The sequence below is a fragment of the Amycolatopsis pithecellobii genome (assembly GCF_009707865.1).
In the GTDB taxonomy this organism is placed as follows: domain Bacteria; phylum Actinomycetota; class Actinomycetes; order Mycobacteriales; family Pseudonocardiaceae; genus Amycolatopsis_E; species Amycolatopsis_E pithecellobii.
Window position 1 is genome coordinate 1 of record NZ_WMBA01000019.1, and the last position, 57,671, is coordinate 57,671.

Below are 57,671 nucleotides of genomic sequence, written 5' to 3' on the forward strand. Positions count from 1 at the left end.
GGGTGCTGGTGCTCGGCTCGGGGGAAGCCGGTGGTGCGCCGGCGATCGTCGTCGTGCTGGGCGGGCTGCTGCTCGGCGGCAACGGGGGCGTGGTGCTGGGCCGGTACCCGGTGTCCGTCAACGCCACGTGCAGGTGCTGATCGCCTTGGTCCTGTGTCGCGACGAGAAGCCCGCCCGCGCTGAGTGCGCCACCGATGAGCACGCTGAGTGCGATGAGCGCTGGTCTGAGGCGGGATTTCCTGGTCGGCACGAGCCCGAAATTATCACCGAATGGTAACGGCTCCTGCCCCTCGAATGGCGCAATCTCGCTGCGCCATTCGCGCTAGCTCAGCGCCAGGTGTCCACGCGATGGAAGTTCTGGTATGCCCGGCTCGGCGTGGGGCCGCGCTGCCCCTGGTAGCGGGAGCCGACTTCGGCCGAGCCGTACGGGAACTCGGCGGCGCTGGTGAGCCGGAACAGGCACAGCTGGCCGATCTTCATACCGGGCCACAGCGTGATCGGCAGGTTCGCGACATTGGACAGCTCGAGCGTGATGTGCCCGGAAAACCCGGGGTCGATGAACCCGGCGGTCGAGTGCGTGAGGAGCCCGAGGCGGCCCAGAGACGACTTGCCTTCCAGGCGGCCCGCGAGGTCGTCGGGCAAGCTGACCAGCTCGAACGTGGAGGCGAGCACGAACTCGCCGGGGTGCAGCACGAACGGGTCGTCGCCCTCTTTCTCGACGAGCGAGGTCAGCTCGTCCTGCTGCCGCGACGGGTCGATGTGGGTGTACTGGCTGTTGTTGAAGACCCGGAAGAAGCGGTCGAGGCGCACGTCCACACTGGACGGCTGCACCATGGCGGGGTCGAACGGGTCGATGCCCAGCCGCCCGGCTTCGACTTCTTTGCGGAGGTCACGGTCACTCAACAGCACGGTTGGAGAGTAGCCGCCACGCGAAGCGTGTCCATTGAGGGTGGTGGTCGGGGAGCGGTCGGCGACTACAGCAGGTGTCTGGCGTAGGTCGGGTCGAGCCGCACAATCCGGCCGAGCCGGCTCACGTACTGGCGACGCTCGATGTCGCCGATGAACTCCTGTAGTGCGGTGGCGCCGGGAATGTGCCGGCGGGCTGTCTCGGCGGCGAAGTTGACCGCGGCCGCGGTGAGGACAGCGCCCTGGGTGACGAGGTCGTTGGGCAGCTCGAGGAAGTCGGCGTTGGTCTTGCCGAGCACGAGGCGGCTGATGGCCGAGTGCACGCGGGACAGGATCTTGCCGGCCGGACTGGCCTGATGGCTGTCGCGCAGGGCTTTGGCGAGGCGTTTCGAGTCCTCGTCGGGGATGAACTCGGTGGCGGCGAGCAGCCAGAGCTGGCGCCACGCGTCGTGCTCGCCTGCGGGCAGGAGGGCCTCGTCGACGCCCATGAGCCAGCCGACGTAGCGCCACAGATGCAGGATGTCGGCGCGTTCGCGGTCGGTGTAGCGGATGCCGAGGAGCTGGGTGCCGAGGACGAAGACGAGGGAGAACAGCAAGAGCGTGCCAGTGGTCTGGACCTGGTTGACGGGCTGGTCCCAGGCGGCGTAGTCCCAGTCCCGGCGGCGGTTCATGGCGGCGCGGACGTGGGCGTGCACGAGGCGGACGCGGATGGCCGAGGCGTACCCGATTTTGCCGCGCCGGAGGTTGCCGGGCGTGGTGACGTCGATCCACCAGGCGGCGGTCTCGATGAGCCGGCGGCCGGCGAGGTGCTCGATTTCCCCGGTGGCGACGAGGGATTTGGTGGCGCGGGAGGCGAGGTAACCGCCCATGAGGGACATGTCGCCGAGCGGGAAGAGACCGAGCAACCCGGTGCGGGTGATTGCACGGGCCCCCCGCTCGAGCCGATCGTGGTCAAGCCAGTAGGGCGTGGCCTCGACGGCTTCGAAGAACTCACGCACCTGCCGCGGCGGATGAGGTACGGAGGCGATGCCCTTGGCGAGCGCCGCTTCGAAAGCAGGCTTACTGGCCGGCATACTCGCGACGAGCGCGTCCGCGAGCGGGTCCCCGGCCTGCGCGTACTCGCGGAAGTTCCGCAGCTGCTCCGCGGTCCCGCGAAGATCCTCCCCCGGCCCGAACAACTTCGCGGCGAGTTTGATGCCGCCCTGACGGAAGAGCTGGGGATCCGGGAGCCGCGCATCCATCACAACAAGTGTTGTCAGCCACCGCCACCACGTCAAGAAACCCTCGCGGCGGGGACAGGATGGCACCGTGTATGCTTTGCGATGCTGCGGATGTAGTTCAATGGTAGAACATCAGCTTCCCAAGCTGAATACGCGGGTTCGATTCCCGTCATCCGCTCTTCGCAGGTCAGAAGGGGTGCCACCCGATCTTGGGAGGCACCCCTTCCGCTATCTCCAGCAACATCCCAACAACATCAGTCGGCGGGCTTCTCCCGGTGCTCCTCCACCAACTTCGATAGCCGATCCGCAATGATCCGGTCGGCATCGCTGGTGGCCCGTTGGTAGATCAACGCGGCCCGCATGTCGTCGTGCCCCATCCGCGCCATGAGGTCACGCGTGGACATGCCCGCCTTGGACGCCCAGACGTTGCCCGCGTGCCGGAGGTCGTGGAAGTGCACGCCCTTGAGGCCGAGCTTCTTCACGGTCTCAGTCCACTTCGTGCGTTGCGCGAAGTTCGGCCGCCGCACCGGGTTGCCCGACTCGGCCAGCGTGAACAGCGAGACCCTTCACGGCGTCATCGCCGAACCGCTGGACAAGATCCGCATTGGCCGCCTTCGACCCGAGTCGATCAGCGTCCGCCTTCTCGTGCCGGACCCATCGTTGCCGTGGTCGCTGCCGGTAACGGTCGAAGAGCGCGCTGACAGCCCGATGTTCCGCAAGCGCGCCGAAGAGATCATGCGCCGCCACACCCTGGCCATCGTCGACTCCGTGACCGAGCTGGCCCAGTTGGGACTCGTGAACGAGGCAACGGCACAGATCCGGGTACATCCGGCGCCGCCGATGTTCAAGCTCTACCTGATCAACAACGAAGAAGCCTTCTTCGGCTTCTACCCGGTTCAGGAACACGTCGTCAGCTATGGGGGTGAGACGCAGGCGATGTACGACCTTATGGGCAAGGACGCCATACTGTTCCACCACTCCGCCAACGACGATGACACCTCCACCGGGTCCCAGTACGTCGAGCAGTCGAAAACGTGGTTTGAAAGCGTCTGGACCACCGTGGCCAAGGACTACCAACGGTGAACGCGGCGGAGCTGCTCAGCCAGGCCGAAGCACTGCTCCTGGACTTCGACGGCCCTATTTGCTCGGTCTTCGCAGGAATCCCCGCGGCCACCGTCGCCGACCAGCTCCGCACCGTTCTCGCTGATGGCGGTCACACCAACCTCCCGGAACCTGTCGTTACAAGCCGGGACCCCTTCGACGTCCTCCGCTACGCCGCCACCCTCAGCGACGATGATGCGCGCTACGTCGAAGCCGCCTTCACCGCCCATGAAGTCGAAGCCATACCCACCGCCGCACCGACGCCCGGGGCACACGAACTGATGGCAGCTTGGCACGATTCCGGTCGGCCTTTGGCGATCGTGAGCAACAATAGCGAAGCGGCGATCAATACGTACCTCGACTTCTACGCCCTTCGCCCGCTAGTCGATCTCGTGTCGGCCCGCGAGAGTGCAGGAATTGAGTTTCTGAAGCCGGATCCGTATTTCCTGCACCAAGCGGTCCGTATGCTCGGCATCAGCGCGGAACAGAGTGTTTTCATCGGCGACTCCGCGACCGATGTTGAAGCTGCACGATCTGCTGGTGTACGTTCTATCGGCTACGCTAATAAGCTAGGAAAACGCAAGCGGTTCAGCAGCGCAGGAGCCGACGCGATCACCGATGGTCTGACAACACTGGTGGTAGTTTTGTGAAGGTCCCGGACAGATTTGCCTAGGCTGTCCGTACCCGTTAGGCCCACGTCTCGGAAAGCTGTCCGGCCAATCCGTCCCTAGATTCGACGAGCTGACGCGGCAGCTACGCGGCCAGGCCACAGCGCTCCACCAGTAGCTCGGCATTTCTTCATCCCCGGCTCGGTGTTGATTTACTTCCATAGTAATGAAACACTCGCCTCGTGAGTATTGTTGAGCAATACTGGGCAGGCGTCCTGCAGCGCCTTCAAGCAGAAGTCGATAACTTCAATCGCCTGATTGGTCATCAGGGCGAAAAGGGGCGCGAAAACGAACAGTCGTTGAGTCGTGTGCTTGAACGACTGGTTCCGTCGCGATATGGAGTCGGTTCCGGCTTGCTTATCGATTCTGACGGGCGAGATTCTCGCCAGATGGACATCGTCGTATATGAACAGAATGACGAACCGACAATTCTTGCTCAGACAAATCAGGTTCTCTTCCCAGTAGAGAATGTTCGGGCTTGTATCGAAGTTAAAACAACGGCTGACAAGGAGGAGTTAGTCGATGGTGGTAAAAAGAAGGCGAGTCTAGATGCCCTGAATGCATTTGATAACCATCGACCGGCTATGCTCTTCTTTGCCTATCGATCCAACCGTTCGGCTGCGACCGTCAGCAAGCACATAAATTTGCTTAAAAGTGAGAATAATGACTGTCGGCCTGATCTGTTCTGCATTCTAGAGCTCGGCCTAGTCGGGGGTCGCTCCGACTTGCTTACAGTGAATCGAGTCGATGAGACTGATTACGTATGCGGAATAACGCCACTTCAAGAATTCTCTGGCGGTGTTCGGCAAATTGGACGTTATCGAAATCCGCCGGACGAGCACTGGGACGCTGAAATCAGCATCGACGGAACAATTTATCCAATAGTCGAAGTGTCAGGTGATTACGTCATAGCGGAGCCCAGTCGGGCACTGCTTCTATTCTGCGATGCCTTGCTGATAGCCCTTGCGAAACGCGAAGGAAAGACTCCGGCAATTCATCGCTATATTACCGATATTGCTCGCGATATCTTGCTAGTGGGCGATTAGGTCGCCAAGACCGAGGCCTTTCAAGCAAGCCATTGCGTCCACATATGCCCAATTTTGGTATTCGCAGATCTGTTCCATGGTTGGCGAAAGAGGTCCTTCGCCGAAGTCTTCGGTGGCAAGGATAAAAGGTGTTCCAGTTTTGCTGTAGGATATCGCTAATCGCGCCAGATGGGCGATTGCAGGCTCCTTGCCGTCGAGGCTATCAAAACCTTCCTGGTATCCCATCGTTTCCACTATCTTCATAAGTGGTCGATTAAACTTGATGTCAGCGCTAAACTTCCGCAAGTTGGCTCCAAGGCCGCTCGCCCACGAAGTAACTTGCTCATCACGCGCGAGTACTCCTAATTCAGTGGCAACTTCACGCGGAAACCCAAGCCGGCTGTCCTCAACAGCGTCTGTTAACGAAGACCAAAGGGTTGGGCGTGCTTCGGGCCGTACGCATTGCCCCATCTGGCGAAGCGCAAAACAATCAGCCAGATATACTGGCTCCGTCATGTCTCCGCGCCTGCGAGAGCCAACGCTTTGACGGAAGCTAGTTCGCTCTCGGAGACTTGCAGCAATTGTTGAACTTGCTGCCGTCGGAGTACGCCAGCTTCCTCGGCTCCAAATAATGTGTTTACGAAGGCATGGCCATATTGGTCAATGCGAATCCTGGGCTTAGTTCTCTCGTTACCCGGCGTGTAACGGCCGCCTTTGCCCTTCTTTTCGGTTTCTCGATTAACGGTGTCGAAGAGGCCTACCTCTGCCAAACCGAGATTTTCGGCCCGGATAGCTGCAGCGCGGATACTCACTCGAAAATGGTTCCGGATAGTGACAACCTGGGCGGTGGTGGTAATCGGCGTATTTCCGAATGTGAGACGAACGTAGTCACGAAATTCGCGTGCCGGGAGCAGTAGTGCTGCTGCCACCTTATTGCAGAAAGCCTCGACGCCGCGGTTTCCGTGCGTCCCACAAACCGCGTCTGAGCCCAGAGTTAGATGCACCAACTCGTGAGCATAGGAGAACAATCGTGCTCGATGATGGTCGCGAGTATTTACGGCAATAACCGGTGCAAGCTGATGATGGAGGCTGAAACCCCGAGTGACGCCTTCGTCGAGGGTCAGGTTCATCACTATTATGCCTTTTTCCTGTAGCGCGAATCTCAACGCTCGGGTGGCTCGTGCATCTGTGCTTTCGTCAGAAGTTTGTTCGTCGACCGTCCAGTTAAGCCATTCGCGGAGCCTTTGTCCCGCCTTCTCCGAGTTGTTGTGAATAGAAAGTGGGGGGATGTATATCGATGCCGCATCGGTTCTTGCGCTGACCCATACGGTAGTCCTCTGGACCTTTTGGGCGAGCCGTATACCCTGAATCGTTTCTTGACCAGGCTCGCGGTCAGAGTCCGCGTACGTGCGAAAATCAGCTTTTGCAGGTTTCGTGGTCGGTGGTTGAGACAAGAAGAAGAACGACGGCGGTCGACCCAGTTCTTTCGCCATTGCGCGAAACTGACTCGTCGACGGCTTTGTCTGTTCACGAATCCAGGAGTCGATATCAGTAGCAGCGACCTCAAGCCTGCGGGCCAGCAAGCTGCGCGAGCTGCCAGCATCTTCGATTGCCCAAGCGAGTACCTGGCCTGTGATGGGAACATGTTTGGTAGCCATCAGGACGCCTCTTTGGGGAAGCCGGACATAACGTGTCCGGTCAACCTTATGGAGACTTTGGCCATGCTCCTCGCTCCAGACGCTCGCTTACCTTCGCTGTCCGCAGCCTATACAGTTTGCACGCGAGCCGTAACCGTAGCGTCAAGATCGAAATATTGTTGTTTCCTCGGGTAGTGTTACGCTAGTTTGCTGCTCCTTCTGGGTGAAGATCGTTCAATAAGCAGTGGCTCACTGTTTATTGGATGAGCTGCACGACAGATGAGCTGCACGTTTTGTTGCTGAACTTGGCTCTAATGGATCAAGAGCGGCGCGCAAGCGCGCCGCTGGGCCGCTCGGCCTGCCGCTCCGCTTCGGCCAGCGGCCACAACGAATGGGCTTGCACGGGTCCGAAGGCGGCGAATATCGTCAGGCGGCTCCAGCGTTCAGCATCGGTCGTCTGGACCCATATTGATCCGAAGCCGACTCCGGCCAGTGAGAGAAGCCAGGGCAGAGCGGCTGAACCCAGCGTTACCGGCGCGGTACTGGTGCTCTTCCTCGATTGACCGCAACTTCCCGTACAGGATGCGGCTGAGGGGCGGTAGCTCCGCCCAGCGTCTGACGATCGCGGCATCCGTAAATTCGGGCTGGTTGCCGAGCCAAGTTGAAAGGTCCCCGCTCGGCTCGGGACGACCGTCTAGATTCAGCATTGCCCATAGCCCTCGAACAGCTTCTGAGCAGGCGTCGACGGGCCAGTCATTGAACATGACGCGGTCTTTCAAGTCGTGACAGTCGAGACACGCCGCTACGACATCCCGGCCTCCTGCCACGCGTGGTACCGGGAAGTGGTCATGCTCGTGGCGGTCGCCCAAGGATGCTTCGCAGTAAAAGCAGACGAAGCAGGAACACTTGCGATTCCTGATCGACTGGCGCACCTGCCGCGGGTCCATGTGCGCTTTTGGGGCTGCCGTTTCCCGGTCCATGTGCGGTTGATCGAGGGAGGCTCACGCTGCGTTACGCAGGGTCAATAGTGCCTCCGGCGGCCGGGGCGCTGCCCCGGACCCCGGCACCGCTTCAGAGATCAGGGGAGGGGCACGTCCGGCGACCTCCTCGCGGCGCGCCCAAGGGCAGCCAGACCGGGCGGCACCGGGCAAGGGCGCTTCGCGGCCTCCGGCCGACCCTTGCCCGGCACCACCCGGCCCGGCAGGGGTGAACCCGCGCCGCGAGGAGATCACCTCAGGAGGGGGCGGGTTCGCAGCAACATCCCAACAACATGCCCCGGTCAACCACGGTCAACAGTGGTACCCCGCGCACAACGAATCCCCAGGTCAGCGGCGGTGACCTGGCCTCCGGCCATGATTCCCAAGCTGAATACGCGGGTTCGATTCCCGTCATCCGCTCTTGTGGTGAAGAGCCCAGGTCAGAAGGTGTCTACTTCGGACTTGGGCCTTCGTCGTTTCTGGGATTGGCTGGGCTGGTGGGCCATTAGCGGACCGTGCCGTGCCGTGCCGTGTCAGTCAGGGCAGCAGTTCGAACGAAGCGACGTGTCGTGGCTGTACAACGGAGAAATGCCTGGTGTCCAGCGTTGCCACGCGTGTTACGCCGAGGCGTTCCGCGAGCGCTACAACGCAGGCGTCGGCAGTGCCGAGCGGGAGGTCGCCATACTTGTCGACAAGATCGGCTGCGCGTGCGATGTCTGTCAAGATCATGGACTCCACGACGTAGAGGCCGTCCACGATGTCACGCAGGAAGTCCGCTTCCGCAGCTGCGGGACCCCAGCATGTAGCCGATCTCGACCAGCAGGGGTGCCGGCAGAACCAATGGTTCGAGAGTCGTTGTCAACAACTCGGTGCATCGTTCGTGGTCTTCGTCGCGGCGATTTCCCATAGCAACGACGACGCCGGTGTCGACGAGGATTACGCGGTCTTACTCGATCCGCCGAGTTCGTCACCGGCGATCGTCTTCGAGCGCTTACCCAGGTCGGGTTCGGCGTCGAACACACCGACTGTGCGGAACCGCCGCCGGGGCCGCTCGGCCTCAGGAGCATCGGCGAGCCGGCTCCCCTCGCTGCTCATGACCCCAGCCTAGTGGAACGCGATCCTCGTGGTCGGCCCACCGCACGGGGCGGGCCGCGCCATCAGCGTGCCATTAGGTCCCCGTCACCGCCTGTAGTCCCCTTCCGATGCTTGTCCACGAGCTGGGACAGCCGGTCCGTGATCCGCTCGCCATCGCTTAAGCTGCTCTGCAGCCCTGTCGCTGGAGGACGAGCAAACATGTCGCAGATCCACCGCACCCTTGTCAAGACGTGGCGCCGGATCGCGCTGTTCTACCGGCTGGCCTGCGCCCGGGACGACCTTCGTAGTCGGCAGTTGCGAGTGCCATCCGGTGTCTGGCTCTGCGCACAGTGTGAACGCATGCTGTGGGACTCGGACACCTTTGCCGTACACAGCTGTCAACCGGCCGGCTGAGGCTCTCCAGCACCATCAATCGGTGGGGTTCCTTTGGCGCTGCCGCCCGCGCTTGACTGCGCCTACTACGACCTTGATCACGAGGCCGAAGATGACCAGGTCCGCGAGCATCTGCCCGGTCACCACGAGCCGGGCGGCCTCGGTCTTCGCGGTGATGTCACCGAACCCGACGGTGGAAAACACGGTGACGGTGAAGTACAGCGCGTCGGTGTGCGACAGGCGCCCACCGAAGTTGCCGACCGAGAGTCCGGCTAGGACCACATAGGTGGCGGCGAACAGGAGCAGGAAGAACGGCACGCTGATGGCCAGCCCTTCGATCGCCCGCAGGCCGGGAAACGGGGACCGGACGATGAGCCAGACCTGGACCGCGACAAGGGCGCTGAACACGGCCAGCCCGACGACGAGCATCGTGATGGCGGCCGGGGCGGTGGAGTGGTCCAGCGGCAGCGCGTAGTACAGCGCCACCAGCGCGGCGACCGATCCCGCCGCGCGCAGTCCTGTCCAGGCGATCCTGCCTGCCGCCCTCGGAATCTGTTTCGTCATGCTGCGGGCGCGGCGGGATGTGGCGGCCGTTGGGTGAGCAGGCCTGCGAGGAACATGACGATGACAGCGGCTCCCGCGCCGCACAGCGTCCACAGCACCCGGTAGCCCTCGGCGGAGAAGTTCGATGGTTGCGGGAGGTCGAGCAGGATCAGCACTCCCGCGGCGATGGCCGCACAGTAGAGCGCGTAGTTCCAGAAGCGGATCGCAAATCCGTGCATCAGGACGATGAGCGCGACCACTTCGAGTCCACGGGTGATGGCGACCAAGGTTGCTCCTTGTTCGTTGGCAGGTATGAGCAGTAGCAACACAGCCGCGACGGCGCCGATCAGCGCACCGGCAAGGCGCTGTGCGGCTGTCAGCGCGCTCTGCTGCAGGCTTGGTTTCATCGCGACAATGGCGGCGATCGGTAGCCACGAACCGTGCGACAGGTTCAGTCCGAAGGCGATCGCGACGGTGCCGCCGATGACGACAGCGCGAATCACCGCGAACATGATCAGTGGTCGGGACATGGTGCGCCGCGAGGTGTCGCCGGGCAACTCCGCGGCCAACGGGGGCCGGTCCTGGCGCCTGTGGATCAGCCACCCGATGAACGTCACCGCGATCCAGAGCGCCGCGCCCCCGGCCCAGGCGAGCACCTGAGCCCAGGAGTGGCTGGTGATATGCGGCTGCTGATGGAACGAGTACGCGACCCCGAGGGTGATGATGAACCAGATATTGAGGAGCAAAGCGGCCACGAACCTGTGCGCCCCGAACGCGGCCGTCAGGCTCGCGACCAGGGTGACCGCGAACGCCGCCAGCGCCAGCCAGCCCCAGTTGCTCCCGCCGATACCGAACCCCAGCGCGGTCAACCCCGCGCCGATCAGCGCGAACACGGTGACACGCGACGCGCGGTTTCCGTAGCCGCCGCCCGGGTCGGCCAGGCCCGCGAACAACGTGCCGAACAATGCGCTCAGAAGATATTCCTCGTGCCCGATCGCCCAGAGGATCAGCAGCGGCACCAGCGTGACGTCAAGGAACAGCACCGCTCGCGGCCAGTTGATCCCCGCCGGCTTGAGCGCAAATACCTCCGACAGCCAGGCCGTGATCGTCCCCGTGTGAAGGGGCTTTCCGTCTCCTTCGCGCGTCCTGGCCGTCGTCACCTCGCTCACCCACCTTCACGTCGACGGGGGCCACACCGCCGTCCCAGCGTCCCCCCACACCGGGGCACCCGGGCTAGGGCCGAAATGCCCATCTCCAGCCGATGAGGTGCGCACCTCACTCCACCGTGACGCTTTTCGCCAGGTTCCGGGGTTTGTCGATATCCCGGCCAAGGTGGTGTGCCAGGTGGTAGGCGAATACCTGCAGCGGGATGGTGAACAGCAGCGGGTCCAGTTCCGGCTCACTCTTGGGCACCTTGATCACCGAGTCGGCCAGGGCGTCCGGCAGGTCCGCGTTCGTCACCGCGATCACGGGGCCGCCGCGCGCCTTGATTTGTTCTATCGTGCCGAGATTCTTCGACAGCAGCTCGTCATCGGGGACGACGATCACCGAAGGCATCGACGGGTCGATCAGGGCCAGTGGGCCGTGCTTCAACTCGCCCGCCTGATACGCCTCCGCGTGGACGTACGAAATTTCCTTCAACTTCTGCGCGCCTTCCCGCGCGACGGGCCAGCCTCGGGCGCGGCCGATGAAGAACATCCGTTCCGCACCACTGTGTTCCTTTGCCACCGCGGAAATTTCGTCTTCCGCCGCCAGGACTTCCGCTATCCGGGCGGGCAGGGCGTCCAGGCCGGCGACGATCCGTGCACCGTCCGAAAAGGACAGATCGCGCACCCGTCCCAACGAGAGCGCGAGCATCGCGAAGCACACGCCCATGTTCGTGTAGGCCTTCGTGGAAGCGACCGAAACCTCAGGCCCCGCATGGAGGAACACGCCACTTCCGCACTCGCGGGCGATCGCGCTGCCCACCGTGTTCACCGCGCCGATCACTTGCCCGCCCTTGCGGCGCAACTCCTGCACCGCCGCCAGTGTGTCCGCGGTTTCCCCGGATTGGCTTACCGCAACGTACAAAGTGTCCTCTTCGACGACCGGATTCCGGTACCGCAACTCCGAAGCCGGTTCGGCATCCGCGGGCAGCCGCGCCCACTCCTCGACCAGGTTCGCCCCCAGCTGACCCGCGTAGTACGCCGAACCGCAACCGAGGAACTTCACCCGCCGGATCGACCGCAGCGCCCGCGGATCCAAGTTGATCCCGCCCAGCCGCGCCGTGCCGAAACGCTCGTCGAGCCGTCCCAGCAACGTGCGCCGCACCGATTCCGGTTGCTCCCAGATCTCCTTGTGCATGAAGTTCGCATAGCTGCCAAGGTCGTAGTCCGCGTCCTTCAAGTCCACTGTGGTCGGTGTCTTCGCCGTGCGATGCGCCTGCAGCGTGCTGGTCACGAAATCGGCGGCGGTGATCGTTGCCAGCTCACCGTCGTCCAGATACACCACCCGTTGCGTGTACCGCACCAGCGCGGCCACATCCGAAGCGACGAACATCTCGCCGTCACCGATACCCAGCACGATCGGACTTCCGTTGCGCGCCACCACCAGCTGACCCGGGTTCTGCGCGTCCAGCACCACGATCCCGTACGCGCCATTGACTTCCCGCAACGTGGCCCGCACCGCGTCCTCCAGCGAACCGGCACCGTCCGCCAAGGCCGCGGCGATCAGGTGCGCCAGTGCCTCAGTGTCCGTTTCGGACACCAGCTGCACGCCATTGTCCGTCAGCCGGGCACGAAGCCGGCCCGCGTTCTCGATGATTCCGTTGTGCACCACGGCAATCCGCTTCGCGGCATCGGTATGTGGGTGTGCGTTGGCATCGCTTGGTTCGCCATGTGTTGCCCACCGGGTGTGTGCGATGCCCACAGTGGACGGTTGACCTTCGTCGGTCAGCTCCCGTAACTCATCCACCCGCACCGCGGCCTTCGTGATCTTCAACCGGTTGCGATGGGCGACCGCGAGCCCAGCCGAGTCGTACCCGCGATATTCCAGCCGGTGCAAGCCTTCCAGCAGGATCGGGGTGGCCGGCCTGCCACCGATGTAGCCCACGATTCCGCACATACCCGCCCTCTTTCACCCGTAGACGATGCGCCGCAACTGGCGCTCGGTCAGCTCACCCGCGCCAACCGGCCGCTCGGCCAGCTCAGCGGCCACGACCTGCCAGATCTCCGCGTTCTTGCGCCCACGCGCCTGCAGCTCGCCGTGCCGTCGGCGCACGAACTCCTCCACCGTCTCGCGGTAGTACGCGATGACGTCCGCGATCACGCGCTCGGCGACCGCCGTCGGCAGGCCAGTGGAGCCCGCGATATGGCGCACCAGCTGCTGATCCATTCCTCGACGTTCGCAGCCGGGCCGCATACAGGCAAGGTTCCTGCCCGAAATCGGGCAGGATCAGCCGCCAGAGTGCATGTCCTCGGTCTCGGGGACCAGGTCGTCATCAGGGTCGTCGAGCCAGCCGTGCGGCAGCGTGACCTTGCCCGGCGAACCCTGGCGCCCACGCGGGCCCAGCGCATCCGCGGGGAACGGGGCGTCGTGGTCGAGCCGGGTGATCAGCTCGTTGAGCTCGTCGAGCGAGGACACCAGCGCGAACCGGCGGCGCAACTCGGAGCCGACCGGGAAGCCCATGAAGTACCAGGCCATGTGTTTACGCAGGTCACGCATGGCTTTGCCGGCCCCGTCGTGCTGGATGAGCAGCTCGGCGTGCCGCCGCAGCACACCCGCAACCTCGCCGAGCGACGGCCCGGCGGGCACCTCGCGACCCGCGAACGCCGCCTCCAGCTCGCCGAACAACCAGGGCCGTCCGAGGCAGCCGCGCCCGACGACCACGCCGTCGCAGCCGGTCTCGGCCATCATGCGCAGCGCGTCGTCCGCGGTGAAGATGTCGCCGTTGCCCAGCACGGGAATCGTCCGCACGGTTTCCTTCAAGCGGGCGATCGCGCTCCAGTCCGCCTTGCCCGAGTAGCGCTGCGCCGCGGTGCGTGCGTGCAGCGACACCGCCGCCGCACCCTCGGCCTCCGCGATCCGGCCCGCGTCGAGATACGTGTGGTGCTCGTCATCGATGCCGACGCGGAACTTGACGGTGAAGGGCACCCCGGCCGATTCCGCGGCTTTCACCGACGCCGACACGATGTCCGCGAACAGCCGCCGCTTGAACGGCAGCGCCGCGCCGCCGCCCTTGCGGGTCACCTTCGCGACCGGGCAGCCGAAGTTCGAGTCGATGTGATCCGCGAGCCCTTCGCCGACGATGATCCGCACGGCCTCGGCCATCGTCTTCGGGTCCACCCCGTACAGCTGCATCGACCTCGGCTTCTCGTGCTCGCCGAAGGTCATCATGTGCATCGTGCCGGGGTGCCGCTCGACGACCGCGCGGGCGGTGATCATCTCGCAGACGTAGATACCGGCGCCGTATTCCTGACACAGCTGCCGGAACGCGACGTTCGTGATTCCGGCCATCGGGGCGAGCACGACCGGCGGATCGACCCGGTACGGGCCGATCTCGAGTGCGGGCTTGGTCAGGGTGGCGGTCACGCCGGCCATTGTCGCATCAGGGGCTGAGCAGCTCCTCCACGGTGACGTACTCGCCGGAGCGTTCGTCGGCTCCACCGGTGACGATGCGGCTGAATGCGGTGATCGAGTCCGGCAAGGGGGTGAACTGGCCATTGTCCTGTGCGCGCACCAAGAATCGGAGCACTCGATCCGCGGCCGCATGCCCGACCTCACCGCGGTCGAGATGCCCCCTGGTGAGGCCGATGTCGACGAGACCGGGGTCGAAGGCGACGGTCGTCACGCCCGTGTCCCGCAGCTCCTTACCCAGGTTCGCGGTCAGCGCGATGAGCGCGGCCTTCGACACGGCGTAGGCGCTGACGCCCGGCCAGCTGAGCCGTCCGGAGCGGCTGACGACGTTCACCACCCGGCCGAATCCCCTGGCGACCATCGCCGGCACGACAGTGTGCACGGCCTGCTGGGCGGCGAGGAGGTTGACGTCGAACGTGGCCCGCCACTCGCTCGGTTCGACTTCCCACATTCGCCCATGCGGGCCCGGAACGCCCGCATTGTTGACGAGTACGTCGATCCCGCCGAACGCGTCTTCCGCCGCGCGCACGGCATCGATCAGCGCCGCCGGATCGGTCAGGTCCGCCGGGAAATACTCGAGCCGGCCCGGCAACTCCCGCACCGCCTCGGCGGTCGATGCCAGCGCCGCCTCGTCGCGGCCGACAGCCAGTACGCTGCCGCCTGCCGCGACCACACTCGTCGTGAATTCCCGGCCCAGCCCGCGGCCCCCACCGGTGACGAGCACCCGCAGCGCCGGTGGCCGTGCCGGTTTGCCGGTGACCGAGCGGGGAATCTCCGGCACGCGCTCGATCACCCGGATTCGCTTGTGTGCCGCCACGCGTCCGGCGACGTGGGCCGTGACTTCCGCCAGCGGCACCGGCGGGTCGACGACGACATACGCCTTCGGCAGCTCACCCGCCACCGGGTCGGGCTGGCCGACCACGAGCGCGTCGGCCACCGAGGGATGCGCAACCAGAATCTCTTCCAGTTCGGCGGGCGAAACCTGGTGGCCCTTGTACTTGATCAGCGACTTGAGCCGGCCGACGATCCGGAGGTAGCCGCCTGGGTCGAGCACGGCGAGATCGCCGGTGCGGAACCACCCCTCGGCGTCACGGACCGGCACGAGACCGGCGTTGTCGTCGAGATAACCAGGAGTGATCTGCGGTCCGCGCACCCACAGTTCACCGGGGCGGTCCCCACCGGTGTCGGTTCCCGTTGCCGGATCGACGAACCGCGCATCGGTGCCGGGCAGCACGACACCGACCGTGCCGGTCCGGCCCGCTCCGTCCGGGGTGAATGACACGCACCCGCCCTCGGTCATCCCGAAGCCTTGGACGACCGGGACGTGCAGTGCTTTCTCGCAACCCGCGGCGGCGGTCGCGGGTAGCGGCGCGCCGCCGGACACGACGAGCCGCAGCGCCCGTGGGATCACGGGATCCGGCAGCGCGGCGATCTCGGCGACCACGCTCGGCACGAGGTAGGCGACGGTAACGCCGTCCTCGTCGAGCCACTTCATGAACTCCGCGATGGCGAACCGGGCCGGGCCGATGACGAGGGTGATGCCGGCCCGCAGCGCCGGGTTCATCGCCATCTGCATGCCGTAGATGTGCCGCAACGGGCCGACGCAGGTCACGGTGTCCGTGTCGCCGAGCCGGTGCACCTCATCGATCTGCGCGAGGCCCGCCGCGAGATTGTGGTGGGTCACCACGACTTTTTTCGGCAGACCTTGCGTGCCGCTGGAGGACATGAGCACCGCGGGCCGGTCACCGCCGGCTGCCGCGGGCACCTCGACGCTGTCGTCGTCCGTCGAAACGAGCCGGTCCCAGGGGATCTCGCCATCACCGGCCTCACCGATGCGGATCACGCCGAGGGCAGGTGGCGGCGGGGTGGGCCACAACGCCGCCTCGGCGATGAGCGCTTCGGCTCGGCCGCGCGTGAGTTCCGCCGTCCACTCCTCCTTGGTGCCGCGCGGATCGAGCGGGAGCACGACGCCGCCGGCCGCCAGGATCCCGTGGTAGGCGATGACGAACTCCGCACTGTTCTCGGTCAGCAGCGCGACCACGTCGCCCTCGCGCAGACCCGCGGACCGGAGGCTGCGGGCCAGCGAGCTCACCGCCGAGGTCAGCTGCGCGTAGTTCCAGCGCCGCGCATCCCCGCTCCGCGACCGGTCCACGAGCGCGGTTCGCCCGGCGTTCGCTTGCGCGCGCGAGAACACGAAATGGGCGAGCCCTTCGTCTCCCGGGCGTGCCGGCGGCAGCGTGCTGCTCACGGACGCTGTGGAATGCTGGGGTGGCACGGCGTCACACCTTTCTCGGTGTCCACAGTGGACTGTCAACTCAGGTGGTCACGGCTTCTTGCGGGCGATCGTCAGGCCGTCGGCGATCGGCAGCAGCAGGGACTCCGTGCGGTCGTCGGCGAGCACGTGCGCGTTGAACTCGCGGATCGCCTTGGCGTTCCCTTCCGCGTCCGGTGACGCCGCCTCGCCGGCGTAGAGAACGTTGTCCGCCAACAGAAGTCCGCCTGGTCGCAGCCGCGGCACCAGGAGCTCCCAGTACTCGAGGTAACCGGTCTTGTCCGCGTCGACGAACGCCAGATCGATGAACGGCTCTTCGGGCAGGCGGCCCAGGGTCTCCGCCGCGGGGCCGAGCTCGACCTGGATGCGGTCGGCGACACCGGCCGCTTCCCACGCCTCGGCCGCGATCGCGGTCCACTCGGCGGACCGGTCGCAGGTGATCACCCGGCCGCCGGGGACGAGGCCGGACGCGAACGCGAGCGTCGAGTAGCCGGTGAACGTGCCGACCTCGACCACCGTTTTCGCCTGGACGATCTGGGTGAGCATGGTCAGCAGAGCGCCCTGCACGGGCGGGATCTGCATCTCGCTGATGCCGCCCAGCGCGCGGGTCCGCTCGATGAGCCACCGCTGGGTTGCCGACAGCGGCGGGAGCTGTTCGGTGATGTACCGCGAGATTTCCGGGGTGAGCGCGACGCCTTTCGGCAGGTCGTCTGTGGACGTGGTCACGACAGGTACACCTTCCGTCCGGACACCATGGACGACAGCGTTTCCAGCTGCGCCGGGATGTCGGCCTGCAATCGATTGATGTCCTCATCATCGCCGTAGTCGACGGTGACCGGAACAGTCGCGATGTCGTCCAGTGCGAGCTGGATCCGATCGGTGAGCTGCTGGGTGAATGTGTTGTCGCACACCGGTTCGCGGCTGATCAGGAAGAACTCGTCGAAGCGGTCGCGGTCTTCCTCGGTCGTGGCACGGGGATCACCACCGGTCTCGCGCAGCAGTGACTTGCCGGCCGGCACGAGCCGCCTGCCCACCGCCATGTGCACGTGCCGGTCGAACCGGACCGCGCGTTTGAACGTGGTGGTGGGCCCGGTCAACTGCCGGGAAAGTCCCAGCACATGTTCGTAGTCCCGCGCCCAGGTGCCGCTGAACGCCGGATGCCGCGCCTTCAACCGGGCTCGGATCACGTCGGCGTATACCGCCTGGGTGCAACTGCCGGAGTACAGCAACAGCGCCGAATAGATGTCGTACAGGGCAGCCGCGGCGTACTGGGCCTTGGCCGCGTCCTCGGGATCGATGCGCGGGTCCAGAGCCGTGGTCAGTTGCTCGATCTGCAAGCGCCATACGCCCACCGAGAGGTGGTGGCCGAGTAGCCAGCGGAACCACGCGCGCGATTGCTCGCTGTGCCGCAGCCGGGGAATCGGGACCACGACGTGGTCGGCACCGTCCGTGGCGCAGCCGTCGTGTTGTCCAAAAGGGACGGTCGGCATCGGCAGGCGGAGGAACGGCAGCGGCGTGTCATGCGCGGTGTGCACCGCCTCAGTGCTAGGCGTCGTCATCGGGTCTCCGCTCGAGCTCCGGGAATCGCGCGGTGACGTGGCGATCGAGCACGTCGGCCGCGGCGCGGATGTCGGCGTCCAGCGGCCGGTCCCGTTCGATCGGCGCGACGACCTCGGCGAGGTCGGCGAGCAGCTCCGCGCAGTGCGGGGCCGTCGGGCCGTCCGGTTTCAGGTGCGCGGCCTGGCGCAGAGTTACGCCGAGGCAACCGTGCAACAGCCGCAAGGACCGCGCCTGGTCCAGCGCGGTGAGTGCCGCCTGCGTCCCGAACGGCACCACGTCCTGGTTGTGCAGGTTCGTCGGGAGGCTCTGCATGCTCGCCGGGGTGCAGGCGCGCCGCATGGCGGCGACCAGCGACGTGGCCACCACCTGAAGTCCTTGCACCGCATGCTGTTCCCCCGCGCGGGCGGCGAGCATCGCGGGCAGGCCGGCGTTGCGGTGCGGGTCGACGAGCAGATCGATCTGGCGTTCGGCGAGATTGCCGGTCTGGGTGGCGGCCATGGACAGCACGTCGCCGGCGAAGGCGGCGGGCTGGCCGAAGAAGTTGCCGCCGTGGGCGACGTGGTCTTCGCCGGGGAAGAACAACGGGTTGTCGCTCACCGCGGCGAGATCACGGCGCACGGTCTGGTCGGCCCAGCCGATCGCCGACCGTGCCGCGCCGAGCAGCTGGGGGGCGCACCGCACGCTGTAGGGCTCCTGCAGCGCGCGGGTGCCCGATGGTCTCGTGTCGGTCAGCCAGTACGAAAGCCGTTCGCCGGCCTGCACGGTCTCCGGATGCCCGAACGCACGCAGCAGCGAAGGCGACAGGAACGCGGGCGCCGCACCGAGCAGGTCCGTGAGCAGTGCGCTGAGCGCAAGCGCGATCTCGTTCGACCGGAGCATCGACGCGACTGCCAGTCCGGCCGCCGCGGTCGTCAGCGACGTGCCGTTGACCAGCGACAGCGCGTCGCGACCGCCCACCCGCAGCGGGCTCAGCCCGGCTTTCGCCAGCGCCTCGCGAGCGGGCATTCGCACGCCCTCCCAGTAGGCGAACCCGACTCCGCGCAAGCTCTGCACCACGTGGGCGAGCGGCACGAGGTCACCGCTCGCGCCGACCGAACCCAGGGACGGCACAGCGGGCGTGAACGACGTCGCGAGCATTTCGCGCAGGCCGGCCAAGGCCCCCGGAGACACTCCGGACAGACCGCGGGACAAGGACCAGATACGCACCAGGATGGTCGCGCGCACGACTTCCGGCGGCAGGTCCGGACCCTGGCCCGCGGTGAGGTGCTGCAGCGCGTTGTCGCACTGATCCTCCGGATCGTCGCGTCCGCTGAACACGACGAGCGGCCCGAAACCCGTGGTTGAGCCGTACACCGGCCTCTTGTCGTCGAGGCAGTGGGTGACGAACTCCCATCCCCGTTCCACGGTTTGGGTGGTCGCGTCGGTCGTCGTGATCGTCAGTGGTCCGGCGGCGAGTTCGAGCGTGGCCGGGGTCAGGACATCCGCGGAACTCAGGGAATGGGTGAGCGACGCCAGAGTCATTAGCGTTTCCCTTTTGTGTCGAGGTGACACCGTCCACGAAAAGCGATCGCTCGCGGACAATGCGGGGGCCGGGTCGGAGCAACGCTGCGGTCGGACGCTAACTCGTTTTCCCTGGTGGAGGCCGAATAATGAGTATTTCGGGCAAGGATCCCTATTTACTCTGACACCGACCGTGGCCGCCCGGTCCCGAGGCGTTACGGTGCCTTCCATCGATCCGGCGCTTAGGCTGACTGGCGTGTCGGAGGAGACCGGGGAGCAGCGCCTGGCGCGCAATGTGAGCGAGTTGCTCAGTGAGTTGCGGGTGGCGCAGGCCGGGGTCCAGATCCTGTTCGGCTTCCTGTTGTCGGTGGTGTTCACCGCGCAGTTCCGGTCGGCCAGCGGTTTCGAGAAAGGCATGCACCTGACCGCGGTCGTGCTCGCCGCGGTGGCGACCGCGTTGCTCACCGCGCCCGCGGCGTGGCACCGGATGCTGTTCCGGGAGGGCCGCCGCCACGACATCCTGCGCGTCGGAAACCGGATGGTGCTGGCGGGCCTTGGCTGCCTCGCCACGGCGGTGTCGATCGTCGTGGCGCTGATCGCGAAGGTGGTCTACGGCCCGGTGGCCATGGGTGTGGTCGGCGGGCTGGTGGCCGTCACGTTCGTGGTGCTGTGGTTCGTGGTGCCGAGGTTGCTCACTGCCCGGTGAAACGGCCCAGCTGAGCGGGTGCAACGGATACACTTTGCCTCCCACCCGTCACTCCCCGGAGGTCTCGTTGCCTCGGCTCGCCGCCTTTCTCGCCTGGTCCACCCAGACCGAAAACCCGGACGCGGTGCAGAAAGCGCTTTCGGTCATGAAGAGCAAGCTCGGTGAGCATGGCTTCGACTACTACGACTGGAACGAGAACCAGTCCGTCACCAAGGACATCGGCACGAAGGTCAGTGACGAGCTGCTGAAATCCGACCTCGTCATCCTCGATGGCAGCAAGCAGCGGCCGAATCTCGCCTACGAGGTCGGTTTCGCGCATGCGCTGCACGTGCCGGTGGTGGTGATCAAGCAGGAGGACTCCGAGCGGTTGCCGGAGAATTTCGGCGAACCCGAATACCTGTCGTACCCATCGCAAGTCGAGGACGAGATGGGGTTTGAGACATTCGAAACCCGTTTCTCCGACTGGCTTCGCAAGCTCGCGAGGACGACGCTCTCGCCGGGCCAGCGATCCGCGCGCCAGGGCCGGAACGCGTTGAACGAGCAGATCAACAAGTTCATCGACGGGTATTCCGAGGAGCACGCGAGCCTGCACCTGCTCGGTGGCTGGGCCGGTGCGCTGGCGCGCGAACTCGACTCGGGTGGCGCGTCGCAGCTGGTCGTGGACGCCGACTACTACTTGCCGAGCTTTTCGAGCCTGCGCGAGTGGAACGGCGGCGACATCCGCGCGATCGCGGACCTCACCGACGAGACCGAGCAGTTCTGGACCCCGGACCACCCGGAGGAGATGACCGCGAACGTCAGCGAGCGGGTCTTCCTCATCGACTGGTCGTGGTTCTTCGAGAACGAGGACAGACTCGCCCGCCAGATCGACCTGTGGAAGCGCCATCAGGCCAGGCATCGCGAAGGCCCGTACGAGATTTACATTGCGGCCAAAGAGGAATTGCAGATCGGTGAGGTGCATCCGTTGGGCCCCACCGCGGTCGGGCACCACCTGCTGCTGCTCGACCCGGACCTGATCGGCGGCTACCGGCCCAACCCGGGCCGGGTCGACGGGCGGCAGCTGGTCATCGAGCGCAATTCGCTGCGGTTCGCCAGCGCGGCCCAGTTCTACGACTCGATCAAGGCGCGCGCGGTGCGTTTCGAACCGACGATGAAAGCCGTCGACTTGCGCCGGGCCTGGGTGGCACGCAACGGAATCGGCCACTGGGACGAGGACTGGACGAGCGAGACCGAATTCCGCTCGCCCGACTATTTCGACCAGTACGAGCGGCATATCCGGTGCTGGATCCCGCGGTACGCGCAGCTGATCCGGGACAGCGCGGCGACGGTGTTCCGGGAGATCCTGCGGATCTACGCGGACAAGATGCGTTCGGTGGACGTGCTGGAGATCGGCTACGGCACGGGACGGCTGACGAGTGAGATCGTGCCGTGGATTCGCAACATCAATCGCCCTTTTTACGATTTGGAACACCACGGGCCGGTGCGCCAGTACCGCGGGGTGGACAGGGCCGAGCAGATGACGCAATACGCACGCGATCTGCTGCAGCCGGAATCCCAGACAGGGCTGGACATGCGGCTCGTGCGCGGCACGGCGTGGGAGGATGTGGACGGGCGCTACGACGTCGTGTTCGGCAGCCTGGTCATGCATTTCCTGATTGGTCCAGACCCTACTGATGAAATGCTCGACGAGTTCTTCCTCAACTGCGCGGAACACACCACCGAGGACGGCACGCTCGTGTTCGCGGACGTCTTCGGGGTCAACGGTGATCGCCGCGGCGCCGCGGCGATCGAGAAGTGGCGCGAGTGGATGATCCGGTACGGCCTCGCCGAGGAGGAGGTCGACGGGTACATGCGCGGCAACGCCGACATGACGAGCGCGGCACCGGTCTCGCAACTGCGCAAGGCGGCGGAGGCCCACGGCTTCAAGACGCGGGTGAAGGTCGTCGGCGCCCCGACGTTGCCGTTCCGCATCGTGGTCTTCGAGAAAGAGAGATCGTGATATGGGACGCGGTGGGGTGTGGTGGAGAGCTTCGTAGGGTAGTGTCGCCTGGCAAAACCGAGGTTTCGATCTTCCCCGACCCTCGACCAGGCTAGCGCTGAACTACGGTGCGTGACAGCCGGTCGGCGTTCGTGTCCCCCTGGAGGCTTCTCTTGTCTCGCAGACTTTTCAGGGCATTATGGCGCCTGGTCAGGCGCGTCCGCTGGGAGCCGGCTGGTCCGCTGTGGCGGCCGCTCGACATACGCGGGCGCGCCGAGTCATTCGTCGGTGGCGGGCGGGCGCTGAAAGTGCTCGACAAGCTGCGCGAGCCGTCGCGACGTCTGCGAGTCATCGGCGTGGCGGCCGCGTCCGGGATGGGCGCGTCGCAGTTGATGCACTACTGGGTTTCGTTGCTGGGCAAGGGCGAATTCACGGTCAAGTACATCGACCTCAAACCGGTCTCCAGTGACGATGAAATCGTTGAGCTGCGCACGAATCTCATGCTGGAGCTGGGTGTCGAGGCGGAGGAAATCGCGGGGGCCGGCGAAGCCGAACTCTGGAGTAGGTATTGGGTGGTGACGCGGGAAAAGCGGCTCATCCTGATCCTCGAGAACGCGAAAGACGGCGGACACGTCCGGAAACTGTTGCCCGGCCCCGGCGGCAGCGTGATCGTCACCAGCCGTGAGCTCCTGCCGGGGCTCGACGGCGTGTACACCGACACGATCGCACTCGGCCGAGTCGAACCCGTGCACGGCCGGGAACTGCTCGCCAAGTACGCGGACCGGAAGTGGACCGCGGCGGAGCTCGCCGCCGTGGACGCGGTCGTGGCCGGGTGCGGCGGAAATCCGCTCGTCCTTCGGCTGGCCGGCTGGCTGCTCACGGGCGAGGAAAGACTGACCTTGCGCGGCCTCGCCGCGACCACCCGGCAGCGGCCGGGGGCGGAAACGATTCTCGACCTTTGCTACGCGCGTCTGGGACCTGACGCCGCCAAGATGCTCGGTTTGCTGGGGGCGCACGCCTATCCCCCGGTGTTGCCGGGCGCGGCGGCCGCGCTGGCCGACCTGCCGCCGGAGGCGGCCCGCCCCGGCATCGCGCAGCTGATCGGCTCGCCGTTGGTCAAGATCGACGAGGACGGGCGGATCGACCTGCCGGGCCTCATTCGCCGTTACGCGGCCGCCAAAGCGCCCCCCGACGATGCCGCGCCGAACCGGCTGATCCGCTGGCACATCGCGTCGATCGCCGGGGCCGGCGAAGCGTTTGCCCCTGGCTGGGTCGGCGACCAGCTCCCGGTCGATGCGTCCGATCTGCATCCGCTTCGGTTCCGCCCGGACGAGCCGGGACTCGCGCTGGACTGGATGTGGCGGGAAGTGCCGACCGTGCTCGCGCTGATGCGAGTTCTCGGGGCCGGCCAACGGGAAGCGTGGCAGCTCTTGGTGTTCCTGATGCCGGCGCTGTTCGTCAGCAAGCCGCGCGGCGAATGGCGCGATCTCGCGCGGCTCGCCGAACGCAACGCGCGGGAGGCGAAGGACGACCTCGCTGTCGCACGGTGCCTGCACACCAGGGCTTGGATCGAACACGAGATGGGGCAACACGAGCCGGCGGTGGCGTTGCTGGAGGAGGCGTTGCGCCTCCACGCCGGGTTGAACGACCCCTGGGGCCTGGCCTGGACGCTGCACGCGCTGGGCGCCTGCCACGCGGCGGTCGGCCGCCACGCGCAGGCGCGCGAGTGCCTCACCGCCGCCCTCGACCATTTCCGCTGGAACTGGCGGTTCGGTGCCGCGATCCTGCTGTGGACCAGGGCGACGACGTTCGAGGGTGTCGAGGCGGTCAGGGAACTGCACGAGGCGCTGACCATCGCCCGCCGGGTGCGCAACGGCCTGCTGACCGGGCTCATCCACCACCAGTTGGGGTTGCTGCACCGCGACCGCGGGGACGCGCGCCGCGCGCAGCACCATTTCAAGATGGCACGGGAACTTCGCCGCGAGGCGGGTGACCGGTGGGGCGAAACGGAAAGTCACCGCGTGCTCACGCAGGTGCGCCGCGCGAGTGGCCCAGTGACGCGGGGCTCCGCTTGATCGACAATGGACCTCCCCGCTCCCGTCCACGGAGGCCACCGTTACCGCACTGACCTCGCGTCCCGCTCGGCTCATCCGCGTGCTGTTCGCCGTGCTCGTCGTGGTCGCCCTGGTGCTGGGTTACCTCGGGCTCGCCGAATACCTGGCGGGCAACCCGCAATACGCGCACCGGCCGATCGATCTCGTCTACTACGACCTGCAGCTGTTCGTGATCAACTCCGCGCCGGTCTCCAACGGCGGGCCGTACCCGTGGCCGCTGGAGGTCAGCCGGTTCCTCACGCCGGCGGTCACCGCCTACGCCGTGATCGAAGCGGCCAGGCTCCTTTTCGCAACGGAACTCGCGCGGCTGCGTGCGCGGCGGAGGGCCCGGCACATCATCGTGTGCGGCGACTCCGACGCCGCCAAGACGCTCGCCGGCAACCTGCGGGCACACCACAAGGTCGTGCACATCGACAGCGCGCGCAACCCGCAGGTCCTGGTCGGCGCCGGGCTCGCCCGCGCGGACCGGCTCTACGCGCTCGCCGACGAGACACCCACGAACATCGCCACGGTGCTCGCCGCCAGCCAGGTCGAGCGCCGGGCACACGCCTCGCTCGAAGTGCACGCCCATGTCGCGGACCCGGAGCTGGGTGAGGCGCTGCGCGACCGCGGCTGGCGTGACGAGCTCGAAGTCGATTTCTTTTCCCTGGACGGGGTTGCCGCCAAGCAGGTGCTTGCCGCCTTCCAGCCCGATGGGGAGCGGCTCGTGGTGATCGGGCTCAGCGCGTTCGGCCGCGCGCTGCTGCTCGAACTCGCCCGCCGCGGGCGCCACCCCACGGTCGAGGTGATCGTCGCCGATCCGGACGGCGAGGCCGTGGTCGCCGAACTCAAGGCGCGGCACCCGTTTTTCGAAGCGGCCTGCCGGGTCACCGTGGTGCCTGTCTACATCCCGGAACCGGGCGTCCACCTCGTCTACGTCTGTCACGATGACGAGGAACGGGCATTGCGTGACGGGCTCACCGCGGCGGCGACAGTGGACGCGACGAGGGGTACGGTGATCGTCCGGATGGCACAACTCGCCGGGGTCGGTGAGATGATTGTGGAGCACGGTCACGAGGATCGGTTGCGATTCGTAGGAGTGCTGGACATGGCAAGCGCTTACCTCTCGGAGCGCATCACCGACTCACTGGCGCGAGCCCTGCACCGGCGCTACCTGCGCGATCAGCAGGCACTCGGCGAGGACGTGCACGGCAACCCGTCGCTCGTCGACTGGGACGAGCTGCCGGACACGTTGCGTGACGCCAACCGTGCCTCGGCGGATGACATCGAGCGCAAGCTCGAACTGGTCGGCTGCCGGATGGTGCCGAGCCTGGACGCGGCGCCGTTCGCGTTCGAGCCCGACGAGGTCGAGCGGCTCGCCATCGCCGAGCACGAGCGCTGGATGGCCGAGCGCCGCGCCGACGGCTGGCGGCTCGGGCAGCGGCGGGACAACATGCGCAAACTGCACCCGGACCTACGGCCGTGGGACGAGCTGGGCGAAGCCGAACGGCAGAAGGATCGCAACGTCGTGCTCGCCTTGCCGGACATTCTCGCGGACGCCGGTTTCCGGATCGTGCGGCGGGGCGCGCGGGGTCAGCTCAACCGGTAAAGCCAGGTGCGCCAGAGGATCGCGGTGGGCACCGCGACGGTCAGGACCGCGCCGAACACGATCAGGAACGTATTTCGCGACTGCGCGCCGGCGACCATGATGAACAGGCCGGCCACGATGGAACAAAGGGCACCAACAATCGCGAACACCACTCCGGGAATCCGCATCGGCCGCAGCTCGGACAGTCGCTGGGCCAGGCGCGGATTCTCCTCGGCCAGCTGCCGCTCGATCTCGCTCAGCCGCCGCTGCTCTTCACCGTGAAGTGCCATGCCGCACCGCCTTCGCCTCCCATTATGATCCCGGCTCCCTCGGTTTGTCATCGCAGTGATCTGTGTGAACTTTTTTCGGCAGTCGCAGCGTTGCTCACGGTGAGTAGGTAACATAACCTGCTGTTAACACTCTTGGGGGCTTGAAGTAGGGGGAAGTTACTTCACCTCGGGAGCGAGACCGCGCGTGCGAGCGTGCGGGGAGGGAGTTGTGACCATGAGCGTGCGTCAGAAGGAGCAGGAGTCCACGCCGATCTTCGCCGAGCTGAGCGCGGAGTTCGATCTTGACCAGCTGCTCGGTGAGCTGACCGAACCGGACAATGGGGCTCAGCGGGACGACTGACGCGGGATCCTCGCCGCGCCACCGGTGATCCATGCCAAAGTGGGCCCCATGAGCGATGCGATGCGGGCCGAGACGATCACGATCACCGGTGCCGGCGGCGCCGGGATCGAGGCGTATCTGGCCAGGCCACTGGACGAGCAGCCGCGTGGCGGGGTGGTGGTCATCCACCACCTGCCCGGTTATGACACGGCCACCAAGGAAATCGTGCGGAAGTTCGCGGCCAACGGCTACAACGCACTGTGCCCGAACCTCTACTCACGGGAAGCGCCCGGTGCCGATCCCGATGACGCCGCCGCTGCGGTGCGCGCACAGGGCGGTGTCCCGGATGACCGGCTCGTCGGTGACGTCGACGGCGCCGCGAATCACCTCAGGGGACTGGACAACGCGAACGGGAAGATCGGCGTGATCGGCTACTGCTCCGGTGGCCGCCAGACCTTCCTGAGCGCGTGCAGCCTCCAGCTCGACGCCGCCGTCGACTGCTACGGCGCGTTCGTGGTGAACGACCCGCCGCCCGAGGCGCCGGTGACCATGAAACCCCTCCTCGGCCTCGCGCCCCAGCTTTCCTGTCCACTACTGGGTTTGTTCGGTGCCGACGACCAGTTCCCGGCGCCGGACGAGACCGCGAAACTCGCGGCCGAACTCGACCGGCTCGGCAAGGACTACGAGTTCCACACCTACGACGGCGCCGGTCACGCGTTCTTCGCGGTCGACAGGCCCAGTTACCGCCCCGAAGCAGCCGTGCAGGGCTGGCAGCGGGTGTTCGACTTCTTCGGCAAGAACCTTGCGCGGTAGGGGAAACATGTGCACTTACCAGACTGAGAAGATCGAGATCACCGGCAGCGGCAAGGCCGCGAAGGGCTGGTTCTCGTTGTCCCACGCGACCGTCTACGTCGACCACCCCGTGCACGCGCCCTTCGCGCACACGGTCAACATCGACTTCATCAACCCGGAAGACGGCCCGTCGGCGCGGGTTCCGGTGGAGCTCACGGAAGAGGCGGCACGCGCGCTCGCCGACGCCATCCACCGCGCGCTCGACGCGGCGCCGCCCGGGCTCGCTTCGGTCGACCAGGCCTGATGCCGCTCCCGCTGTGCGTCCACTGTGGACGTACAGCGGTCAGGCAGGCAGCAGCGCCGATTCGGTCGGCGTCGGCGGCGTGAGGTCGGCGCTGGAATCGCGGCCGAGCTGTGTCCACAACACCACTTCGCTGCCCTGCTCGGCGCCGGCCGTGGCGATCGGAGCCTGCGCGACGACCACCCCGGACATCGGCTCGGGTTCGCCTTCGGGACCGGCCGGCACCAGCCCGGCGGCGCGGACGATGTCACACGCGTCCTCGGCGCCCAACCCCACCACATCGGGCACCTCGGTCACGGGATGACGTCCGCGCATGCCCCGATTTTAGATCCAGGTCGGCCGGGGTAGCCGGACAAGGAAAGCCGCCCGAGGGGAATCACCCGCAGATCGGCTGGCAATGAGGGCAGATCTGCGTCGGCGCCGGCTGCGGCCTGCCTAGGCTCTTGCCATTCGCTGGCAAGAGGACCGGGGTAGATGAGCGACGAACAGGTGATCGTGGTCGGTGCGGGGCCGGTCGGGCTGTGGCTTGCCGGTGAGCTCCAGCTGGCCGGGGTTTCGACCCTCGTGCTTGAGCGCGCGCCCGAACGCAGTCCACATGCGAAGGCGCTGGCCCTGCACCCCAGGCTCCTGGAAATCCTGGCGATGCGCGGGATGGAGCAGCCATTTCTCGCCGCGGGCAGGCAGGTCCCGTCGTGGCATTTCGGGATGTTGCCGGATCGGGTGGACTTCCGGTCGCTGGACACCCCGTTCCCGTTCATGCTGGCGCTTCCGCAGACTCGCACCGAGGAGTTCTTCCACGAACGGGCGCTCGAGGTGGGCGCGCGGGTCTTACGTGGACACGAGGTCACCGCGCTCGCGCAGGACGACACTTCGGTGACTCTCGAAATCGCCGGGCCGTCGGGGAATTACACCCGCACCGCGGATTTCGTCGTGGGCTGTGACGGTTCCCGCAGCGTGGTGCGCAGCGCGGCCGGGATCGAATTCCCCGGCACCCGCGCCACCGTGTTCAGCGTCGTCGCCGACGTCACACTGGACGAACCACCGGAGCAACTGGGGAGCGGCTGGTCCAACGAAGGCGGCACGTTGATCGTCGTGCCGATCGGCGGCGGCCGGTTCCGTCTTGCCGGTTACGACGCGGCCCAGCAGGAGCCGGGTACCGAAGTCACGCTGGACATGGTGCGCGACTGGTCGATCCGGACCGCCGGTACCGACTTCGGGCTGCGGGATCCGTTGTGGCTCAACAGGTTCGGCAACGCCACCCGGAACGCCGCCACTTACCGCCGCGGCCGGGTGATGGTCGCGGGGGACGCGGCGCACATCCACTTCCCAGCCGGCGGGGTCGGACTCAACGCCGGGGTGCAGGACGCCATGAACCTCGGCTGGAAACTCGCTGCCGTACTGCAGAACCGCGCCGCGCCGGACCTGCTCGACAGCTATCACGCCGAACGTCACCCGGTGGGCGCCGCGATCGGCGCCAGCACGCTGGCGCAAACCGCGCTGATCACCGCCACCACACCGGAGGGACAGGCGCTGCGCGCGGTCGTCAGCCAGTGGATCGCCACCCAGCCGGAGCTGTCGCTGACGCTCGCACTGGAGATGACCGCACTCGGCCTCGCTTACCCTGCCGCGGACGAGCACCCGCTGACCGGCACCCGGGCGCCCGCCGACGCCGAGCTGTTCGGTCTGCTGCGCCACGGAAAACCCTTGCTGCTGAACGTTTCCGGCGAGCCCCTGCCCACGTCGAGCGAATTCGGCGCGGGGCTCGGCATCGCGACACACACCCACGCCGGCTGGAAAGACGTCACGGCCGCCATCATCCGGCCGGACGGACACGTGTGGTGGGCCACCAGCGACGACGATCCCGACGCCGCCGCCCGGCAGGCGCTGGGCAACCTCGGCGTGCGGTTCTGAGCGTCAGCGCCAGCCGAGTTCGGGGGCGACGTAACGCAGCACGCTTTCGATCAGGTGGGCGTTGTAGTCGACGCCGAGCTGGTTGGGCACGGTGAGCAGCAACGTGTCCGCGGCGGCGATGGCCTCGTCCTCGGCGAGGTCCTTGACCAGCTGGTCCGGCTCCCCCGCGTAGGTCTTGCCGAAGCGCGCGACCACATTGTCGATGTAGCCGACCTGGTCCTGGCTGCGGGCCTCGCGGCCGAAGTAGGCGCGGTCGGTGTCGTCGACGAGCGGGAAGATGCTGCGGCTGACCGACACGCGGGGTTCGCGCTCGTGCCCGGCGGCGGCCCACGCGGTCCGGAACATCTGGATCTGCTCGGCCTGCAACTGGTGGAACGGGACGCCGGTGTCCTCCGTCAGCAGCGTCGAACTCATCAGGTTCATGCCCTGCTCCGCCGTCCATACCGCGGTCTCGCGGCTGCCCGCTCCCCACCAGATGCGTTCACGCAAGCCCGGTGACTGCGGTTCGACGGGCAGCAGCTGTCCCGGTGGATTGGGAAACATCGGGTGCGGGTTGGCTTCGGCCACCCCCTTGCCGGTGATGACGTCGAGGAACAGCCGCGTGTGCTCCCGTGCCATCTCGGCGGGATCCTCGTCGCGCCCGTAGCCGAAGTAGCGGAACCCGTCGAGGACCTGCTCCGGGGAGCCACGGCTGACGCCCAGCTGCAGCCGCCCGCCCGCGATGAGATCCGCCGCGCCGGCGTCTTCGGCCATGTAGAGCGGGTTCTCGTACCGCATGTCGATAACGCCGGTGCCGATTTCGATCCGGCTGGTCCGCGCCCCGATCGCGGCCAGCAGCGGGAACGGCGAGCCGAGCTGCCGGGCGAAGTGGTGGACGCGGAAATACGCCCCGTCCGCCCCGAGTTCCTCCGTCGCCACCGCCAGCTCGATCGACTGCAGCAACGCATCGGACGCCGACCGCGTCATCGAATGCGACGACGGGTTCCAGTGTCCGAACGAGAGGAACCCGATCTTCTTCTTCACTACCCGTCCTCTCTCCTGCGCACCCGGAGGTGGGCGCGCAGCTGATCGACCAGACCGCTCACCTCGCCCGGAACCGTGGCGGCTCCGTAGAGATAGAAGTCGGGCCGGATCACGGCGGCGACGTGCCCGTGTTCGCGTAGATGCGGCAGGTACGCCCCGTCGAGGTCGTTCTCCTCTGTCAACGGTACGACGGTGGCGCCTATTTCGGTGAGGAACGCCAGCCGGCTCTCGTCGAGCAGGTCGTCGGGGGCAAGACCGTCGGTGAGAATCGTGAACCCGAACCCCGTGACGTCGTCGAGCAGACCACTCGTGCCGCCGTAGTGAACGCGGTGTTGCGGGGTGAGGTGACCGGCCGTGGGCAGGCGCACGCCGTCCCCGAGTAGGGGCGGCGGCATCGGCGGCAGCACGCGTGCCGGGTCGGCGCCACCGGCGATCATGCGGCGATCACGTTCGGCTGCTTTGTCCTCGTCGAGCACGCAGATGACCTCGCCCAGGGCGATGGACATGCTGATCGCGTGCCGGACATGCGCTCGCCGTTCGCTGGTGTAGGTGTCGAGCAGCCCGGGTTCGGCGACGCCCCGCAGGACGAGGTCGAGTTTCCAGGCGAGGTTGATCGCGTCCCGCAGTCCCGAGCACATTCCTTGCCCGGCGAACGGCGGCATCTGGTGCGCCGCGTCCCCGGCGAGCAGGAGGCGGCCGGCGCGCCATTCGTCGGCCCAGCGGGCTTGGAAGGTGTAGACGGTGTGCCGTTCGAGTGCGGTGTTGCCGGGGTGGCGGCCCCACGGTTCGAGCAGGCGCCAGGCGGTTTCCGGGGTGTTGAGCTCCTCGATGGTCTCGCCGGGCAGCCGGATGAACTCCCACCGCCGCCTGGCCGGACCTCCGGAGACGATGGTCGTGGGCCGGACAGGATCGCACAGCTGCCAGTTCATCGGTGACCATTCGCGCTCGTCGAGCGGCACGGTGTCGACGATGAGCCAGTCGAAGAAGAACCCGAGATCCGTGCTGGGCACGCCGATGTGCCCGCGCACGAAACTGTTGGCACCGTCCGCGCCGATCACCCAGCGGGCGTGGAACTCCTCGCTACTGGTGACCAGCCGCACGCCGTTCTCGTCCTGCGACAGATCGACGACCTCCTGTCCACGTTGGACGTCCACTGTGGACAGTGTTTCGACCCGTTTGGACAGAACACGCTCCAGATCGGGCTGGGAGAAGAAGTTCGCGGTCGGCCAGCCGCTGGGGCCGGTGCCGCTCCAGTCGATCCGCAGCAGCGGTTCCCCGCCGGCGTTACGCCACTCGTAGTGGTCCGGAACGGGATCGGTGATCGCCATGACGTCGTCGACGACACCCGCGGCCTGGAAGATGCGGCCGATCTCGTCGTCGAAGTGCACCGCGCGTGGTTTGTCGTAGGGCTCTGGCCAGCGTTCCAGCACCAGCACGTCGTGCCCCTGCCGGCCGAGCAGCAACGCGAGCAGCTGCCCGACCGGGCCGAATCCGACAATCGCCACGTCATGGGTTCTGCTGGGCATGGCGCTCACCCGGCCTGGTGTGCGCCGGTCATCAGCGCTGCCAAGTCTTCCGGGTGCAGGAACGACGGTGGTGGCGGCGGGCCCCAGTTGAACAGGCCCTTGGCGCCCTCCAACGTTTCCGGTGTCCACAGCTGATCGTCGACGATGCAGTCCATATCGGAGTAGTACTCGGAGAAGTTGCCCGCCGGATCCTTGAGATACCAGAAGAAGTTGGACCCGGCGTGGTGACGGCCCAGGCCCCACACATGGCGTTCCGGGTTGCCCTCCAGCATCGCCGTCGCGCCGCGGCCGACCTCGTCGATATCGTCGACCTGCCACGAACTGTGGTGCAGGAAGTTGACCGGCGCACGCAGCACGAGCACGTTGTGATGATCGGTCGAGCAGCGCATGAAGGCGCCCTCGCCCTTGATCTCGTCACTGAGCTTGAACCCGAGCCCCTCGATGAAGAACCGGCGGGTCGCTGTGTAATCCGTCGAGCCCATCACGACATGCCCGAGCTTGCGTGGCCGCACGGCGTGCTGTCGCGACACACCCGGCGCCCGGCCGGTGCCCCGCTCGATCCGGCCGGGCCCGTTGTAGGGCGTCGGCGGTTGCTCTGGCTGGACGATCCGGTCGGCCACCCGGACGACCGTGCGGAAACCGGCGATCGGCTCGACGGCCGTGAGCGCACCCGGTTCGCGGCTGACCAGGATGCCCAGCCGGTCCAGCCGGGCCGCGATGGCGTCGATATCGTCCTGATCGTCGACGCCGATCGCGATCTCGACCAGCTGCCGGGTCGGCGCGTTCACCAACCGCAGCTGGCGTCCACCGTCCTGTGTGGACAGCCAGCCGTCCGGCCCAGGGGCGAGCCCGAAATCGGTGTAGTAGCCGCGGGTTTCGGCGAGATTGGGTACGCCCACCGTGATGGAGGACAACCTGTGCAGCGGCATTGCTACCTCCAGGAGATTGTCAGTGGCCGGCGACCATGCGATGACTCATCTCGCCGACGCCACGGACGTAGCTGACGAGTTCGTCGCCGGGGGAAAGGAAACGCTGCGGGGTCCGGCCGAGCCCGACGCCCGCCGGGGTGCCGGTGAAGATCACGTCGCCGGGCAGCAGCGGGGTGACCGCGGAAAGCCGGGCGATCAGCTCGCCCACCCCGAACACCATGTCCCGGGTCCGGCCCTTCTGCACCTGCTCGCCGTTGATCAGGCAGCCCAGTTCGAGATCGTCGCGGTTGTCCAGCTCGTCGGGCGTCACCAGGACCGGGCCGATCGGACCGAAACCGGGATAGGACTTGGCGAGGCTGAACTGCGGGGCCGGCCCGACCCGCTGCAGATCGCGCTCGGAAATGTCCTGGCCGACCGACACGCCGGCGATGTAGTCCCAGCCGTTCTCGGCGGTGACCCGGTGGGCGCGGCGGCCGAGCACGACGACCAGTTCGACCTCCCAGTCCACCGAACCGGGCGGGAGCGTGATGTCGCCGGTCGGGCCGGTCAGCGAGGTCACGTATTTGGTGAACACCGGCGGTTCTTCCGGCACCGAGAACGAGGCTTCCGAGGCGTGATCGGCGTAGTTGAGGCCGATCGCGAAGACCTGCCGGGGCGCGGGCACCGGGTTGCCGAACGCGGACTTGTCCACCGTCTCACCGGTTTCCGGCAGCGCGCGGGCCACGTCGAGCAGTTCATCCCAGCGCTCGTAGGCGGCCTGGATATCCGGACCGAATCGACCGCCGGTGGCCCGTTCGATGTCGACCACCTCGTCACGAGCCGTCAGCAGGCTCAGCCGGCCCGAGACGTTGGCAAAACGCACGATGCACGCTCCTTCATCGGTATGAATCTCTGGCTGCCATCCTGACCGGGGAGCTATCGATCTGTCAATGAACTTTCGAATGTCTGCGAAGGATTCGTACTGTGATACTGTTCGTGGTATGGCCAAAAGTGGCGCATCCACCCGGACCGATGGCATCTACCAGCGGATTCGTGCGGACATTCTCAGCGGCAGGCTGGTGCCCGGTGCGCGGTTGAAGTTCCCGGAGCTGTCGCAGCGGTACGAGACGAGCGTGGGGGCCGCCCGCGAAGTGCTCACCAAACTGGCCGCGGACGGGCTGGTGGTGACCAGGGCGCACCAGGGCTATGTGGTGACTCCGCTTTCGCATCAGGACTTGGCCGAGCTGACCCAGGCCCGCGTCGAACTGGAGTCGCTGGTGCTGCGGTTGGCGGTGCTCGAGGGCGATATCCAGTGGGAGTCGCGGGCGGTGGCCGCCCACCACGTGCTGGAACGCACGACGTTCCGGAACCCGGCTGATCCGGCTCACCCCTCGGACGAATGGTCGGTGGCCCATGCCGAGTTTCACGCCGCACTGCTCAGCGGATGTGGCAACCAGCGGCTGGTGGGCATGGCCCGCGCGCTGCGTCAGGAGGCCGAGCTGTACCTGCAATGGTCGGTGTCGTTCGGTACCGAACCGGACCGAGACCTGCCCGGTGAGCATCGGCGCATCCTCGAAGCGGCCGTCGCCCGTGACGCCGACCGCGCGGCCGAGCTGCTGCGGGACCACATCGCACACACCGCGCAACTGCTGATCAGCTGCGCCCCCGACGAGCCGAACGTCGCGCCGTCGGGGGCCTGAGCTCGCTGTTCGGCGTGGTCCTATTTGGACTCAAGTCGCCCCGGTGGGTTGGCGTCTGCCGCCAGTGCCTTTTGTGCGGCCTCCCAGCTGGCGTCTTCGACACCAAGCGCGTGACGGAGATAAGCCCAGCTGATGTGCTGGATCAGAGCGACTCGGGCGGGATTCTCGTCGGTCGTCTCCTTGACTTCGTACCCGGGAATCCCGCCGAGCGAGTGTTCCCCACCGAAGACGGTGAGCAGGCTTTTGCTGCCTGGGCTGAGAAAATACGGGTCGGTGCACCAATCCGGTCCGCGCACACTCAGCGGCGAGTCGTCCCGATCGCCCGCGACCACCAGCGTGGGCTTCGTCATGTCCGCGAAGCTCGGGTTGATGAACGGGAACTGCACGGCCGCCGCCGGTGTCACATCGCTGCCCTGCCCGGCCGTCGCGAACAGCACGCCCGCCTTCACCCGGGGGTCCGACAGGTCCTCGCCCGTATTCGTCTGCCGATCAAGGGTGCGAAGGCCCAGCAGGGTACCGGCCGTCGACCCGCCGAAGGAGTGGCCTGCCGCGGCGATACGGCCGCGGTCGAGGCGCCCGGAAAGGCCGGGAACGGACGCTTCGAGGAGATCGAGTTCGTCGAGAATGCGCTTGTCGTCCTCGACGCGAATGCGCCAGATCCTTGGTGTGCGGGGATCTTCCGGCGGCAGGCCGACCGTGCGGGAGTCGAGATGGGTCGGCTGGATGACCACGAAACCATGTGCGGCCCAGAAATCGGTCAGTGGGCCGTAGCCGTCGAGAGACGAGCCGAAGCCGTGTGAAAACACGATGATCGGCAGCCGGTCGCCGGTCACCGGGGCGGACACTTTTACTTGCAGCTCGGTTCCGCGGTCAGGGACGGACAGCGCTATCGGCTTCACCGAGACGATCGGTGCCGGCGCGGGAATATCGAATTCGGCCATGGTTGTGCCTTTCCGCTGGGGTGGCTGTGGCATCATGAGAGAAACGGGACGCCGTCCCGTTTGAAGATACGGGACAGTGTCCCGTTTAGCAAAATGGCTGGTGAAGGCATGGGTGCAGACAGGCCCAAGCGGGCGGACGCGCGACGGAACGAGGAGGCCTTGCTCGAAGCGGCGGCGGCGGTATTCGTCGCCTCCGGAGTGGACGCGCCGATCCGGGATATCGCGGCCAAAGCGGGAGTCGGCACGGCGACGATCTACCGACACTTCCCGACCAGGGCGGACCTGATCGTCGCGGTATACCGGCACCAGGTCGATCATCTCGCCGAGACCGGCCCGGCCCTGCTGCGGAGCGCCGATACGCCGTACGCCGCTTTGGCCCGGTGGCTGGAAGAGTTCGTGGATTTCGTGATCACCAAACAGGGTCTCGCCGCCGTACTACAGTCCGCCGATCCCTGTTACGACCCCCTGCACTCGTACTTCCTCGAGCGGCTCGAACCCGTGTGCGTTCAGCTCCTGGAAGCGGCCGCCGACGCCGGCGAGATCCGGCCCGGCCAGGACCCGTATGAACTCATGCGGGGCATCGGCAGCCTGTGCGCCGGCGCGACGTCGAACCCTCGCTACGACACGCGCCGGCTCGTCCGGCTGCTCATCGCCGGACTTCGTCGCTGATCAGCAGCGAGATCAGCGCGTCGGGACGGTCGAGCGGGATGATGTGGCCGCAGTCGTCGATGAGGTGCTCCGTGAGCTCGTCGGTGATCGGGCGAAGCTGGTTGGCGAGCGCGTTGCCGACGGGGTGCGCGCCGATCGCCATGGTGGGCACGGTGAGCCGGGCGCCGGCGACCGCCTTGGCGATCTCTTGTCCGGTGGTGGGCAGGGCGCGGTAATGAGCGAACGCGCCACGCAGGGCGTCGCGGCCGGTGTAGGCGGCGAGGAAGCGGTCCCGGATCTGCGGCGTCAGCCCGCGGCCACGGGTGCCGGCGGTGAGAAACCAATCGATGTATTCGAACTCGTTGCCGGCCAGGACGGTTTCGGCGAAGCCGGGCACCGAATGGAAGCCGAACCACCAGGGCGGCCCGGCGGCGAGGAAGTCCTCGGCACCGGGCAGGGTGCCCAGAAGTCCTTCCATCAGCACGAGCCGCCGGACTCGGGTGGGGTGGCGCAGGGCGAGCAGGAACGCGGCCGGGCTGCCGAGGTCGATGCCGACCACGGTGGCCGTCGGCTCGCCGAGCGCGTCGAGGAGTGCTTCGGCGTCGGTGGCCAGCGTGGCGGCGTCGTAGCCGTCGACGGGGCGGCTGGTGGCGCCGAGGCCACGCAGGTCCGGTGCGATCACGCGGTGGTCCCGCACCAGTGCGGGGATCACCTCGGTCCACAGTTCCCAGGTGTGCGGAAACCCGTGCAGCAACAGGATTGCCGGGCCGGTTCCCCGCACCGCCACGTTGATGTCGATGCCGTTGGCCGTGACCTGACGCAGGGACACGAGGGACCTCCCGTGGTTACCATTGGTGACAGCCGAACGATAAGTAACAACCGGGACGCGGCCAAGACCGCACTTTTCCGTGAGGTGGTGAGCTCGAGGTGACCTCCCGACCGGCCGGGCGCGGTGATCTGTTCGACCCGCGGTGCGCCACCCGCCGGGTACTGGACCGCATCGGGACGAAGTGGACCTCGATGCTGGTCAAGGTGCTGGCCGAGGCCGAGCCCGGCGAGGTGCGGTTCGCGGAGCTGCAACGCCGGATCCCTGGCATCTCCCACAAAATGCTGTCCGTGACGCTGCACAACGTGGTTCGCGACGGCTTGGTCGCCCGCCGGGTGGAACCGACGGTGCCACCGCAAGTCCACTATGGACTGACGGACCTCGGCCGCTCGCTCGAAGTACCCCTCGCGGCCCTGCGCGACTGGGCGGAGACCAACGTGGCGGCCATCGACAAGGCCAACGCCGCCGCCGATTCGTGAACCCATCATCGCTTCGCGCCGGGAGACAGCTCACGCAAAGCGGTGCGGACGAGGTCACGGAGCCAGGCGTGTGCGGGGTCGGTGTCGTAGCGCCGATGCCACGCCAGGATGAGCGGCACCGGCGGCAGTTCCAGGGGTACCGGCCGGATCTCCAGACCGGTTTCGGTGAGCAGCGCGCGGCTCGTGTTTTCCGGCACCGTCACGAGAATGTCGTTCTGCTGCACGAAATGCAGCGCTGCGGTAAGGGTGGGGACCGCAGCGACGACCCGCCGTGCGGTGCCATGCTCGTGGAGGACATCGTCGATCGGATCACGCAGCCTGCCGCGGCGGGACACCGTGAGGTGGTCGGCCCCGGCATAGCGTGCCAAGGTCAGTTTTCTTTTGGCCAGCGGATGTTCCGGCCGGATGGCGACGACGAGCCGGTCATCCGCGGCCGTTTCCGCGTGCACGTCCGGGATCAGCGGATCGTCCGCGCCGAGTTCGAGATCGACCTGCCCATGGCGCAGGTCGTTGGTGTCGGCGTCGGCTTCGGCCAGTAACCGCAACCGCACCCCGGGCGCCTGCTCTTGCACGGTGGCGAGCACGGTCGGACCCACGGCGGTCGTGACGGCGTCGTGCCATCTCAGCGTGAAGGTCCGGTCCAACGTGGCCAGGTCGAGCTCTCGGTCCGGGGTCAGCACGGCGTGCGCCTGCTGCACCAGCGCGTGCACCTTTCCGCGGATCGCCAGCGCGTGCGGGGTCGGGGTCATCGTCCGGCCCGTGCGGACCAGGATCTGGTCACCCGTGGCCCGCCGGATCCGGCCCAGCGCACGGCTCATCGCCGGAGCCGTGAGGTGTAGCCGATCGGCAGCGCCGGCGACGCTGCCCTCCTCCAGCAACGCGTCCAACGCGGTGAGCAGGTTCAAATCCAGTTGCATGGCAGTCATCTTATCCGTTACCAACATGCATTTGACGTTATGTCTGGCTGTTCCTAGCGTGGAAGGCACCGCAACGGAAATTGCGGGACACCCACTCGACACGAACAGGAGCCCCACCATGCCCACCTCGCCGAGCCCCGCCTTCACCGGTGAAAACGCCTCCGTGGCCGAGGACAAAGCCTTGCTACCCGCGGTCGTCGCCGCGGTCGAGACCGCCGGTGCGCACCTGCGCGAGCGGTTCAGCCCCGACGCGCGGGTGGACAACCTCGATGAGACCCTCGCCGCGATCGACGCGAACGACGCGGCGTCCCTGGGATTTCTCCGTGAGCCCTTGGAAAACGCCAGGCCTGGCGCCCGCTGGGCCGACGACGAGCAGGCAGGCGGAACGCTGCCGGCTGGGGAATGGTGGATCACCGACCCGGTCGAGGGGAACATCAACCACATCCACGGGATGACCGACTGGTCGGTGACGGCGGCCCTGGTGCGCGACAACCAGCCGGTGCTGACCGCGGTACACCTTCCGCTGACCGGCGACACCTACACCGCGGTCCGGGGTGATGGTGCCTACCTCAACGGCGTCCCGTTGCGGGTGTCGGTGAAGCCGAGTCTCGACGCCGCGCTGGTTGCGACCGGACAGTCGAAACCGGGCGAGACAGCGGAAACGTACGATCTGATCGGCCGGTCGGTCACCGCGATGCTGAACGCCGCGCTGGTCACCAGGGTGGCGGTGCCGACGACGCTGCAACTCGTTCAGGTCGCGGCCGGTCGCATGGACGCCTTCTGGCAGTACAGCGGCGTGCGTTCCGGGCTCGTAGCCGGTGCATTGCTCGTCGTGGAGGCGGGTGGCACGGTCACCGATACGCACGGCAGGCCGTGGAACCTCGCGAGCGGGAATTTCCTTGCCACCGCACCGGCTTTGCACCCTGCCATCGTCGAGATTCTCTCCGCCGTCGGCTGAACCAAACGTACAGACCAAGGAGAAAACTCTTGTACACCACCGGAATCCTCGGCGCCGGCCGAGTGGGCGCCACGTTGGCCGGCAAGCTTGCCGAGGCCGGGCATGATGTCACCGTCGGAACGCGGTCCGGGACGCGACCGGACCATTGGTCTGGACCGCAAATCACGTTCGCGGATCACGGAGAAACCGCACGGCGAGCCGAGATCGTCATCAACGCCACGCCCGGTGAGAGCACACTGGAACGGCTCACGGCGCTGCGCGAACCCTTGGCGGGCAAGCTCCTCATCGACATCTCGAACGCGACCCGGCACGGTGCCGACGGCATGCCCGGCGGCCTTCTCTATCCCGACGCGAGCCTGGCGGAGCACCTGCAGGACGCGCTTCCCGCCACCCGGGTCGTCAAGACGCTGAACACCATGCTGTTCACCGTCATGGCCGAGCCGCGCAGCCTGTCCGTTCCGCCGACGGCCTTCCTGTCCGGCAACGACCCGGACGCCAAGAAGGTGGTCAGCGGCCTGCTGGGCGATCTCGGCTGGGAATCCTCGTGGCTCCTGGATCTGGGCGACGTCAGCACCGCCAGGGCCACGGAAGCGTTGATACTGCTTGTGCCCCATGTCATCCGCAGCCGGGGCTTCGCGCCGTTCGCCTTCGCGCTTGCCAGTTGACCTGTCGAGCGTGGCACGATAGGTCATCAATACCGGGGGACAGGTGAGCTATGTCTGGATGGGAATTTGCCACGCTGCGTGATCAGGTGGCGGCTCTGCAGGCCAAGACCATCTCGGCGGTCGAACTGCTCGAGTTGACCATCGCGCGGATCGAAAAGTTCGACGACAAGATCAACGCCATGGTCGTGCGAGATTTCGACCGCGCCCGGGCCGCTGCGGAGCAGGCCGATGCGGCCCTGGCGCGCGGTGAGGGTGCACCGCTACTCGGCGTTCCGGTGGCGGTGAAGGAATCCTTCAATATCGCCGGCCTGCCGACCACCTGGGGTATTCCCGATGCCGAGGGCTGGGAGCCTGCCGAGGATGCGGTGCTGGTAGCGCGAGTCAAGGCCGCGGGCGGGGTGGTCATCGGCAAGACCAATGTGCCGCACACCATGCAGGACTGGCAGTCCTACAACGACATCTACGGGACGACCAATAATCCCTGGGATGTGGCGCGCTCGCCCGGCGGCTCGTCCGGCGGCTCGTCCGCTGCGCTCGCGGCGGGGTATGTCTCGCTCGCGCTCGGCTCAGACATTGGCGGATCGCTGCGGGTACCAGCGCATTTCTGCGGCGTCTTCGGGCACAAGCCATCACTCACGCTGTTGCCGGGGCGTGGACACGTGCCGCCGCGGACGCCCGCGCTGCCTGCTCCGCCAGACCTTTCCGTGGTTGGCCCCATGGCGCGGAGCGCAGCCGACCTGACGGCGGCGACCCTGCTGCTGGCGGGCCCCGACGAGGTCGACGCGGTGGCCTACAAGCTGACGCTGCGACCGCCGCGCAGCATGGAGTTCGGCGGTTTCCGGGTGCTGGTCATCGACAGTCATCCGCTGTTGCCGACAGCCGCCGTCATCCGCGATGGTTTCGACCGGGTCGCTCAAGCGCTGGAAAAGGCCGGTGCCGCGGTCGCCCGGCACAGCACACTGCTGCCCGACCTCACGCAGATCGCCAAGACTTACGTGACGCTGCTGACCTCGAGGTCCGGCGCGGATATGTCCCCCGGCGCCTACCGTGCGCTGCAGGCCGCTGCCGCCGATATTCCGCCGGACACCGACACGCTGGAGGCGACCATGCGTCGAGGGTTCGTGGCCAGCCATAGCGACTGGATCAAGGCAGATCGGGTCCGCATCGGTCTCGCCGAGAGGTGGCGGCTCCTGTTCGAGGAATTCGACGTGGTGCTGTGCCCCGTCACACCGACACCGGCCTTCCGCCATGACCATTCGGACAGGGCCACCCGCACGATCGAGATCGACGGCACGACATACCCCTACGATTATCAATTGGTCTGGCCGAGTGTTGCCACGTTGACAGGGCTGCCGTCCACCGCGGTACCGATCGGGCGTTCCCCGCAAGGGCTGCCCTACGGCATGCAGGTCGTCGGCCCGTATCTCGAAGACCGCACAACGTTGCGGTTTGCCGAGTTGATCGAGCGGGATTTCGGCGGATTCAGCCCACCGCCCGGTTTCGCATAGTCGTGGATCGTGGGGCCGACGATATCTGTCACAGCCAGAAGACAGTGATTCACCAACCCTGGCGTGCTTGCGCTCGATGCGCTGGTGTCCCGTCGCCGCGGCACCACCTCCGTCGCGGCGACGAGTAACCCCATTGGCTGAATAAGGCCAGCGCCGTAACGGCCGATCCCGCGGACCCGATCTCATGGGCGATCAGCGACATTTCGGATGCACGCGTGATTCGCCGGGAAGGTGCCGCACATGATCGTCATCGTCGCCGCGAGGACGGACGCCAGCGCGTCCGCGCTCGCCCGGCGATGGCCGCGGGATGCCGCGCGGGTGCTCACGGCTGACGACCTTGCCTCGCCGGGTTGGCGCGTCTCGGGCGGAAACCCCGCCACGGACCGGGCTGTGGTGCAGGGTGACATCGTGCCGGTGCACCGGATAACCGGGGTCCTGACGCGAATTCCCGCCATCACCGAGGGGGAATTGCCGGTACTGGCGCCGGAGGACCGGAGCTACGCGGCCGGGGAGATGACCGCGTTCCTGTCCTACTGGCTGTCCTCTTTGGACTGTCCAGTGCTGAACCGGCCCAGCGCCGCCGGGCTGTGTGCGCCCGGCTGGCGAAGCGAGCAGTGGGTGCACACCGCCGGCAAGCTGGGCCTTCCGGTGCGGGCACGGCAGCGGCGGGTGCCCGCGTTCGACCCGGCGCGGCCCCCTCCCCACCCGGACCGGCCCGGTGAGCAGGTCACCGTGACCGTCGTCGGGGACCGGTGTGCCGGCGCCGAAGACGAAACTCTGCGGGGCTGGGCTCGTACCTTGGCCGCGGCGGCCGGTGTCGACCTCCTGTCCGTGGTGTTCAGCCGGCCCGGCCCGGCTTTCGTGGACGCCCATCCGTGGGTGGACCTGCACGACGAGGACACGGCCACGGCGATCCTCGACCACTTCACCGCGGGACGGCGACCATGATCATGCTGTGGGGCCTGCTGGAAGACGGTCCGCTCGCGCGTGTTTATCAAGAGCTACAACACGATGACGCGCCCGTCGTCTTCGTCGACCAGCGGGACGTGCTGCACAGCGAAATCGCGCTCGACGTGGGCGCAACGATTTCCGGCACCGTTCGGGTCGCGGGCCGGACGGTCGATGTCGAAGAAGTGACCGCCGCGTATTTGCGCCCGTACGACTCATGGCGCATCGGTGCGGTCGCCCGCGCGGGCCGCGACAGCGCGGAATGCCGGCACGCGCTCGGCTTTGACGACACCCTGTGGCTTTGGGCGGAGCTGACCTCGGCCCGGGTGGTGAACCGGCCCAGTGCGATGGCGAGCAACAGCTCGAAACCCCGGCAGGCCATGACGATCTCAGCACACGGGTTCGGCGTCCCCGACACGCTCATCACCACCGACCCCGACGCCGCCAGAGCGTTCCAGGCGGATCACGGCACCGTCGTGTACAAGTCCGTGAGCGGGATCCGCAGCATCGTGTCGCGGCTGGGGCAGGAGCACGACGATCGCCTGCAGGACGTCGCGTGGTGCCCGACGCAGTTCCAGCAGTACGTACCCGGCGACGACTACCGCGTCCACGTGGTGGGCGATGAGGTGTTCGCCACCCGCATCCAGTCGGCCGCCGACGACTACCGGTACGGCTCGAAGCAGGGCGCCACCGTCGCCATGGAACCGGTGATCCTGCCGCCCGAATGGGCCCAGCGCTGCCGTGCGCTCGCCGCCGATCTGGACTTCGCGCTCGCCGGTATCGATCTGCGGCTCACGCCGGACGGCGAGTGGTACTGCTTCGAAGTGAATCCCTCGCCAGGGTTCACTTTCTACGATCGGCGCGGGCAGGGCATCGGCCGCGCGGTCGCGGGGCTGCTCCGCGAGGAGCCGGCGCGATGACGGGCACGGTGCCGCCCCGGCTGTTCGGGCCACGGATGGCGGTCTGGGGCTATTTCCCGTTCGACAACCGGGTGGTGACCGCCGACGGGAAACGTGCGACGTGGGAATGGGCGATGTCCCAATGGGACGAGGTCGCCAGGGCCGGGCACGCGGTCCGGCTCGTCGTCGCGGAGCAGGCCTACTCCCGGTTGGACACGAACGCTCGCGTCGCCGATGCGAAAGCCCGGTTTTCCGCGTGCCGCGCGGCCGAGCAGCTCGTGTTCGGCCGGGTGTATGTGGCCGGCGGCAAGCTGCAGCCGGGGCAGCCGGGCGAGAAGTTCGACGACCCGCTCCGCCCTGGCCGCCAAGTACCCGGTGTCGCCGACCAGATCGCAGCCTGGCACACCCTGTACGGCGACCAGATCGACGGTATCTACCTCGACTCGGGCCCGACCGCCTGTACCGATCCGTCGGTGGCCGGCGGCGATCCGGTCATCCCGCGGAACTACCGCGCCTATGTCGCGGCGGCTCGCCCCTATTACGTGTTCGTGCAAGCCGCCCAGTACCCGGACGGCGAGGGCTGGCTGCGCGCGCTCGGCGCCGAATTCCTCGAGCTGTGGGAGGCCGGCGTCGCTCCGTACTCGACCAAGTTCGAGGCGAAGGACGCCTGCCATCCGGGGCAGAGCGGTGTCCTGCCCGCTTGGTGGGACGAGGACACGGCGCTGCGCTGGAGCCGGGTGCACGTCGTCGACGACTGCCGGGATTCGGCGACCATGAACACCATGGCGCGGCTCGCGATCGACCGCCGCGGCGCGTGGACGGTCTGGATCACCCGGCCGCGCAGGGACGACACCCTCGGCGCCGTCTACGACTCGCTTCCGCCCTACTGGCTGGACGAAGTCGCGTTCTTCCGCCGCTACGCCGACGACGAGGACCGGGCCGCCAAGTCCACTAAGGACACACAGGACGAGAAGCGGTCCAAGGACGAAGGCGACCAGAAAGGGCAGAAGGACGACAAGGACCACAAGGACGACCCCGACAACAAGGCCAGTAAAGACGACAAGGACGTCCCTGATCAGGTCAAAGATGACAAGGACAACAAAGACAACAAAGAGGCGAAGGACAAGGAGGACGTCAAGGAGGACACCAAGGACGAGCCGGAGCTGACGGATAAGCAGCAGAAGGACACCAAGGATTTCAAGGACGACGACGACAACCCCAAGCCGCTGGAAACGCTCAAGGACTCCGAGCTCGCGTTCAAGGTGCTGGAGACCGTCGGTCTCGACGTGGCTTCGGCGCCGGTGGAACGACCCGAAGCCGAAGCCGGCCGCCCGCTCGGCAGGACCTTCATCCGGCCGCACGAACGTCCGGTGGTGGGGGAAAGCATCGTCGCGGACCCTCCCGGATCGGAGGAGTGATGACCAGCAGCGACCAGCCCGGTCAGTTCACTGTGGACGGTCAGGTCGTCTGCGCGGTACCGGCCGCACTGGCGGAGTTGTTCGTCGAGATCGTCGACCGGAACGTCGGCGGTGACACCGATCTCGGCTCCGCGCGCACCGATGGCCTCGGCCGTTTCCGGGTCACTTTTTCCCACCGTGGCAAGGCGCAGCCCGATCTGCAGGCCCGCGTGCGGACCCAGGAGGGCGGCGCGGTCATCGGCGAATCCGACGTTCACTACAACGCCACCAGCGGCGAAACGCTCGTCGTCGAGCTGCCGGCCGGCTCCGGTCCGGCGTCCGAATTCGACACGCTCACCGGCGCGCTGCGGGCGACCTTCACCGGGCCGCTCGCCGAAGTCGAGGAATCCGGCGCGCGCCAGGACATCACTTATCTGGCAGGCAAAACCGGCTGGGATGCCCGTGCCATCGCGATGCGCGTACTCGCCGATCAGTTCAGTGTGGACAGTGGAGGAACGATTCCGCCGCCGCTGTACTACGCCTTGTTCCGCGCCGGGCTGCCCGCCGATCCGGCCACGCTGTACCGGGCCCATCCCGACTCGGCCGAACGCGCCTGGCGTACGGCCATCGAGCAGGGCGTGATCCCCGGCTTGCTCGAAGCACAGCTCGCGCAGGCGCGCGACTCGTTCAGCTCCCTGTCGGCCGAAAACACGCTCGCGCTCCGGGCCGTTCCCGGCACGTCGTCACTGGCCGAGCTGCTCGACCTGACGTTTCCCGGTGACCAGCAAGCGAAATCGACATTCGCCCGGCTCTACGACCTACACCGGCAGGATCCGGTTTCGCTGTGGGAGCACGTCGAGGAGACATTCGGCCGCCCGGCCACCGACGATCTGCGCCTCAGCGGGCAGCTCGCCGCGCTGACGCTCAACAACGCACCGCTCGTGCGGGCACTGCGCGCCGCTGAGGAAAGCGCTTCCAGCGGAGGGCTGACGGACCCGCTCGAACTCGCCCGGCGCGGCTACTTTCGCGCGGAACGATGGCGTGAGCTGCTGAGCGGCTCGATACCCGAGCAGGTGCGTGGTACGACGCCCGAACAGCGCGAAGCGCAGTATGCCGAGCTGATGGCCGCGCAGGTGCGGCTGAGTTTCCCGACCGCCGTCGTGGCCACTCGGATCGCCGACGGCGACCTGCTGGCCGCCACGCCCCCGCCGCTCCGTGCGGCCGTGCACGAGTTCCTCACCACCAATCTGGGCCGGTTCGAGCTCGGCGTCGAACCGGTCGAGCGCTTCCTCGACCGGAACCCGGAAGCCCGCGCGCGGACGGATACCGACGCGGTGCGGGAAATCAAGCGGGTCCAACGTGTTTACCAGCTCACTCCGCACGACGAGGCCATGCCGGTCCTGCTCGACCATGGCCTCGATTCGGCCTTCACCATCGCGGGGCACGACGAGCAGGCGTTCGTCGAAGCTCGTGCCGCGGATCTGGGCCCCGACGTCGCCCTTGCGGTGCACCGGCGTTCCCGGCAGATCTCGAACGCGGTGAGCAATATCGCGACCAGCTTCCTGACGTCGCGAATGGCGCCCACGCTCGGGGTCCGCAAAGACGCACCGATCCTGGGGCTGGTGAGCGACCCGTCGCCCGATCCCGCCTCCCGCACCCTCGCCGGGCTCTTCGGCGCGCTGGACCACGACGCGTGTGAACAGTGCGAGTCCGTGCTCAGTCCGGCTGCCTATCTGGTCGATCTGCTGCATTTCCTGGACCGCCCGAACGGTTCGGCGAGCCCCCTCGACACGCTGCTCTCCCGCCGCCCCGATCTCGCACACCTGCCCTTGACCTGCGAGAACACCAACACCGCCGTGCCCCATATCGACCTGGTCAACGAGACGCTCGAATACTTCGTCGCTCATGGGTTTTCCCTTTCCGGCTACGAAGGGCACGACACCGCCACCGGCGCGGACTCCGCCGAACTGCTCGCCGATCCGCGGTTTGTCGACGAGTCGGCCTACCGGACACTGGCCGGTGAGTTCTTCCCGCCACCGTTGCCGTTCCACCGCGCGCTCGAACGCAGCCGTCGCTTGTTCGACCAGCTCGGGATTCCGTTGCGGGAAGCCATGATCACCCTGCGGCAGCACGAAGGCGTCGAACGGGACGGGCACAGCTACGGCTGGCGCGACATCATGATGGAGGAGCTCGGCTTGTCGCGGGCCGAACATGGTGTGCTCACCGACGGCACCATCACCCTCCAGCAATTGCTCGGCTTTCCGCCCACGTCCACGGACGTCGTCGCGGCGATGTCAGTGGTCCGGACTTTCTCGGCGCGACTCGGTGTGTCCTATGCAGACATTGTGGAGCTGCTGCGCACACAGGTGCTGAACCCGGGCGGCGCGAGCTCGATCGTGCTCACCTCGGCGGGGGACGACGTGCCGTTCGAGGATCTCGAACTGCGCCGGGTGGACTCGAGCGGCACACGAAAGCCTGTGACACCAACGGATCTCGTGCGGATCGTCCGCTTCGTTCGGCTGTGGCGCAAGCTCGGCTGGACCATTGCGCAGACCGACGCGGCGCTCGTCGCCGTCCACCCGGCGGCCGGCGCTGTCGACCCGGCGACGGGACCGGACGAGGGCTGGCGCACGGCGTTGCTGCGGCTGGGTGTCGTCCATTCCGTCCTGCGCCGGCTCGCGCTGAACCCGGACACCGACCTGCTGAGCCTGCTCGCCTGCTGGGCACCGATCGGCACACACGGCCCGAGTTCCCTTTACCGCAGCCTGTTTTCCCGCGCCGGACAGGAGGATCCGGCGTTCGGCGCCGATGGCCTCGCCGGACCGGCGTCGCCATTGCTCGCCCACGAACCCGCTCTCTGCGCCGCGTTCGGCCTCACCGCCGAGGACTTCGCGCTGATCACCGACGCGCTCGGGTTCGACGCGGCCACCCCGCTCACGCTGGACAACCTCAGCGCCGTGTACCGTCGCGGATGGCTGGCCAGGGCCCTTGGACTGAGCCCGCGCGAATTTCTCACGATCACCAGACTGACCGGACTCGACCCGTTCGCGCCGCCGGAACCACCGCGGCCGGCCGTGCTGAGCCTGCTCGATCTCCTTGATTCGTTGCGGGCCACGGGTCTCACGCCATCGGCCGCGGCCGATCTCTTCTGGCCGCGGGAGCCAGACGAGACCATGGCCTTCGACCTGGCTCGTGCTCTGCGATCGAGCCTGGGCGCAGTCGAAAGCCAGTTCGCCATCGACGATGGGCCGGCCGGGGAACGGACGCAGGACCTGCTCGCCCTGGTCTACGGCACCGCGGCCGCCGAGGCGTTTACCGGGCTGCTGACCGGATCGCTGGCGGTCAGCGTGCCCTACACCCATCCCGTGCCGGAACTCGATCCGGCGATCCTCGATGCCGCCGGGGCGCGGATCGCCTACGACCCGGCCGAGAAAACGTTGTCGTACTCCGGTCCCCTTACCGCTGTGCGGCGCGATGCGCTGATCGCCTTGTCCATCTCGCCGGAGTTCGCCGCAGCGGTCGGGAATTTGTTCCGGGCAAGCGAAGACAGGAAGGTCCGCGACACCGTCTTCGGCGGAAGCGACTTCACCATCGAAAGTCTGCTCACCGACCAACCCGGACTCAGAGCGCTGCTGAAGACCTACGCCGGTTCGGCCGCTGCCCCCGGCGAGAAACTGCGGAACCTGCTCGCGGACATCCTGCCGAAGGTCAAGACCGAACGCGAGCGTCGAGTGGCTTTGGCCGACGTGGTGACGGCGACGCGCGCCGATCCCGCGACCGCCGAGGCGCTTCTGCTCGACGCGGAAGTCCTTGGTGCCGCGGCGGATCCCGAGTCGGCCGCGATCGAGAGCCTGACCGCGTTGCGCGCCGGCGGGCTCGACATCGTGTCCACGGGGCCGGGAATCGTGCAGGCGAGCGGATTTCTCGAAGTTCCGGAAAGTGGGCCGTACCGGATCGGTGTCGACGTCGACAGCCCCGCGACCGTCACCATCACCGTGGACGGCACCGAACTGGAGACCGAGCAGCGAGGGAGCCGGCACCAGAGCGCGGTTTCGCTCGAAGCCGGCCGCCTCATCCCGGTCACGTTCCGGGTCGCGGGCGCGGCAGAGAGTCCACAATGGACATGGCGAGCCGGCGACCGGCCATGGGAGGTCATCCCCGATACCAGGCTCTACCGGTCGACCCTCGTCACCGGCCTGCGGACGGTGCTCGCCTGCTTCCGCGCCGCGCTCGCTATCGGTGAGGCAGTGCGATTCGGTGCCGATGAGCTGACCTACCTCACGAAAAACCCCGACCTGCGGATCGACGGCGCCGGGTGGCTCAACGCGCTTCCGGTGCCCGCCGGCGAGACGGACGGACTGCGCGCGGTCCTGCTCGCCGCACTCGATCTCGCCGCCGTCGAGTCCGCCTTTCCTGGCGGGCGCGGGGTACCGCCGGTGCTCCGGGATCCCGGCGGCGCGCTACCCGAGGGGTGGCAGCCGGGGCCGGTGCACGAGCTTTTGGCCTGGTTCGGCCAAACCGCGGACGATCTCGGTCACCTCGACGTCCTGCATCGGGTCCAGGAGGCCTACGCCCTGTTGTCGCTCCTCGGGATTCCGGTCGCGAGCCTGACCGGCGCGACCACCAACGATCCCGGCAGCGCGGCCGTGCAGGCGTTGCAGGTGGCGCTGCGCTCCCGGGGCGCGGGCCGGCTGGACATCCTCCGTGCGGCGAACGATCCCGTCCGTCAGCTCAGCCGGGACGCGCTCGTCGCGTTCATCCTGCGGGAAATGCGCAACAATCCGGCGACAGCGCATATCGACACGGCCGACAAGCTCTTCGAGACCTTCCTCATGGACGTGCGGATGGAGCCGTGCGCGCAGACTTCCCGCATCCGGCACGCGATCTCGGCTGTCCAGTTGTTCGTCGACCGGGTGCTGATGAACCTCGAGGATCCCGCGGTGCCGCCCTCCGCGGTCAACGCCGAGCATTGGGCGTGGATGAAGCGGTACCGGATCTGGGAAGCGAACCGGCAGGTGTACCTCTGGCCGGAAAACTGGCTGGAGCCTGAGCTGCGCGACGACCAGTCCCCGTTCTTCCGGGAGGCGATGAGCGAACTGCTGCAAAGCGACATCACCGAAGACACCGCCGCGACCGCGCTGCTGAACTACCTGTCGAAGCTGGAAGAAGTGGCGAAACTCGAACCGTGTGGCATCCACTACGTCGAAGGTGAGCCGGTCCGCGGAGACGAGGTCGCGCACGTCGTGGCCCGCACACCCGGCGCGCAACGCCGCTACTACTACCGGCGGCGCGAGTTCGGGACGTGGAGCCCGTGGGAACGGATCGACCTCGACATCGAGGACAACCCGATCAAACCGGTGGTGTGGCGCGGCCGGTTGCTGCTGTTCTGGCTCAGGATCATCAACGACGGGGTGCCGCCCCACCCGGCACCGGGGGTGGAGACGACCGAGCTGACCAGGCTCACCCTGCAGCAGTTGCGTGGCGGCGAGGCCGGTGAGGTGAAGGTCAATCCGCAGGCCGTGTTGTGCTGGAGCGAGTATTACAATGGCCGGTGGCAACCGCCCAAGACGTCGAACGTGCGGGCCCCGACCAGCTTCGGGCAGACATTCAAAAGTACGGGCGAGGGTGCTTTCGACCGCGACATGCTCGTCCTGGGCGAGACGACCGAATCCGATGCCCTCCGGGTGCGCATCCGCGGCAAGGACAACGGCGCGTCCTTCGAATCGTCGTTCCTGCTGTTCAATACCCACAGCCTGCCGCAGCGCCGGGAGGACCGGCGAGACGATCCACCCGATATCGAGAATTTCGCCCACCTCATCCGCGACATCAAACGCGTGGACGACACTCTCACCGTCGATTACCGCACCGAGTCGACGTTGACCAGCCGGAATGTCATTTCATGGCGGGAAGACGGCCCGTTGCGCATCACCGCGCCGTTCCACGTCGCGTACTTCTCCGACGAGCTGCAACAGAGCCTGCTGCGCAATCCGTGGGAAGCCCCGTTCTTCTTCGAGGACACCAGGCACACGTTCTACGTGACCACCGATCGTCCACATCGGACACCGATGGACGACGATGGTTTCGGGTTGCCGCCCTCGTTCATCGAACCCGTCGAGATCCCGCCGCTCACCACGAACCTGCCGGCGCTACCGGACAGCCCGGCCATCACCGCACGGCTGGACACGCCGGACCCCGTGGTGTTCAACGGCTTTGACATCACGCCCGGCGGCAGGTCCCGGGAAAGGGCGCGTGATCATGACTGAACCGAACCGCCGCGCCGGGTTCCACGAGCTCGCCGACGCCCGTCGCGTCGCCGAGAACGACCTCGGGCCCGAAACCGCGTCGTCCTATGCCTACACCTTCGAGAACTTCTTCCACCCCTTCGTCGGCCAGCTCATCGAGAAGCTGAATACGAGCTCCGGGGTGGCGGGGCTGCTCGATCCTGCGTTCCTCGGCAGCCTGGACAAACAGTTCTTCGCCGACTTCTACACCCCTGCCGCCGGAACCACGGTCAACTCCGGCCACCTGGAGATCGACCTCAGCGTGGGCGGGCCCTACGCCAACTACAACTGGGAACTGTTTTTCCACGTCCCGCTCACGATCGCGGTGCACCTGAGCAACAACCAGCGGTTCGCCGAGGCGCAGCAGTGGTTCCACCACATCTTCGACCCGATGAACAACGACACCACCGTCGCCCCGCCCGCTCGTTACTGGAAGTTCCTGCGTTTCCGGCAGGCGACCGACGTGCAGAACATCGACGATCTGGTGCGCCTGCTGAGTATTCCCGGCTCGACCGCCGACGAGGTGCTCTCGGGATACGAGGCGATCAAGGACGCTCCGTTCCACCCGCACCGGGTCGCGGCGACCCGCACCATCGCGTACCAGTACCAGGTGGTGATGAAGTACCTCGACAACCTGATCGCCTGGGGCGACAGCCTTTTCCGCGAGGACACCGCGGAATCGGTCGCCGAGGCCACCCAACGTTACGTGCTGGCCGCCAACATCCTCGGCGACCGTCCACAACGGACTCCGCGGCGCGGCACGCGTGCCGCGAAGACTTTCGCTCAGCTGCGCAAGAAACTGGGCGAGATCGGGGACGCGCTCGTCGAACTGGAAGCCCAGTTCCCGTTCAACCTCACGCTGGGATCCTCCGGCGGCAGCGGCCTGCCGGGCGCCGGCATCGGCCGGACCCTGTACTTCTGCGTGCCCCGCAACGACCGGCTGCTGGCCTATTGGGATCGGGTGGACGACCGCCTGTTCAAGGTGCGCAACTGCCTCAACCTGGACGGGGTCGAACGCCAGCTCGCCCTGTTCGACCCCGCGATCGAACCGGGCCTGCTGGTCAAGGCCGCGGCCGCGGGGATCGACACGAGCGTCGCGGCGGCCGAGCAGCTGCAGCCGACCGGCCCGCTGCGCGGTACTTTCCTGCTGCAGCAAGCGATCGAGCTCACCGGCGAGGTGCGCGCGCTCGGCAGCGGTCTGCTGAGCGCGATCGAGAAGGCGGACGCCGAAGACCTCGCGTTGCTGCGCCAGGGACACGAGCTCAAGGTCCAGCAACTCGCGCAGGAGGTGCGGTTCCTGCAGTGGCGCCAAGCCCAGTCCGTGACGGACGCGTTGCTGCGTACCCGTGAGGTGGCGTTGGAGCGCCTGCGTTTCTACCGCCGGTTGCTCGGTCTCGCGTCCACCGAACCCGACACGTTCGTCATCGCGCGACCGCCGACGCCCGACGCGCAACCCCTGCTGACCGAGGACAGCTTCGACGAGGTGTACGCGGCGATCGTCGGCCGGTACGACGTCGCCGTCCCCGTCCAGGGCTACCCGCCGCTGAAACTCGTGGGCGAACAGTCGCCGTCGAGCAGCTCCGGTGCTTCGGGCACCGGGCGGCTCAATCTCACTACCAATGAGGACCAGGAACTCAACAAGCATCTGCCCGCGGCCAGAGACCTGCACCTGGCGTCGTCAGTGGTCGACACCGTCGCGTCCGTGCTGGCCTTCATTCCCGATCTCGATATCGACCTGCACTTCTGGGGACTCGGCCTGCACAGTGAGGTCTTCGGGGGCGCGAAACTGTCCGACGCGGGCAAGATCGCCGCCGGCATCATCCGCACCATCGCCTCCTGGGAACAGGACCAAGCCGGGATGGCCGCGCGGACCGCGGGTTACGAGCGGCGCGCCGACGAGTGGACGATGCAGCACAACCTGGCCGCACGGGAACTGGCCCAGCTCGGCCGCCAGCTCCTCAGCTCGATCATCGCCGAACAGGCCGCGCACCGGGAGTACCTGAACGTCAAACAGGTGCAGGACCAGGTGCGGGAAGTCACCCGCTTCCTGCAGGCCAAGTTCACCAACCGGGAACTCTATGGCTGGCTGCAAGGTGAACTGACCCGGCTGTACTACGACTACTACCGTTTCGCCCTCGATGTGGCGCGCAAGGCGGAACAGGCGCTCAACCGCGAACTGATGCCCGAAAAGCCTTCCCAGTACGTCAAAGCCCAGTACGGGGACGGCGGACGCCGCGGCCTGCTGGCGGCCGAAACGCTCATGCTCGACCTGCGGCGCCTCGACCTCGCGCATCGCGAAAACCGCAGCCGTGAATACGAACTCGTCAAGCACGTGTCCGTCGCCGAGCTCGATCCGTTGGCTTTACTGCAACTCAGGGCGACCGGCTCGTGCCAGCTCGCGATCCCGGAAGCACTGTTCGATGTGGACTGTCCTGGCCACTATCTTCGTCGTCTGCGGCGGGTCAGCGTGTCGATCCCGGCCGTCGCCGGCCCCTACACGAGTCTCAATTGCACCCTGTCGCTGCTGCGAAGCTCGGTGCGGACCACAGCCGGCGGCGGGCAGTACGCCCGCCAGGACGGACAGGACGACCGCTTCACCGACTACGCCGGCACCATCCAGTCGATCGTGACCAGCGATGGGCGGGATGACAGCGGCTTGTTCGACCCCACCGCCCGAGACGAGCGATACCTTCCGTTCGAGGGTGCGGGTGCGATCAGCTCGTGGCGGCTCAGCCTGCCCTCGGAATTTCGCCAGTTCGACTACGACACCATTCCCGACGTGATCCTGCATCTGCGCTATACCGCCCGCGAAGGCGGTGCGGCGCTTCGCGATGCCGCGGTGCGGCGGGTGAACGAGCTGGTGTCCGCGGCTCAGGCGGCCGGCTCCGCCCGAATGTTCTCGATCCGGCGCGAATTCGCCGCCGAATGGGCCGGGTTCACCGCGACCGCACCAGGTGGCCGGGCCGAGCTGACGGCGCCGCTGCGCGAGGAGCATTACCCGTTCTGGTCGCGCGGGCGCGCCAGGCAGGTGCGCGGAATCGAGTTGCTCGCCGTGGCCGCGCCGTCCACCGAGTCGGTGCGGGTCTTCGCCGGGCCCGAGCCGTCCGCGGGTGTGGACGTGCTCCGCAGGGACCCGGCCTTCGGCGGCCTTCTCCGCGGCGAGCTGACGAACATTCCGTTGCCCCAGGCGATCGGTGACCTCAGCCTCTTCTTCGACGACACCTCGCTGCAGGACCTGTGGCTGATCCTCACCTGGGGCGGCTGAGTCCGAAGTAGACGGTCACTCGAGGATCCAGCGGGCGACCTTCTTCGCCGCCTGCTCGACGACTTCCTCGGCCTCCTCGATGAGATGTTGCTCGGCGACCCGGACCTTCGGCCCGCCGACCTCCTCCGCGACCACTCGCACCTTGTTCGCGGTGTCCGCGACCTTGGCGGTCGGCTCGGCGGCTTCCGCGACCGCGGGAACCCAGACCGGCGCGGTGGTGACGGCGACCGCGACGACGGTTCCGGCGATCACTTGATGCGAAAGACCGGCGGGCTGGCGGTTCGTGGAAAGGAAAGAGTCGTTCGGTTTCACGGCGATCCAGCCGGCCGCGCGATCCACCGGGTTCGCCTTGCTGCCGGTGTTTTTCGCGTACTCCGCCGCGGCCTGCTCACGGGTGATCCAGGTCGGCGCCGCGTTCGGGTTGATCTTCCTGACCATATTCTCGTGGCCCGGCGCGTCCGCATACTGGCCCTCTATCCAGGCCTTCCACAGTGCGGCACTGGCTGTGGCCGGCTTGTTCTCCGTCGCACGATGGCTCTGGCTGCCGTGGACGTGGTGCAGGTTGCCGGGTTTGATCTCGCCGCTGAAACCCGCGGTGAACGCGATGTCCTCGCGGAACTGGCCGTGGCCCGGCGGTGGCGCACCGGCGCTTTTGATGATCTTGAACCGGGCGCCCTCCTCCTGAATTCGCTTGTCCGCCAGTAGTTCGTTCGCCGTGAGGTCCTCCGGCTGCTCGCCCTTCGCCTCCGTCGCCACCCAGTCTCCGTGCGGATCCTGGTAGAAGCGGTCGAAGCGCCGGTTGACGACAGTGCCGTCGCGGAGCGTGATCTCCACGGAGGTCTCGGTGTTGAACCCGATGCCCTTCTTGTCCAGTGTGGGGTCGATCGTGGCGACGAGAACCGATCCCTCCGACGCGCCTTTCGGGTCGGTTCCGGCCGGATCGGCGAAGACGACGGGGGAGTTCCGGCAGTAGCGGTAGAGATTCGTGCCGTCGACGAGCCCCGCCGGATCAGGGCTCACCCACCGCCCCAGCCACGGGGCGTAGGAGCGGGCGCCGTGCAAGGCGAACCCGGTCTCGTCGTCCCGCTCCTTCCCGGTGTACCGGTACCGTTTGAGGCTGACTTCGGCGCCGCTGCGTCCACTTTGGAATGCAGTGGTGCCGAACGGGTGGTAGTCCTCGTAGGTGATCAGCCCGCCGTCCTGGTCCAGTTCCACCCGGGCCGAACCGGCATGGTCGGCCAGCTGATAACGGATCGCGGGCGCGCCCGTGGCCGTCGTCTCGACGAGCGCGATCCGACGTGCCGTGTCCCGCATGTGCAGTGTTTCCCGTTCGAGGGCAACGGTTCCCGCGCGGTACTCGCGGTAGATCTCGTAGCCGCCCACCTGGATCCGTTCGTTCTTGCGGGCGCCGCGCGCCGTTTCGGTGACCTTCCGCAGCCGCTGACCGGCCGCATCGTAGACGTAGTAGGTGGTTTCGGGCGTTCCCGCGTTCACCACCTGTCGCGCGGTCGCGCTCAGCTGGTTCCGGTGGTTCCAGCGCATCAGCGGCAGCTGCGCCATCGCGGTGATGTTTCCCCGCGCGTCGTACCCGTACTTCGCGCGATAACCGCCTTCCGCCACGTAATCCGGCAAATCGTCGGCGTCTTCGGGCAGGCTCGTCGCCAGCAGGCGGTTGCTGTCCACTGCGTACTGGTACCGGCGTTGCCACAGCACCTGCCCCGGCTGATCGACGTCGGGCCCGTCGTGGTGGACCAGCCGCATGAGGTTTCCGGCCGCGTCGTACCGGAAACGCTCGACGTAGCCGCGTAACCCCTGCAGATCGTTCGGATGGACGCGGTTCCCGGCGAACGGGTAGTCCCGCAGACTGCCACCGTCCGCGCCGAGTGCGAACGCCGTCTGTCCACTGTGCTCACGGCCGCTCGCGCCGATCAGCCGGTAACGGGCGTCGTAGACGTAGCGTCGTGCGGTGGCGGCGCGGGCGGTGGTGACTGTCGCGAGGTCGTCGATCTCCGTGATGTTGCCGACCGGGTCGTAGGTGTACCGCAGGTCCTGCACCACAGCCGGATCTGCGAACAGCGCCGTCGCGATGGCGGGCCGGGTGGTGCGCAGTGCGGTCAACCGGAACGTGTCCGGGTCGTAGTCGTACCGGGTCGTCGCACCATTGCCATAGTCGATGCGCACTCGCTGGCCCTTGGCGTTGTAGTCGACGTTCGTGACGAAGGCGGTCACCGCGCCGTCCCGGGTCACCTCCACCCGCTCCACCAGGTTGGCCTCGTTGAACACGAGGTGCTGGACGCTGCCGTCCGGCGTTGTCGTGCTCACCGGACGCTTGAGTGCGTCGTATCCGGCCTTTGTGGACAGTCGTGCCGGTTCGAGCAACGGTTCTGCGGCCGAGGCGATCTCGGCGAGGTCGGTCAGGGGGCCGAGCGCGGACCAGTCCGCCACCGTGCGGTACTCGAGAGCGAACCGCCGTTCGGTCTCGGTCAGGTTGCCCTCGAAGTCGTACCCCGCCTTGGTTTCCACGCCCGCACCGTCGTAGACCTGATACAGCCGCCCGCGCAGGTTCGCACCGGCATCGGGATGCGCCTCACCGTAGACGCGGCGCTCGACGAGCACCTCGGTAGCCGGCACCGGGTCACGGGATTCGCCGGACAGGGTGGTATCGCCGCTCGCGGTGACGAACACCCCGACCGGCCGCCGGAGCTCGTCGTAACTCAAGCGGGTACGGAAAGCGTTTTCAGACCAGCGAAACAGCGGCTCGTTGGCCGCGTCGGGGAGGGTCCAGCGGTCACCCGCGTCCACGCTGTGCTGGAACAGCGGCCTGCCGAGAAGGTCGTAACACGGTGTGTGGCCTTGTGGCGCCAGGTTATCCGGATCGTCGAAGCGGTGTACACCCTCCGGCAGCAGCGGCACGACCTGTTGTGCCACCCGGATTCCGCGCGCGTCCTGCAGCCACAACGCCTTGCCTTCCGCGTCGAGCCTGCTGAACGTGACGTCCTTGGTGTCGACCCCGTCCACGCGGTTGTGTTCGATCGCGACGACCGTGCGCCCGAGGCTGTCGAGCATCGCGACCGCAGGAGTTTCCGCGTGCGCGGCGGCGAGCCGCGCGGCGCGACGGTCAGCGGCGGCTGATGCGGCGGACATCCGTGCGAACCAAGCGTTTCCGGGCTCGAGCACCGTGTCGTTCGGATCGTGGCTGATGACCTGCCACGGCGAGAAGTCGACTCTGCTGTACGAGCCGTCGGGCGAGTCGCGCCGGATCTGACGGCCCGCGGCGTCGTAGAAGAGAATCGGCGTGACACCGGCCTCCCGCG

Annotated in this window: 49 protein-coding genes and 1 tRNA gene (1 of these 50 running past the window's edge); 24 read left to right on the forward strand and 26 right to left on the reverse strand. The window is 67.0% G+C overall.

The window, feature by feature from the left end; genetic code table 11:
- Window positions 1–327 precede the first annotated feature (327 nt).
- Window positions 328–909: a dCTP deaminase gene (gene dcd / locus GKO32_RS14615; protein WP_144636760.1), complete on the reverse strand. Its 582-nt coding sequence runs from the start codon at window positions 907–909 to the stop codon at window positions 328–330.
- Window positions 910–974: 65 nt separating this feature from the next.
- Window positions 975–2,147, reverse strand: a complete 1,173-nt coding sequence (locus GKO32_RS14620; protein WP_154757417.1) for an oxygenase MpaB family protein — start codon at window positions 2,145–2,147, stop codon at window positions 975–977.
- A gap of 86 nt (window positions 2,148–2,233) precedes the next feature.
- On the opposite strand from GKO32_RS14620, the gene GKO32_RS14625 reads away from it, so the two are divergent.
- Window positions 2,234–2,304: transfer RNA gene (locus GKO32_RS14625), tRNA-Gly, on the forward strand.
- Window positions 2,305–2,380: 76 nt separating this feature from the next.
- Here GKO32_RS14625 and GKO32_RS14630 read toward each other — a convergent pair.
- Window positions 2,381–2,653, reverse strand: a complete 273-nt coding sequence (locus GKO32_RS14630) for a tyrosine-type recombinase/integrase (protein WP_312867927.1) — start codon at window positions 2,651–2,653, stop codon at window positions 2,381–2,383.
- Between the two features lie 22 nt (window positions 2,654–2,675).
- On the opposite strand from GKO32_RS14630, the gene GKO32_RS14635 reads away from it, so the two are divergent.
- From GKO32_RS14635 to GKO32_RS14645, 3 genes are all read left to right on the forward strand, one after another.
- Entirely contained in the window at window positions 2,676–3,209 is a 534-nt protein-coding gene (locus GKO32_RS14635; RefSeq protein ID WP_246243764.1) for a hypothetical protein, read from the forward strand.
- On the forward strand, window positions 3,206–3,877 hold the full coding sequence (locus GKO32_RS14640) for an HAD family hydrolase (protein ID WP_312867928.1): 672 nt from the start codon (window positions 3,206–3,208) through the stop codon (window positions 3,875–3,877). The genes GKO32_RS14635 and GKO32_RS14640 overlap by 4 nt, the downstream gene beginning before the upstream one ends.
- Window positions 3,878–4,077: 200 nt before the next feature.
- Window positions 4,078–4,941 carry a DUF6602 domain-containing protein gene (locus tag GKO32_RS14645; RefSeq protein ID WP_208024405.1) on the forward strand — a complete coding sequence of 288 codons (864 nt, stop codon included), beginning with the start codon at window positions 4,078–4,080 and terminating at the stop codon, window positions 4,939–4,941.
- Here GKO32_RS14645 and GKO32_RS14650 read toward each other — a convergent pair.
- On the reverse strand, window positions 4,927–5,436 hold the full coding sequence (locus tag GKO32_RS14650; protein ID WP_154757419.1) for a hypothetical protein: 510 nt from the start codon (window positions 5,434–5,436) through the stop codon (window positions 4,927–4,929). The two genes, GKO32_RS14645 and GKO32_RS14650, sit on opposite strands and share 15 nt — an antisense overlap.
- Window positions 5,433–6,578 carry an ImmA/IrrE family metallo-endopeptidase gene (locus GKO32_RS14655; RefSeq protein ID WP_154757420.1) on the reverse strand — a complete coding sequence of 382 codons (1,146 nt, stop codon included), beginning with the start codon at window positions 6,576–6,578 and terminating at the stop codon, window positions 5,433–5,435. Before GKO32_RS14655 ends, GKO32_RS14650 begins: the two co-directional genes overlap by 4 nt.
- Before the next feature lie 242 nt (window positions 6,579–6,820).
- Between GKO32_RS14655 and GKO32_RS14660 the strand changes: the two genes are divergently transcribed.
- A complete protein-coding gene (locus tag GKO32_RS14660; RefSeq protein WP_154757421.1) occupies window positions 6,821–7,120 on the forward strand; it encodes a hypothetical protein in 300 nt (99 codons plus the stop codon).
- A 951-nt stretch (window positions 7,121–8,071) separates the two neighbouring features.
- Here the strand turns inward: GKO32_RS14660 and GKO32_RS39035 are convergent.
- The 11 genes from GKO32_RS39035 to GKO32_RS14710 all read right to left on the reverse strand — a co-directional run bounded on the left by GKO32_RS39035 (window position 8,072) and on the right by GKO32_RS14710 (window position 19,511).
- Complete coding sequence (locus GKO32_RS39035; protein ID WP_312867929.1) at window positions 8,072–8,290, reverse strand: PIN domain-containing protein; 219 nt, start codon at window positions 8,288–8,290, stop codon at window positions 8,072–8,074.
- A 180-nt stretch (window positions 8,291–8,470) separates the two neighbouring features.
- A complete protein-coding gene (locus tag GKO32_RS37990; protein ID WP_166459560.1) occupies window positions 8,471–8,629 on the reverse strand; it encodes a hypothetical protein in 159 nt (52 codons plus the stop codon).
- Between the two features lie 408 nt (window positions 8,630–9,037).
- Window positions 9,038–9,565, reverse strand: a complete 528-nt coding sequence (locus GKO32_RS14670) for a potassium channel family protein (protein ID WP_154757422.1) — start codon at window positions 9,563–9,565, stop codon at window positions 9,038–9,040.
- Entirely contained in the window at window positions 9,562–10,713 is a 1,152-nt protein-coding gene (locus tag GKO32_RS40170) for an FUSC family protein (RefSeq protein ID WP_208024406.1), read from the reverse strand. Before GKO32_RS40170 ends, GKO32_RS14670 begins: the two co-directional genes overlap by 4 nt.
- A gap of 106 nt (window positions 10,714–10,819) precedes the next feature.
- Window positions 10,820–12,646, reverse strand: coding sequence for a glutamine--fructose-6-phosphate transaminase (isomerizing) (gene glmS, locus GKO32_RS14680; RefSeq protein WP_154757423.1), 1,827 nt, complete (start codon window positions 12,644–12,646; stop codon window positions 10,820–10,822).
- Between the two features lie 12 nt (window positions 12,647–12,658).
- Window positions 12,659–12,916, reverse strand: coding sequence for a hypothetical protein (locus GKO32_RS14685; RefSeq protein ID WP_154757424.1), 258 nt, complete (start codon window positions 12,914–12,916; stop codon window positions 12,659–12,661).
- 60 nt (window positions 12,917–12,976) lie between these two features.
- Window positions 12,977–14,122: a tRNA dihydrouridine synthase DusB gene (gene dusB, locus GKO32_RS14690; protein ID WP_154757425.1), complete on the reverse strand. Its 1,146-nt coding sequence runs from the start codon at window positions 14,120–14,122 to the stop codon at window positions 12,977–12,979.
- Window positions 14,123–14,129: 7 nt separating this feature from the next.
- Window positions 14,130–16,406 (reverse strand): SDR family NAD(P)-dependent oxidoreductase, encoded by a 2,277-nt coding sequence (locus tag GKO32_RS14695; RefSeq protein ID WP_166459561.1) that lies wholly within the window; start codon window positions 16,404–16,406, stop codon window positions 14,130–14,132.
- Window positions 16,407–16,481: 75 nt separating this feature from the next.
- Window positions 16,482–17,156, reverse strand: a complete 675-nt coding sequence (locus tag GKO32_RS14700) for an O-methyltransferase (protein ID WP_312867930.1) — start codon at window positions 17,154–17,156, stop codon at window positions 16,482–16,484.
- Entirely contained in the window at window positions 17,153–17,989 is an 837-nt protein-coding gene (locus tag GKO32_RS14705; protein ID WP_154757427.1) for a 3-methyl-L-tyrosine peroxygenase-related protein, read from the reverse strand. The genes GKO32_RS14700 and GKO32_RS14705 overlap by 4 nt, the downstream gene beginning before the upstream one ends.
- Window positions 17,976–19,511, reverse strand: a complete 1,536-nt coding sequence (locus GKO32_RS14710) for an HAL/PAL/TAL family ammonia-lyase (protein WP_154757428.1) — start codon at window positions 19,509–19,511, stop codon at window positions 17,976–17,978. The genes GKO32_RS14705 and GKO32_RS14710 overlap by 14 nt, the downstream gene beginning before the upstream one ends.
- Before the next feature lie 235 nt (window positions 19,512–19,746).
- On the opposite strand from GKO32_RS14710, the gene GKO32_RS14715 reads away from it, so the two are divergent.
- From GKO32_RS14715 to GKO32_RS14730, 4 genes are all read left to right on the forward strand, one after another.
- On the forward strand, window positions 19,747–20,196 hold the full coding sequence (locus GKO32_RS14715; RefSeq protein WP_312867931.1) for a DUF6328 family protein: 450 nt from the start codon (window positions 19,747–19,749) through the stop codon (window positions 20,194–20,196).
- Window positions 20,197–20,230: 34 nt separating this feature from the next.
- Window positions 20,231–22,195 carry a class I SAM-dependent methyltransferase gene (locus GKO32_RS14720; protein WP_154757429.1) on the forward strand — a complete coding sequence of 655 codons (1,965 nt, stop codon included), beginning with the start codon at window positions 20,231–20,233 and terminating at the stop codon, window positions 22,193–22,195.
- Window positions 22,196–22,347: 152 nt separating this feature from the next.
- Window positions 22,348–24,249 (forward strand): tetratricopeptide repeat protein, encoded by a 1,902-nt coding sequence (locus GKO32_RS14725; protein WP_154757430.1) that lies wholly within the window; start codon window positions 22,348–22,350, stop codon window positions 24,247–24,249.
- 79 nt (window positions 24,250–24,328) lie between these two features.
- On the forward strand, window positions 24,329–25,876 hold the full coding sequence (locus GKO32_RS14730) for a RyR domain-containing protein (protein ID WP_154757431.1): 1,548 nt from the start codon (window positions 24,329–24,331) through the stop codon (window positions 25,874–25,876).
- Here GKO32_RS14730 and GKO32_RS14735 read toward each other — a convergent pair.
- Window positions 25,861–26,145 carry a DUF3040 domain-containing protein gene (locus tag GKO32_RS14735; RefSeq protein WP_154757432.1) on the reverse strand — a complete coding sequence of 95 codons (285 nt, stop codon included), beginning with the start codon at window positions 26,143–26,145 and terminating at the stop codon, window positions 25,861–25,863. The two genes, GKO32_RS14730 and GKO32_RS14735, sit on opposite strands and share 16 nt — an antisense overlap.
- Before the next feature lie 214 nt (window positions 26,146–26,359).
- Between GKO32_RS14735 and GKO32_RS39800 the strand changes: the two genes are divergently transcribed.
- The 3 genes from GKO32_RS39800 to GKO32_RS14745 are packed head-to-tail and all read left to right on the forward strand — an operon-like array spanning window position 26,360 to window position 27,560.
- Window positions 26,360–26,485, forward strand: a complete 126-nt coding sequence (locus tag GKO32_RS39800) for a hypothetical protein (RefSeq protein WP_281353850.1) — start codon at window positions 26,360–26,362, stop codon at window positions 26,483–26,485.
- 48 nt (window positions 26,486–26,533) lie between these two features.
- On the forward strand, window positions 26,534–27,277 hold the full coding sequence (locus tag GKO32_RS14740) for a dienelactone hydrolase family protein (protein ID WP_154757433.1): 744 nt from the start codon (window positions 26,534–26,536) through the stop codon (window positions 27,275–27,277).
- Between the two features lie 7 nt (window positions 27,278–27,284).
- Window positions 27,285–27,560 carry a DUF6295 family protein gene (locus tag GKO32_RS14745; protein ID WP_154757434.1) on the forward strand — a complete coding sequence of 92 codons (276 nt, stop codon included), beginning with the start codon at window positions 27,285–27,287 and terminating at the stop codon, window positions 27,558–27,560.
- A gap of 39 nt (window positions 27,561–27,599) precedes the next feature.
- On the opposite strand, the gene GKO32_RS14750 is transcribed toward GKO32_RS14745, so the two are convergent.
- Complete coding sequence (locus GKO32_RS14750; RefSeq protein ID WP_154757435.1) at window positions 27,600–27,872, reverse strand: PASTA domain-containing protein; 273 nt, start codon at window positions 27,870–27,872, stop codon at window positions 27,600–27,602.
- A 159-nt stretch (window positions 27,873–28,031) separates the two neighbouring features.
- Here GKO32_RS14750 and GKO32_RS14755 point away from each other — a divergent pair, with 159 nt between their 5' ends.
- Window positions 28,032–29,468, forward strand: coding sequence for an FAD-dependent monooxygenase (locus GKO32_RS14755; RefSeq protein ID WP_154757436.1), 1,437 nt, complete (start codon window positions 28,032–28,034; stop codon window positions 29,466–29,468).
- A 3-nt stretch (window positions 29,469–29,471) separates the two neighbouring features.
- Here GKO32_RS14755 and GKO32_RS14760 read toward each other — a convergent pair whose 3' ends face one another.
- The 4 genes from GKO32_RS14760 to GKO32_RS14775 are packed head-to-tail and all read right to left on the reverse strand — an operon-like array spanning window position 29,472 to window position 33,808.
- Window positions 29,472–30,491, reverse strand: a complete 1,020-nt coding sequence (locus GKO32_RS14760) for an LLM class flavin-dependent oxidoreductase (RefSeq protein ID WP_312867932.1) — start codon at window positions 30,489–30,491, stop codon at window positions 29,472–29,474.
- A complete protein-coding gene (mhpA, locus tag GKO32_RS14765; protein ID WP_154757437.1) occupies window positions 30,491–32,017 on the reverse strand; it encodes a bifunctional 3-(3-hydroxy-phenyl)propionate/3-hydroxycinnamic acid hydroxylase MhpA in 1,527 nt (508 codons plus the stop codon). The genes GKO32_RS14760 and mhpA overlap by 1 nt, the downstream gene beginning before the upstream one ends.
- Window positions 32,018–32,022: 5 nt before the next feature.
- Window positions 32,023–32,946, reverse strand: coding sequence for a VOC family protein (locus GKO32_RS14770; RefSeq protein WP_154757438.1), 924 nt, complete (start codon window positions 32,944–32,946; stop codon window positions 32,023–32,025).
- Window positions 32,947–32,965: 19 nt separating this feature from the next.
- The gene (locus GKO32_RS14775) at window positions 32,966–33,808 is read right to left on the reverse strand and encodes a fumarylacetoacetate hydrolase family protein (protein ID WP_312867933.1); all 843 of its coding nucleotides are present in this window, start codon (window positions 33,806–33,808) and stop codon (window positions 32,966–32,968) included.
- 118 nt (window positions 33,809–33,926) lie between these two features.
- Between GKO32_RS14775 and GKO32_RS14780 the strand changes: the two genes are divergently transcribed.
- Window positions 33,927–34,625, forward strand: coding sequence for a GntR family transcriptional regulator (locus tag GKO32_RS14780; protein WP_154757440.1), 699 nt, complete (start codon window positions 33,927–33,929; stop codon window positions 34,623–34,625).
- Window positions 34,626–34,645: 20 nt separating this feature from the next.
- Here GKO32_RS14780 and GKO32_RS14785 read toward each other — a convergent pair whose 3' ends face one another.
- Window positions 34,646–35,566, reverse strand: a complete 921-nt coding sequence (locus GKO32_RS14785; protein WP_154757441.1) for an alpha/beta hydrolase family protein — start codon at window positions 35,564–35,566, stop codon at window positions 34,646–34,648.
- 108 nt (window positions 35,567–35,674) lie between these two features.
- Between GKO32_RS14785 and GKO32_RS14790 the strand changes: the two genes are divergently transcribed.
- On the forward strand, window positions 35,675–36,235 hold the full coding sequence (locus GKO32_RS14790; protein ID WP_208024407.1) for a TetR/AcrR family transcriptional regulator: 561 nt from the start codon (window positions 35,675–35,677) through the stop codon (window positions 36,233–36,235).
- Here GKO32_RS14790 and GKO32_RS14795 read toward each other — a convergent pair.
- Window positions 36,213–37,043 (reverse strand): alpha/beta fold hydrolase, encoded by an 831-nt coding sequence (locus GKO32_RS14795; RefSeq protein ID WP_312867934.1) that lies wholly within the window; start codon window positions 37,041–37,043, stop codon window positions 36,213–36,215. The two genes, GKO32_RS14790 and GKO32_RS14795, sit on opposite strands and share 23 nt — an antisense overlap.
- Before the next feature lie 98 nt (window positions 37,044–37,141).
- On the opposite strand from GKO32_RS14795, the gene GKO32_RS14800 reads away from it, so the two are divergent.
- Entirely contained in the window at window positions 37,142–37,519 is a 378-nt protein-coding gene (locus GKO32_RS14800; RefSeq protein WP_312867935.1) for a winged helix-turn-helix transcriptional regulator, read from the forward strand.
- A gap of 5 nt (window positions 37,520–37,524) precedes the next feature.
- Here GKO32_RS14800 and GKO32_RS14805 read toward each other — a convergent pair whose 3' ends face one another.
- Window positions 37,525–38,436: a LysR family transcriptional regulator gene (locus GKO32_RS14805; RefSeq protein WP_154757443.1), complete on the reverse strand. Its 912-nt coding sequence runs from the start codon at window positions 38,434–38,436 to the stop codon at window positions 37,525–37,527.
- Window positions 38,437–38,554: 118 nt separating this feature from the next.
- Here GKO32_RS14805 and GKO32_RS14810 point away from each other — a divergent pair, with 118 nt between their 5' ends.
- The 8 genes from GKO32_RS14810 to GKO32_RS14845 all read left to right on the forward strand — a co-directional run bounded on the left by GKO32_RS14810 (window position 38,555) and on the right by GKO32_RS14845 (window position 54,357).
- Complete coding sequence (locus GKO32_RS14810) at window positions 38,555–39,394, forward strand: inositol monophosphatase family protein (RefSeq protein ID WP_154757444.1); 840 nt, start codon at window positions 38,555–38,557, stop codon at window positions 39,392–39,394.
- A 29-nt stretch (window positions 39,395–39,423) separates the two neighbouring features.
- Window positions 39,424–40,059 (forward strand): NADPH-dependent F420 reductase, encoded by a 636-nt coding sequence (locus GKO32_RS14815; RefSeq protein WP_154757445.1) that lies wholly within the window; start codon window positions 39,424–39,426, stop codon window positions 40,057–40,059.
- Window positions 40,060–40,109: 50 nt separating this feature from the next.
- Window positions 40,110–41,567, forward strand: coding sequence for an amidase (locus tag GKO32_RS14820; protein WP_154757446.1), 1,458 nt, complete (start codon window positions 40,110–40,112; stop codon window positions 41,565–41,567).
- A 240-nt stretch (window positions 41,568–41,807) separates the two neighbouring features.
- A complete protein-coding gene (locus GKO32_RS14825; protein WP_154757447.1) occupies window positions 41,808–42,515 on the forward strand; it encodes a hypothetical protein in 708 nt (235 codons plus the stop codon).
- Window positions 42,512–43,435: an ATP-grasp domain-containing protein gene (locus tag GKO32_RS14830; RefSeq protein WP_154757448.1), complete on the forward strand. Its 924-nt coding sequence runs from the start codon at window positions 42,512–42,514 to the stop codon at window positions 43,433–43,435. Before GKO32_RS14825 ends, GKO32_RS14830 begins: the two co-directional genes overlap by 4 nt.
- The gene (locus GKO32_RS14835) at window positions 43,432–44,832 is read left to right on the forward strand and encodes a hypothetical protein (protein WP_154757449.1); all 1,401 of its coding nucleotides are present in this window, start codon (window positions 43,432–43,434) and stop codon (window positions 44,830–44,832) included. The genes GKO32_RS14830 and GKO32_RS14835 overlap by 4 nt, the downstream gene beginning before the upstream one ends.
- Complete coding sequence (locus GKO32_RS14840) at window positions 44,832–51,074, forward strand: neuraminidase-like domain-containing protein (RefSeq protein WP_154757450.1); 6,243 nt, start codon at window positions 44,832–44,834, stop codon at window positions 51,072–51,074. Before GKO32_RS14835 ends, GKO32_RS14840 begins: the two co-directional genes overlap by 1 nt.
- Window positions 51,067–54,357, forward strand: a complete 3,291-nt coding sequence (locus GKO32_RS14845) for a Tc toxin subunit A-related protein (protein WP_154757451.1) — start codon at window positions 51,067–51,069, stop codon at window positions 54,355–54,357. Before GKO32_RS14840 ends, GKO32_RS14845 begins: the two co-directional genes overlap by 8 nt.
- 15 nt (window positions 54,358–54,372) lie before the next feature.
- Here the strand turns inward: GKO32_RS14845 and GKO32_RS14850 are convergent, their stop codons facing one another.
- A protein-coding gene (locus GKO32_RS14850; RefSeq protein WP_166459562.1) for a SpvB/TcaC N-terminal domain-containing protein crosses the window boundary here: on the reverse strand, window positions 54,373–57,671 show its 3' portion. 4,201 nt of this gene lie beyond the right edge of the window; the window shows 3,299 of its 7,500 coding nt (coding positions 4,202–7,500); its start codon lies off the right edge, out of view; it ends in the stop codon at window positions 54,373–54,375.

Bases quoted from the DNA above. Each gene is read 5' to 3' on its own strand.
- GKO32_RS14830 (WP_154757448.1), top strand. From the start codon at position 42,512: ATGATCATGCTGTGGGGCCTGCTGGAAGACGGTCCGCTCGCGCGTGTT.
- GKO32_RS14735 (WP_154757432.1), bottom strand. From the start codon at position 26,145: ATGGCACTTCACGGTGAAGAGCAGCGGCGGCTGAGCGAGATCGAGCGG.
- GKO32_RS14810 (WP_154757444.1), top strand. From the start codon at position 38,555: ATGCCCACCTCGCCGAGCCCCGCCTTCACCGGTGAAAACGCCTCCGTG.
- GKO32_RS14780 (WP_154757440.1), top strand. From the start codon at position 33,927: ATGGCCAAAAGTGGCGCATCCACCCGGACCGATGGCATCTACCAGCGG.
- GKO32_RS14840 (WP_154757450.1), top strand. From the start codon at position 44,832: ATGACCAGCAGCGACCAGCCCGGTCAGTTCACTGTGGACGGTCAGGTC.
- GKO32_RS14845 (WP_154757451.1), top strand. From the start codon at position 51,067: ATGACTGAACCGAACCGCCGCGCCGGGTTCCACGAGCTCGCCGACGCC.
- GKO32_RS39800 (WP_281353850.1), top strand. From the start codon at position 26,360: ATGAGCGTGCGTCAGAAGGAGCAGGAGTCCACGCCGATCTTCGCCGAG.
- GKO32_RS14650 (WP_154757419.1), bottom strand. From the start codon at position 5,436: ATGACGGAGCCAGTATATCTGGCTGATTGTTTTGCGCTTCGCCAGATG.
- GKO32_RS14670 (WP_154757422.1), bottom strand. From the start codon at position 9,565: ATGACGAAACAGATTCCGAGGGCGGCAGGCAGGATCGCCTGGACAGGA.
- glmS (WP_154757423.1), bottom strand. From the start codon at position 12,646: ATGTGCGGAATCGTGGGCTACATCGGTGGCAGGCCGGCCACCCCGATC.
- GKO32_RS14745 (WP_154757434.1), top strand. From the start codon at position 27,285: ATGTGCACTTACCAGACTGAGAAGATCGAGATCACCGGCAGCGGCAAG.
- GKO32_RS14785 (WP_154757441.1), bottom strand. From the start codon at position 35,566: ATGGCCGAATTCGATATTCCCGCGCCGGCACCGATCGTCTCGGTGAAG.
- GKO32_RS14790 (WP_208024407.1), top strand. From the start codon at position 35,675: ATGGGTGCAGACAGGCCCAAGCGGGCGGACGCGCGACGGAACGAGGAG.
- dusB (WP_154757425.1), bottom strand. From the start codon at position 14,122: ATGGCCGGCGTGACCGCCACCCTGACCAAGCCCGCACTCGAGATCGGC.
- GKO32_RS14820 (WP_154757446.1), top strand. From the start codon at position 40,110: ATGTCTGGATGGGAATTTGCCACGCTGCGTGATCAGGTGGCGGCTCTG.
- GKO32_RS14740 (WP_154757433.1), top strand. From the start codon at position 26,534: ATGAGCGATGCGATGCGGGCCGAGACGATCACGATCACCGGTGCCGGC.
- GKO32_RS14755 (WP_154757436.1), top strand. From the start codon at position 28,032: ATGAGCGACGAACAGGTGATCGTGGTCGGTGCGGGGCCGGTCGGGCTG.
- GKO32_RS14685 (WP_154757424.1), bottom strand. From the start codon at position 12,916: ATGGATCAGCAGCTGGTGCGCCATATCGCGGGCTCCACTGGCCTGCCG.
- GKO32_RS14750 (WP_154757435.1), bottom strand. From the start codon at position 27,872: ATGCGCGGACGTCATCCCGTGACCGAGGTGCCCGATGTGGTGGGGTTG.
- GKO32_RS14620 (WP_154757417.1), bottom strand. From the start codon at position 2,147: ATGGATGCGCGGCTCCCGGATCCCCAGCTCTTCCGTCAGGGCGGCATC.
- GKO32_RS14655 (WP_154757420.1), bottom strand. From the start codon at position 6,578: ATGGCTACCAAACATGTTCCCATCACAGGCCAGGTACTCGCTTGGGCA.
- GKO32_RS14660 (WP_154757421.1), top strand. From the start codon at position 6,821: ATGAGCTGCACGACAGATGAGCTGCACGTTTTGTTGCTGAACTTGGCT.
- GKO32_RS14710 (WP_154757428.1), bottom strand. From the start codon at position 19,511: ATGACTCTGGCGTCGCTCACCCATTCCCTGAGTTCCGCGGATGTCCTG.
- GKO32_RS14705 (WP_154757427.1), bottom strand. From the start codon at position 17,989: ATGACGACGCCTAGCACTGAGGCGGTGCACACCGCGCATGACACGCCG.
- GKO32_RS37990 (WP_166459560.1), bottom strand. From the start codon at position 8,629: ATGAGCAGCGAGGGGAGCCGGCTCGCCGATGCTCCTGAGGCCGAGCGG.
- mhpA (WP_154757437.1), bottom strand. From the start codon at position 32,017: ATGCCCAGCAGAACCCATGACGTGGCGATTGTCGGATTCGGCCCGGTC.
- GKO32_RS14770 (WP_154757438.1), bottom strand. From the start codon at position 32,946: ATGCCGCTGCACAGGTTGTCCTCCATCACGGTGGGCGTACCCAATCTC.
- GKO32_RS14805 (WP_154757443.1), bottom strand. From the start codon at position 38,436: ATGCAACTGGATTTGAACCTGCTCACCGCGTTGGACGCGTTGCTGGAG.
- GKO32_RS14835 (WP_154757449.1), top strand. From the start codon at position 43,432: ATGACGGGCACGGTGCCGCCCCGGCTGTTCGGGCCACGGATGGCGGTC.
- GKO32_RS14825 (WP_154757447.1), top strand. From the start codon at position 41,808: ATGATCGTCATCGTCGCCGCGAGGACGGACGCCAGCGCGTCCGCGCTC.